The organism is Autumnicola lenta (genome assembly GCF_031846515.1).
Lineage (GTDB): Bacteria > Bacteroidota > Bacteroidia > Flavobacteriales > Flavobacteriaceae > Autumnicola > Autumnicola lenta.
Window position 1 is genome coordinate 173,015 of record NZ_JAVRHO010000003.1, and the last position, 57,671, is coordinate 230,685.

General features: G+C 37.8%; 49 protein-coding genes, 1 tRNA gene, 1 pseudogene and 1 CRISPR repeat array (1 of these 52 cut by a window edge). Of the genes and pseudogenes, 33 read left to right on the forward strand and 18 right to left on the reverse strand.

The genetic code is table 11. The annotated features are described in order from the left end of the window. The 6 genes from RM545_RS03140 to RM545_RS03165 all read left to right on the forward strand — a co-directional run. Positions 1-239 carry the 3' portion of a UpxY family transcription antiterminator gene (locus RM545_RS03140; RefSeq protein ID WP_311493861.1) on the forward strand. The gene continues 235 nt to the left of window position 1, outside the view, so only the last 239 of its 474 coding nucleotides appear in the window; its start codon lies beyond the left edge, outside the window; the stop codon is at positions 237-239. A gap of 346 nt (positions 240-585) precedes the next feature. Beyond that, on the forward strand, positions 586-1,614 hold the full coding sequence (gene cysC, locus RM545_RS03145; RefSeq protein ID WP_311493862.1) for an adenylyl-sulfate kinase: 1,029 nt from the start codon (positions 586-588) through the stop codon (positions 1,612-1,614). A 21-nt stretch (positions 1,615-1,635) separates the two neighbouring features. Then, positions 1,636-2,442 (forward strand): 3'(2'),5'-bisphosphate nucleotidase CysQ, encoded by an 807-nt coding sequence (gene cysQ, locus RM545_RS03150; RefSeq protein ID WP_311493863.1) that lies wholly within the window; start codon positions 1,636-1,638, stop codon positions 2,440-2,442. 508 nt (positions 2,443-2,950) lie between these two features. Further along, the gene (gene pheS / locus RM545_RS03155; protein ID WP_311493864.1) at positions 2,951-3,970 is read left to right on the forward strand and encodes a phenylalanine--tRNA ligase subunit alpha; all 1,020 of its coding nucleotides are present in this window, start codon (positions 2,951-2,953) and stop codon (positions 3,968-3,970) included. Positions 3,971-4,037: 67 nt separating this feature from the next. Then, positions 4,038-4,214 carry a hypothetical protein gene (locus RM545_RS03160; RefSeq protein ID WP_311483575.1) on the forward strand — a complete coding sequence of 59 codons (177 nt, stop codon included), beginning with the start codon at positions 4,038-4,040 and terminating at the stop codon, positions 4,212-4,214. After that, positions 4,211-4,606, forward strand: coding sequence for a hypothetical protein (locus tag RM545_RS03165; RefSeq protein ID WP_311493865.1), 396 nt, complete (start codon positions 4,211-4,213; stop codon positions 4,604-4,606). Before RM545_RS03160 ends, RM545_RS03165 begins: the two co-directional genes overlap by 4 nt. Before the next feature lie 88 nt (positions 4,607-4,694). Here the strand turns inward: RM545_RS03165 and RM545_RS03170 are convergent, their stop codons facing one another. From RM545_RS03170 to RM545_RS03180, 3 genes are all read right to left on the reverse strand, one after another. Next, the gene (locus RM545_RS03170; protein ID WP_311493866.1) at positions 4,695-6,353 is read right to left on the reverse strand and encodes an LVIVD repeat-containing protein; all 1,659 of its coding nucleotides are present in this window, start codon (positions 6,351-6,353) and stop codon (positions 4,695-4,697) included. A 356-nt stretch (positions 6,354-6,709) separates the two neighbouring features. Beyond that, complete coding sequence (locus RM545_RS03175; RefSeq protein ID WP_311493867.1) at positions 6,710-7,705, reverse strand: NAD(P)H-dependent glycerol-3-phosphate dehydrogenase; 996 nt, start codon at positions 7,703-7,705, stop codon at positions 6,710-6,712. 105 nt (positions 7,706-7,810) lie between these two features. Next, complete coding sequence (locus tag RM545_RS03180; protein ID WP_311493868.1) at positions 7,811-8,017, reverse strand: hypothetical protein; 207 nt, start codon at positions 8,015-8,017, stop codon at positions 7,811-7,813. On the opposite strand from RM545_RS03180, the gene lysM reads away from it, so the two are divergent. Next, the gene (lysM, locus tag RM545_RS03185; RefSeq protein WP_311493869.1) at positions 8,010-8,516 is read left to right on the forward strand and encodes a peptidoglycan-binding protein LysM; all 507 of its coding nucleotides are present in this window, start codon (positions 8,010-8,012) and stop codon (positions 8,514-8,516) included. The genes RM545_RS03180 and lysM overlap by 8 nt on opposite strands. Before the next feature lie 130 nt (positions 8,517-8,646). Here the strand turns inward: lysM and nadD are convergent, their stop codons facing one another. The 6 genes and pseudogenes from nadD to RM545_RS03215 all read right to left on the reverse strand — a co-directional run bounded on the left by nadD (position 8,647) and on the right by RM545_RS03215 (position 12,944). Continuing rightward, entirely contained in the window at positions 8,647-9,231 is a 585-nt protein-coding gene (nadD, locus tag RM545_RS03190; RefSeq protein ID WP_311493870.1) for a nicotinate (nicotinamide) nucleotide adenylyltransferase, read from the reverse strand. Continuing rightward, on the reverse strand, positions 9,228-9,812 hold the full coding sequence (gene gmk, locus RM545_RS03195) for a guanylate kinase (protein ID WP_311493871.1): 585 nt from the start codon (positions 9,810-9,812) through the stop codon (positions 9,228-9,230). The genes nadD and gmk overlap by 4 nt, the downstream gene beginning before the upstream one ends. After that, positions 9,812-10,669, reverse strand: coding sequence for a YicC/YloC family endoribonuclease (locus tag RM545_RS03200; protein WP_311493872.1), 858 nt, complete (start codon positions 10,667-10,669; stop codon positions 9,812-9,814). Before RM545_RS03200 ends, gmk begins: the two co-directional genes overlap by 1 nt. A gap of 297 nt (positions 10,670-10,966) precedes the next feature. Then, the gene (locus RM545_RS03205) at positions 10,967-11,335 is read right to left on the reverse strand and encodes a helix-turn-helix domain-containing protein (RefSeq protein WP_311493873.1); all 369 of its coding nucleotides are present in this window, start codon (positions 11,333-11,335) and stop codon (positions 10,967-10,969) included. 17 nt (positions 11,336-11,352) lie between these two features. Then, positions 11,353-11,632: pseudogene (locus RM545_RS03210) on the reverse strand (type II toxin-antitoxin system HigB family toxin). Between the two features lie 349 nt (positions 11,633-11,981). Further along, positions 11,982-12,944 carry a YheT family hydrolase gene (locus RM545_RS03215; protein WP_311493874.1) on the reverse strand — a complete coding sequence of 321 codons (963 nt, stop codon included), beginning with the start codon at positions 12,942-12,944 and terminating at the stop codon, positions 11,982-11,984. A gap of 172 nt (positions 12,945-13,116) precedes the next feature. Here RM545_RS03215 and RM545_RS03220 point away from each other — a divergent pair, with 172 nt between their 5' ends. The 3 genes from RM545_RS03220 (at position 13,117) to RM545_RS03230 (ending at position 14,948) form a co-directional block, all read left to right on the forward strand. Then, positions 13,117-13,605 (forward strand): acyl-CoA thioesterase, encoded by a 489-nt coding sequence (locus RM545_RS03220; protein ID WP_311493875.1) that lies wholly within the window; start codon positions 13,117-13,119, stop codon positions 13,603-13,605. A gap of 12 nt (positions 13,606-13,617) precedes the next feature. Then, positions 13,618-14,256, forward strand: coding sequence for a hypothetical protein (locus RM545_RS03225; RefSeq protein ID WP_311493876.1), 639 nt, complete (start codon positions 13,618-13,620; stop codon positions 14,254-14,256). Positions 14,257-14,420: 164 nt separating this feature from the next. Then, complete coding sequence (locus RM545_RS03230; RefSeq protein ID WP_311493877.1) at positions 14,421-14,948, forward strand: hypothetical protein; 528 nt, start codon at positions 14,421-14,423, stop codon at positions 14,946-14,948. Between the two features lie 134 nt (positions 14,949-15,082). Here the strand turns inward: RM545_RS03230 and RM545_RS03235 are convergent, their stop codons facing one another. From RM545_RS03235 to RM545_RS03245, 3 genes are all read right to left on the reverse strand, one after another. Continuing rightward, positions 15,083-15,979 (reverse strand): DMT family transporter, encoded by an 897-nt coding sequence (locus RM545_RS03235; protein ID WP_311493878.1) that lies wholly within the window; start codon positions 15,977-15,979, stop codon positions 15,083-15,085. Then, positions 15,972-16,325, reverse strand: a complete 354-nt coding sequence (locus RM545_RS03240) for an arsenate reductase family protein (RefSeq protein WP_311493879.1) — start codon at positions 16,323-16,325, stop codon at positions 15,972-15,974. Before RM545_RS03240 ends, RM545_RS03235 begins: the two co-directional genes overlap by 8 nt. A gap of 92 nt (positions 16,326-16,417) precedes the next feature. Next, positions 16,418-17,251, reverse strand: coding sequence for a DUF3298 and DUF4163 domain-containing protein (locus tag RM545_RS03245; protein ID WP_311493880.1), 834 nt, complete (start codon positions 17,249-17,251; stop codon positions 16,418-16,420). A gap of 106 nt (positions 17,252-17,357) precedes the next feature. Between RM545_RS03245 and RM545_RS03250 the strand changes: the two genes are divergently transcribed. Further along, on the forward strand, positions 17,358-18,503 hold the full coding sequence (locus RM545_RS03250) for a cystathionine gamma-synthase (protein WP_311493881.1): 1,146 nt from the start codon (positions 17,358-17,360) through the stop codon (positions 18,501-18,503). 357 nt (positions 18,504-18,860) lie between these two features. Here the strand turns inward: RM545_RS03250 and RM545_RS03255 are convergent, their stop codons facing one another. The 5 genes from RM545_RS03255 to RM545_RS03275 form a co-directional block, all read right to left on the reverse strand. Further along, on the reverse strand, positions 18,861-20,090 hold the full coding sequence (locus RM545_RS03255; RefSeq protein WP_311493882.1) for a cysteine desulfurase-like protein: 1,230 nt from the start codon (positions 20,088-20,090) through the stop codon (positions 18,861-18,863). A gap of 170 nt (positions 20,091-20,260) precedes the next feature. Next, complete coding sequence (locus RM545_RS03260; RefSeq protein ID WP_311493883.1) at positions 20,261-20,632, reverse strand: hypothetical protein; 372 nt, start codon at positions 20,630-20,632, stop codon at positions 20,261-20,263. Between the two features lie 18 nt (positions 20,633-20,650). Beyond that, entirely contained in the window at positions 20,651-21,643 is a 993-nt protein-coding gene (locus RM545_RS03265; protein WP_311493884.1) for a DUF1028 domain-containing protein, read from the reverse strand. Positions 21,644-21,690: 47 nt separating this feature from the next. Continuing rightward, positions 21,691-22,389, reverse strand: coding sequence for a DUF2490 domain-containing protein (locus tag RM545_RS03270; RefSeq protein ID WP_311493885.1), 699 nt, complete (start codon positions 22,387-22,389; stop codon positions 21,691-21,693). A gap of 46 nt (positions 22,390-22,435) precedes the next feature. Next, a complete protein-coding gene (locus RM545_RS03275; protein ID WP_311493886.1) occupies positions 22,436-22,747 on the reverse strand; it encodes a hypothetical protein in 312 nt (103 codons plus the stop codon). Positions 22,748-22,854: 107 nt separating this feature from the next. Here RM545_RS03275 and RM545_RS03280 point away from each other — a divergent pair. From RM545_RS03280 to RM545_RS03290, 3 genes are all read left to right on the forward strand, one after another. After that, positions 22,855-22,926: transfer RNA gene (locus RM545_RS03280), tRNA-Arg, on the forward strand. A gap of 217 nt (positions 22,927-23,143) precedes the next feature. Next, the gene (locus tag RM545_RS03285) at positions 23,144-24,406 is read left to right on the forward strand and encodes a site-specific integrase (RefSeq protein WP_311493887.1); all 1,263 of its coding nucleotides are present in this window, start codon (positions 23,144-23,146) and stop codon (positions 24,404-24,406) included. A gap of 209 nt (positions 24,407-24,615) precedes the next feature. Next, on the forward strand, positions 24,616-25,107 hold the full coding sequence (locus RM545_RS03290) for a DinB family protein (protein WP_311493888.1): 492 nt from the start codon (positions 24,616-24,618) through the stop codon (positions 25,105-25,107). Positions 25,108-25,207: 100 nt separating this feature from the next. Here RM545_RS03290 and RM545_RS03295 read toward each other — a convergent pair whose 3' ends face one another. Continuing rightward, the gene (locus RM545_RS03295) at positions 25,208-26,167 is read right to left on the reverse strand and encodes a helix-turn-helix transcriptional regulator (protein ID WP_311493889.1); all 960 of its coding nucleotides are present in this window, start codon (positions 26,165-26,167) and stop codon (positions 25,208-25,210) included. Positions 26,168-27,187: 1,020 nt separating this feature from the next. Between RM545_RS03295 and RM545_RS03300 the strand changes: the two genes are divergently transcribed. From RM545_RS03300 to RM545_RS03390, 19 genes are all read left to right on the forward strand, one after another. Next, a complete protein-coding gene (locus RM545_RS03300; protein ID WP_311493890.1) occupies positions 27,188-27,544 on the forward strand; it encodes a BfmA/BtgA family mobilization protein in 357 nt (118 codons plus the stop codon). 64 nt (positions 27,545-27,608) lie between these two features. After that, on the forward strand, positions 27,609-27,887 hold the full coding sequence (locus tag RM545_RS03305) for a helix-turn-helix domain-containing protein (protein WP_311493891.1): 279 nt from the start codon (positions 27,609-27,611) through the stop codon (positions 27,885-27,887). A 12-nt stretch (positions 27,888-27,899) separates the two neighbouring features. Beyond that, a complete protein-coding gene (locus RM545_RS03310; RefSeq protein WP_311493892.1) occupies positions 27,900-28,649 on the forward strand; it encodes a hypothetical protein in 750 nt (249 codons plus the stop codon). 585 nt (positions 28,650-29,234) lie between these two features. Further along, positions 29,235-30,644, forward strand: a complete 1,410-nt coding sequence (locus RM545_RS03315; RefSeq protein WP_311493893.1) for a TM1802 family CRISPR-associated protein — start codon at positions 29,235-29,237, stop codon at positions 30,642-30,644. Between the two features lie 11 nt (positions 30,645-30,655). Further along, complete coding sequence (locus tag RM545_RS03320) at positions 30,656-31,075, forward strand: TM1802 family CRISPR-associated protein (RefSeq protein WP_311493894.1); 420 nt, start codon at positions 30,656-30,658, stop codon at positions 31,073-31,075. Between the two features lie 22 nt (positions 31,076-31,097). Then, positions 31,098-32,015, forward strand: coding sequence for a type I-B CRISPR-associated protein Cas7/Csh2 (gene cas7b, locus RM545_RS03325; protein ID WP_311493895.1), 918 nt, complete (start codon positions 31,098-31,100; stop codon positions 32,013-32,015). Then, positions 32,005-32,766, forward strand: a complete 762-nt coding sequence (gene cas5b / locus RM545_RS03330) for a type I-B CRISPR-associated protein Cas5b (protein WP_311493896.1) — start codon at positions 32,005-32,007, stop codon at positions 32,764-32,766. Before cas7b ends, cas5b begins: the two co-directional genes overlap by 11 nt. Continuing rightward, the gene (cas3, locus tag RM545_RS03335) at positions 32,763-35,168 is read left to right on the forward strand and encodes a CRISPR-associated helicase Cas3' (RefSeq protein WP_311493897.1); all 2,406 of its coding nucleotides are present in this window, start codon (positions 32,763-32,765) and stop codon (positions 35,166-35,168) included. The genes cas5b and cas3 overlap by 4 nt, the downstream gene beginning before the upstream one ends. 193 nt (positions 35,169-35,361) lie before the next feature. Beyond that, positions 35,362-36,048 carry a CRISPR-associated endonuclease Cas6 gene (locus RM545_RS03340; protein ID WP_311493898.1) on the forward strand — a complete coding sequence of 229 codons (687 nt, stop codon included), beginning with the start codon at positions 35,362-35,364 and terminating at the stop codon, positions 36,046-36,048. Further along, a complete protein-coding gene (gene cas1 / locus RM545_RS03345; RefSeq protein WP_311493899.1) occupies positions 36,048-37,040 on the forward strand; it encodes a CRISPR-associated endonuclease Cas1 in 993 nt (330 codons plus the stop codon). Before RM545_RS03340 ends, cas1 begins: the two co-directional genes overlap by 1 nt. Before the next feature lie 2 nt (positions 37,041-37,042). Further along, positions 37,043-37,333 carry a CRISPR-associated endonuclease Cas2 gene (cas2, locus tag RM545_RS03350; RefSeq protein ID WP_311493900.1) on the forward strand — a complete coding sequence of 97 codons (291 nt, stop codon included), beginning with the start codon at positions 37,043-37,045 and terminating at the stop codon, positions 37,331-37,333. Then, positions 37,333-37,908 (forward strand): CRISPR-associated protein Cas4, encoded by a 576-nt coding sequence (cas4, locus tag RM545_RS03355; protein WP_311493901.1) that lies wholly within the window; start codon positions 37,333-37,335, stop codon positions 37,906-37,908. The genes cas2 and cas4 overlap by 1 nt, the downstream gene beginning before the upstream one ends. Before the next feature lie 193 nt (positions 37,909-38,101). Further along, positions 38,102-46,252: a CRISPR direct-repeat array (repeat unit 37 nt; unit sequence CTTCCAGACTGATCCAATTAGAAACTAGGATTGAAAC). 249 nt (positions 46,253-46,501) lie between these two features. Next, positions 46,502-46,957: a helix-turn-helix domain-containing protein gene (locus tag RM545_RS03360; protein ID WP_311493902.1), complete on the forward strand. Its 456-nt coding sequence runs from the start codon at positions 46,502-46,504 to the stop codon at positions 46,955-46,957. Further along, complete coding sequence (locus RM545_RS03365) at positions 46,947-47,510, forward strand: VapC50 family PIN domain-containing toxin (protein ID WP_311493903.1); 564 nt, start codon at positions 46,947-46,949, stop codon at positions 47,508-47,510. Before RM545_RS03360 ends, RM545_RS03365 begins: the two co-directional genes overlap by 11 nt. A 681-nt stretch (positions 47,511-48,191) precedes the next feature. Continuing rightward, entirely contained in the window at positions 48,192-49,589 is a 1,398-nt protein-coding gene (locus RM545_RS03370) for a C1 family peptidase (protein ID WP_311493904.1), read from the forward strand. Between the two features lie 769 nt (positions 49,590-50,358). Continuing rightward, on the forward strand, positions 50,359-50,709 hold the full coding sequence (locus RM545_RS03375) for a hypothetical protein (protein WP_311493905.1): 351 nt from the start codon (positions 50,359-50,361) through the stop codon (positions 50,707-50,709). A 209-nt stretch (positions 50,710-50,918) separates the two neighbouring features. Then, a complete protein-coding gene (locus RM545_RS03380) occupies positions 50,919-51,533 on the forward strand; it encodes an EF-hand domain-containing protein (protein WP_311493906.1) in 615 nt (204 codons plus the stop codon). Between the two features lie 500 nt (positions 51,534-52,033). Further along, positions 52,034-52,477, forward strand: a complete 444-nt coding sequence (locus RM545_RS03385; protein ID WP_311493907.1) for an iron transporter — start codon at positions 52,034-52,036, stop codon at positions 52,475-52,477. A gap of 280 nt (positions 52,478-52,757) precedes the next feature. Continuing rightward, a complete protein-coding gene (locus RM545_RS03390) occupies positions 52,758-56,804 on the forward strand; it encodes a CheR family methyltransferase (RefSeq protein WP_311493908.1) in 4,047 nt (1,348 codons plus the stop codon). The last annotated feature ends 867 nt before the right edge of the window (positions 56,805-57,671 follow it).

Consider the following 57,671-nt stretch of genomic DNA (forward strand, 5'->3'; position numbering starts at 1 on the left):
TGGGAAAACCTGCTATTGTTCGTGATGTGGAAATCCAGACGATAAAAAACTGGCTGGATGATGATAATATCGATGAATTAAAGGTAGACGGATTTTCTGTTGGCGATAATGTGAAAATTTCTCAGGGCGCCTTAAAAGATCAGGAGGCTCTTATACAGGAAATCGGTAAAAAGCGGATGCGGCTGTTGCTCCCTTCCATGGGCTGTGTCGTTACCGCAAAAATTTCAGATGTGGTCTGAGAATGAACTTGCTTTTTCTGTTTCAGCTCAAAAAAAGCAACCAAAATTTTAGTTCACCTTGGGCGGAGTCGAAAAGTTAACAAAATCGCCGCTACTCAGTTAGACTTGACATTTTTACTGCAAATTTCTTTATTAGGTGTTTTACCGGACAAGAATACTATATTATAGCGGTCTCTTAAAAAGACTCTTATGTTTCTATTATTGCCAACGTGAAACTATTCCGCATAAAAAGCACGAGATTTCCTTATAATATTTATTTTTGGCTGCACATGGAAATTGTGGAAACATGATTCGTAGGGAGAGAAAAACACATCTTCGTCTTAGAGAAAAAAATTGATAGGAAAAAGTGAAGGAAGTATCACATAAGCGGCATATCGCCAAAGCTATAACCTGGAGGTGTATTGGTACGCTCGACACGATTTTTCTCTCATGGTTTATCACAGGCGATCCTTATGTGGGATTGCAAATAGGCCTGGCCGAAGTACTTACCAAAATGCTGCTTTACTACCTACATGAGCGGGTATGGATTAGGATAAACCTGGGAAAACATACTATTAGCCAATGGCGGCATATTCTTAAAACAATTAGCTGGAGGGTCGTAGGTACATTAGACACAATGTTGCTGGCCTGGGTTATTTCTGGTAATCCTGTAGTGGGGCTAAAAGTGGGCATGGTTGAGGTGGTGACGAAAATGCTTCTTTACTATCTGCATGAAAGAGCCTGGTATAAAATAGACTACGGAATTAAAAACAGAACTACCAATGGGAACATCTTGGCTGAAAATAACCTGAGTCCGCAGGAATTTGCTGTATCTCAACAGCACAGGTTGAGTCTCAAAGGTCACAAGCCGCTTTTGGTATGGTTTAGTGGTCTTTCGGGTTCCGGAAAATCTACACTTGCCAATATGGTGGAAAAGAAGCTGTACGAAAAAAAGATTCATACCTATTTGCTGGACGGCGACAATGTGCGCACAGGGCTAAACAAAGATCTTGGATTTACTTCAGAAGATAGATCTGAAAACATTCGGAGGATAGCAGAGGTTGCCAGGCTTTTTATCGACTCCGGCACAGTGGTAATTGCTGCTTTTATTACTCCGTTAAAAACAGATAGGGAAACGATTAAAGAAATAGTTGGAGAAAATAACTTTGTTGGGGTATTTGTTAATGCTTCTCTTGAAGAGTGTGAAAGAAGAGATGTAAAAGGCCTCTACAAAAAAGCGCGTTCTGGAGAAATCAAAAACTTCACAGGAGTGGATGCGCCTTATGAAGAACCTGTGGATTTTGATATTACTATAGACACCGCAGCTTGTGGTACCGAAGAAGCAGTAGCCCAAATTCTGAATATCGTTGAAAGAAGAATTGTAAGCAGGAAATAGGATTTAATAATATAGAAGATAATGACCTCACTTTTAGAAACAGCAATCCGGGCCTCACTCGCGGCAGGAAAACGCATCATGGAAATTTATAATAACGAAGATTTTGAGGTAGAGGCAAAAGAAGATGAATCTCCACTTACAAAAGCAGATATTGCTTCACATAATATTATTATGAGTTACCTGGAGAAGCTGGACATTCCAATACTTTCAGAAGAAGGTAAAGAGCTTGCTTATAAGGATCGTAAAAAATGGTTAAAGCTGTGGATTGTAGATCCTATAGATGGTACAAAAGAGTTTATTAAAAAGAATGGCGAGTTTACCGTAAATATTGCTTTAATAGAAGATCAGAAGCCGATATTGGGAGTAATTTACGTGCCGGCTTTAGAGGAACTGTATTTTGCTGCTGAAGGAATCGGCTCATATAAAGTAATAGGAATAACGGAATTCCCCGGAATGCAGGAAATACTGAAAACTGCCAAAAAACTGCCTTTACCTTCTGAAGAAAAAAAGTATACTGTTGTTGCTAGTAAATCTCATCTTTCTTCGGAAACAAAAGAATATATAAGTTCGCTGGAAAACAAACATGGAGAAGTGAATACCATTTCTGTAGGCAGTTCGCTGAAGTTGTGCATGGTGGCAGAAGGAAAAGCCGACTGTTATCCGCGGTTTGCACCCACAATGGAATGGGACACCGCGGCAGGACAGGCGATCTGCACCTTCGCCGGAAAAAAAGTAATCGATTATGAAACCAAAGAAGAAATGCAGTACAACCGCAAAAACCTGCTGAATAATTGGTTCCTGGTGCTGAATGAAGAAGATCAGATTTGAAGTTTAAGTGTTAAAACTTTTCCTGAAGATCGAAAACCGGCATTTTAGAAGGTGTTTTTTATGAGGAGTGAAAAGTTAAGAGTCCTCTGAGGAGCTGAGTCTACAAGAGCAATTCCCAAAATGACCATTATCGGCCTACAGGGAAGGAAAAGAGTTAAAGAGTGAAGGAGTAAAATAAGTGAGAAGTGAAGAGTTCGCTTTCCACTTTCCTCTCTCCACTATAAGAAGCTTAAAAATGGCAATTATCGGCCTAAATAGAAGAAAAAGAGCTAAAGAGTGAAGGAGTAAAAATTTCTTCCAGTACGAACCATGAACAAAAAACTTCGAACTATAAAGAACAGCCTCAAAAATGGTAATTATCGGGCTAAAGGGTAGAAAAAGAGTTAAAGAGTGAAGGAGTAAAAATTTGTTCCACTCCCAACTATGAACTACGAACAAAAAACTACGAACTACTAATTCAAGCCGCAATTTTTTTTAAATTTGCCTTTCTGAAAAAGATGAATCCCTAATGATTGATAAGATAAAGGAATATATTGCTGAAGTTGAAGCTTTTCAGGCACAAACGGCAGAAGAAATTGAAGCTTTCAGGATTAAATTCCTGGGAAAAAAAGGAATATTAAATCAGTTTTTTGCTGAATTTAAAAATGTTCCAAATGAGCAGAAAAAAGATTTTGGCCAGGCAATAAATGAGCTAAAGACCGGAGCGCAGCAAAAAGTTTCGGCTTTAAAAGAGGAGCTTGAGAGTAAAGAGGAAGAAAAAGGAATTTATGGCGATTTATCCCGTCCTGCAGAGCCTGTACAAATAGGTTCGCGGCACCCGATTTCTGTTGTGAAAAATCAGATTATTGAAATTTTCTCAAACATCGGCTTCAACGTTTCCGAAGGACCTGAGATTGAAGATGACTGGCATAATTTTACCGCTTTAAACCTTCCGGAATACCATCCTGCAAGGGATATGCAGGATACTTTCTTTATTCAGACAGATCCCGATATTTTGCTTCGGACCCACACGTCTTCGGTACAGGTGCGTTACATGGAGAATAACAAGCCACCAATACGTACTATTTCCCCGGGAAGAGTTTTCAGAAATGAAGCGATTTCTGCGCGTTCCCATTGTATTTTTCACCAGGTAGAGGGGCTTTATATAGATAAGGATGTTTCTTTTGCAGATTTAAAGCAGACGTTGCTTTACTTTACAAAACAGCTTTTCGGAAAATCTAAAATACGCCTGCGCCCTTCTTATTTTCCATTTACAGAGCCAAGTGCAGAAGTGGATATTTACTGGGGGTTGGAAACCGAAACCGATTACAGGATAACCAAAGGTACCGGCTGGCTGGAAATTATGGGCTGCGGAATGGTAGATCCTAATGTGCTTAAAAATTGCGGTATAGATCCTAAAGAATATTCCGGGTTTGCCTTTGGAATGGGAATAGAACGTATTGCAATGTTACTGTATCAAATTGGGGATATCAGGATGTTTTATGAAAATGATGTTCGTTTTCTGGAACAATTCCGATCTTCTTTGTAAATTCAAGGCATAATCCATAGTCATCAAAGCCGCAGAAAAGCTGAAAATGACTTGTAATTTTTTTAGTATGAAAAAAACAGGTTTTATTATTCTGGCGGTAATTATTCTTGCAATTATCCTTTATGTGACGATTGTTATAAAGGTGATAGAATTTCTTTTTGGAGCAATATTGTTTATTGTTGCAGCAGTGATACTCTGGATTATCTGGAATAAAGTAAAAAGTAAAGTCGAAGAGGAGTTTTGAGAAAAGATATCGATATCCCTGAGGTGAAAGATGTTCATGTGGCCGTGGTGAGGGAGTTTAATAAAGAATTTCGAAGTGATGAATGGAACGCTTACATCATCAATAACCGCGGAATTTCTATAGAAATGATCTTAATTGTTGCCCGAGGATTTGAAGGCAAAAAGGAAACTTCTACCATGCGGCGTAAACTTGAAAAACTACCTCCACATTCTTTTGCTAAAATTGAATATATGCAGGATGAGGTAACTGCCTTAAATAACGAATTTCTGGTAACTTTTTTTGCAGAAAACAGGATGTTTGAAAAGAAATTCTTCTTTCCTAAAAACAGTATTTCTGAAGATGTTGCCACAACTATTCCTGTAATTCCTAAAAAAGGGGTTTTGGCAGAATAAGCAGAGCAGGAGGAAGCAGCAATAAATGGAAAAGCCCCTCTGAAGTTAATCAGTTGGGGCTTTTATCAACCTAGCCTTCGATTGATTTTTATAGTTTATTTGAAGTATCTGTATAGTCTCCGGTAATAGTCACGTTTTCTCCTCTTCTTACCTGCCCGTAAATATGAATTGAAGAGTTATCTCCAACAAATTCCAGTGTGGCACCGCTGTTAAGGTTCAGGTTTCCATATACGGTAATACTACCCTGGATTCTAAGCACGGAATTGTCGTCTATATTTAAATCCAGATCTTTTCCTACAGCACCTACAGCTAAAGCTCCGTTCATATTAAACTCTCCGTTGCTGTTCACGTTGGCCGTATTTTGTACGTTTAGACTTCCGCAGTAAGTCAGTTTGTCGCTTACATTTAAATATAAAACAGTTGCAGATCCCGCGTATGCTTTTTCTTCGTTGGAATTCACGTTAAAGTAAGGACCTTCGTTGTAAGTTTCATAAGATGAACATTCAGCAAATTCTGGTGCAACTTCACTGTCGCCACCGTTATCTACTCCTGGTCTGCTCATTTTTAGAATCCGCAGCCCACCTGTTCCGGAAGCGACGAAAATATAATCTCCTTTTGCTTTTACATAATTTGCAGAACCGTCAATACCAATAATTCCTTCTTCAGCTAAAGCCTTGGAAGCGTCAAGTCGGGCAATTCCAAATCCTGCCCCTCCATTGGCCATAAGGATAAACTCGTCTATGCTGGAAACCGCATTGGTCACTTTTTCGCCTTCGGCAATTTCTGCATCAGGAATAGTTTTAATAGGTAACCTTGTTACTAAATCCCATGTTTCAGTATTGTAGATGCCTATACCTGCAGCGCCTTCAGAAACCATTAGAAGATTCCCAAGAAATTCCATTGTTCTTTTAGATTCGGCTACAAGACCAGACAGAGCGATTTCTTTTTTTATCGTCAGGTTTTGATTGTCCAGTACCAATAAACCATTATCCCCGCTTAAAGCAACAAGATTGCCGTTGGCGTATGCAGCAGACCTAAGGTCGCTGTAAGATGCTTCAGCTTTCAGGTTAGAGTCGTAAGAGGCTATCACACCATCGCTTCCGCTAACCGCAATAAAGCTGTTATCGAAAGGAAGGATATCCACACCGGCCTGTCCAAGGCTGAATTTTTGTGCAGTAAAGTCAGAAGTAAATTCGCCACCTGCGGTTTCTACAGTCCCATAAAAAGCACGAACAGGATCTGCTGTTTGATCGTTATATGCTCCGGTAAAATAGATTTTATTCTCTTTATAGAACAAGGCATTAACATCTGCAGAGTTTGTAGTAACCCTACTTATCACCTTTGGTTCAAATTTATTGCTAATATCGATAATATCAATTCCACCAAGGTAGGTAGCGCCTTCTTTGGTATAGGCAACGTAAGCGTAATCACCATCTATATCAACGTGGTTGGCGCGCATTGCCTGGCCGTCAAGAACAGGAGGATCTATTGTTGCAATTTGTTCCAGTGCAATCTGTCCTATTTCTGAAACGTCCTTCTTTTTAGAATTCCTGGCGCCGGAAATTGTTGTAATTCCAAGAACACCCGCGCCTTCTGTAGTTACGGCGCTTCTTAAAACTTCTGGATTGCTTTCCTTTTCAAAAAAACCGGATGATTCTTCGGTTGAAGGATTCTGGATATCATCTGAGTTACAGGAAATTAAAAATATAGAAAGAATAAAACTGAGACCAAGTAATTTTTTAGTCATTTTTAAGTTAGGTTAAGTTAGTATCTATGTAAAAATATAGGGCTTGTAAAGCTTTTACGGCACAATGATAAAACAAATAATTTAAAGTTTTAAGATTTTAACTACTTGCAAATGAAACTCGTGCGTTAATCGGCAATATGATGCTTTTCATCGATAGTGTTGATTCAAAACAGCTTCTTCATTTAAGGATTTAACGATTGCTTTTCTGGTTTATACTCGATAATCGAGATTTTAATGCTTCGAGGCTTGCTTCGAAATCGGAAATTATTTCTTCTTAGTGCTTCGTAGGCTTTGACCGAAGCAGTGGACTTAAGAAGAATTAAAATGAAATAAAAGGGAAAACCTTTATTTATGCTCTAATCCAGTTTTTCTGCAAGTTTTTTGAAGACCTTCTTAGGATTCTTACCTTCATAAAGAATGGCATAAACAGCATTAATTATAGGAGTTTTAGCACGTTTGTCCTTATTGATTTTGTAAGCACTTTCTGTAGCATAATAACCTTCTGCAATCATGCTCATCTCCATTTGGGCGCTTTTGACGGTATAGCCTTTCCCGATCATATTTCCAAACATCCTGTTACGGCTAAAGACAGAATAACCGGTTACCAAAAGATCCCCTAAGTAGGCGGAATCATTAATATTCCGTTTCATCTTATGAACTTTCTTGATAAATTTCTTCATTTCCCTAATCGCATTGCTCATAAGAACACTCTGGAAGTTATCTCCATAGCCCAAACCATGAGCAATACCTGCAGCAATTGCATAAATATTCTTTAAAACTGCGGCATATTCGGTTCCTGTAACATCATCGGTGATTTTACAGGTGATATAATCACTTCCCAGGCAATCTGCCATAAGTTGCGCCTTTTTCTCGTCAGCACAGGCAATGGTTAGATAAGAGAGTCTTTCCAGAGCCACTTCTTCAGCGTGACAGGGTCCTGTAATCACCCCAATGTTTTCGTATGGAATATTATAATATTCCTCAAAGTGTTCTCCTACAATAAGGCTGGTTTCGGGAACAATACCCTTAATTGCTGAAAATATGATTTTATCATCCAAGGGCACCTGAAGGTTATCTAATTCCCTTTTTAGAAAGGCTGAGGGGATGGCGAAGATAATGTAATCTGCATTCTTGATGGTCTCATTAATGTCATTGCTAAGCTTTAACTGATCTGTATTAAACTCAACAGAGCTAAGATAGTTAGGGTTGTGTTCCTGTTTTTTGATATGCTCCACAGCATAAATACTTCTCATATACCAATGTACATGATCTATGTTTTCGCATAACATCTTTACAATTGCAGTAGCCCAACTTCCGCCGCCAATAACAGCAAACTTCGGATATGTATCCATATATATCGTTTATGTTCTTCAAAAGTAAGCAAAAATTTAAGTATACTCATTTTAATCCTTTTTTGCACTTGCTGATTGAGGATTAATCAATATTATTTGAAAATTTTAACTTTTTTGAGAACGATTTAATAGAGATTCTTTTCTCTTTTTTCGAGCAGAGGAGATTTTTTTTCCGCTTTTGGTTGTTATTAAAACCACCTCTGCCAGAGGTGATTTTTTTAAATCTAACAAAACTTTAATAAGTAACATCCAGAGATGTTCTTCCTCTTTTGTAACTTCATACCACAACAGATAAAAATCAGCTATGAGCATTTTTTCTTTTATTAAAGAAGCCGGAGCCAGAGTCTTAGGTATAGGTAAGTCTACAACCGAAAAGAACAATGAAGTTTCAGAGCGAAAGACTAAAGAAAATCAGCAGGAAAATGCCAAAGCTGCTTCCAGACTGGAAGAGCATATCAGGAGCTTAAATTTAAATATTGATAATCTGGATATAACTATTGAAGGCGATATGGCGACTGTTTCGGGCGAGGCAGAAGATCAGGCAACTCGCGAAAAAATTATACTGGTAGTGGGAAATACTGCCGGAATTGGACAGGTAGACGACAGGATGGATGTGGAAGACGAAGAGCCGGAAGCTACTTTTCATACTGTAGAACGAGGAGATAACCTTAGTAAAATAGCGAAGGATCATTATGGTGATCCCGGTAAATATCAGATTATTTTTGAAGCTAATAAACCAATGTTAAAGGATCCGGACAAGATTTATCCCGGGCAGGTATTGCGAATACCAGATATCGAAACAGAAAATTAAAGAGACTGTTTAGAAGTTTTGAGGGTGCTACATTGAGAGCAGTCGACGTTCTAAGCTTGTAGTTCCACAATGAAAAAAGTAGGTTCAATCAGCTAAAAAAGAGCGCTTAAAAAATTTTTAAACAGTCTTTCTATTTATAGAAATTCATATGCTGAACATACTCCCACACGCTGTCACTAAGTAATGGTCCAATATTTTTTCCTTCAGAAATGGCCTGTCTTATAAATGTTGCCGAAATTTCCATTCTGGGTGCGGCCACTCTTGTAATCTTTGGATGATCCTTAAACTGATTCTGAATTTTTTCCCCTGATATTCTTGGATAAACATAAAGCTGATGGTTCTCAAGAATCATCTCGTAATTTTTCCACTTATGGAAACTTTTTAAATTGTCTTCACCCATAATCAGACAAAATTCGTTCGTGGAAAATTTTTCCTGTAAATGCAGCAATGTTTTAACCGTATAGTTTGGTTGCTCCAGCCCAAATTCGATATTACTGGGTTTCAGTTTTTCAAAAGGCTCGCAGGCGCGATAAGCCATTTCCAGTCGGTGATGGTTGTCAAGAAGAGTGCTTTTTTTCTTTAACGGATTATGAGGGGTTACCACCAGCCAGATCTCTTCAAGATCAGAGAATTCTGCCATATGGTTGGCAATTATAAGGTGTCCTATGTGAATGGGATTAAATGTGCCAAAGAACAGTCCTACTTTTCTATTCATTTCTCAGCATTTACTCCAACATAATTTGAAACAAGATTGTAGGCTTCCTCTAATGCAACTTCCAGGTTGTTGTTTTCTATGATAAAATCGAATTGTGGCGCAGTGGCCAGCTCAATAGAAGCTTTGGCAACACGCATATTTATTTTATCGGGAGTTTCAGTTTTTCTCTTTTTAAGCCGAATCTTAAGCTCTTCGATACTTGGTGGTTTTACAAAAACAGCCAATGTTTGTTCAGGATAAATATTTTTTATATCCAGTCCTCCTACTACATCAATATCAAAAATTACGTTTTTCCCTTCGTTCCAGATTCTCTTAATCTCACTCTTAAGTGTTCCGTAGAAATTGTCACGATAAACTTCTTCCCACTCCAGGAATTCATCGGCTTTTATTTTCCTTTTAAATTCCTCTAAAGACAAAAAGTAGTAATCCTTCCCATCTACTTCATCTCCGCGAGGCTCACGTGAAGTTGCTGAAATCGAGAAATCCAGTTTTAAATCATCCTGTCGTAGCAAATGCTGAACAATCGTAGTTTTACCGGATCCGGAAGGAGCCGAAAATACGATCAATTTACCATCCTTCATTAGAGTACGTTTAAAAGTTGTTCTTTGATTTTTTCCAGTTCATCCTTCATCTGCACCACTAACTGCTGCATGGGGGCATAGTTGGATTTACTGCCAATGGTATTAATTTCCCTGCCCATTTCCTGAGAAATAAAAGCCAATTTCCTGCCGTTGGAATCATCACTGTTTATCGTCTCATTAAAATAATTAAGATGGTTTTCCAGCCTTACTTTTTCTTCGGTAATATCAAATTTCTCAATATAATAAACCAGTTCCTGCTCAAACCGGTTTTCGTCAACGTTTTCTTTTAGTTCTTCAACCCCTTTTCTAAGCCGCTCCTTTACGCCATCAATCCTGTCGGGATCCATCTCGATAATTTGTTGCAATAAATCCTCGATATTAGAAACCCTTAATTTCAAATCTTTTTCCAGTGCTTGTCCTTCAGTTGTCCTAAAGTTATTGATTTCGGTAAGCGCTTCTTCTACAGCGTCCTCTATAGCCTTAAACTCGGTTTCGTCTATTTCTTCCCGTTCAGTCTTTAAAGCATCGGGCATCCTTACGGCCATTTTCAGAAGCTCAGTTTCATCTCCGTTCACAAGAGCTCTAAGCTGTTCCATGTATTTTTTTACCACAGCTTCGTTGAGAACTGAAGAAGTTTCTTCGCCGGTATTTTCCACATAAACCGAAAGATCTATTTTCCCGCGTACAAGCGATTTTGAAATAATCTTGCGCAATTCCAGTTCCTTTTCGCGGTACTGAGAGGAAATCCGCGCATTCAGATCAAAATTTTTGCTGTTAAGGGATTTAATCTCTACGGTAATCTTTTTTGATGGGAGTTCGGAAATGCTTTTCCCAAAGCCGGTCATGGATTGAATCATGCTTGATTTTTAAAAGGTTGCGCAAAGATAATCAATTCTGAAGCAGTTCAAAGACGAGGGAAGCTTAATTTGAAGGAGGAGTTAGGTGAAGAGTGAAAGAGGCAAACAGGAAAAAGAGTTAAAAAGGGAATTCCTCATTTATGATCTAAGATTTTTAAGAAACTAAAAGGCTAATCCTGCAAGGTTTTTAAAACCTTTTAGGTGTGTCCAAGCTAAAAAATGGAAACAGACGTTCCACTTTTCACTTTCAACTCAAAAAACAACCCACAGTTAGAACCTAGAGCAGAATAAGCTGCATTATTTCAACAATTGATAATTGCCCACCAGAACAGAAGCAGAAATGTTCAATTTATTCTCTAACTCCCGAATCATATCGACTGTTAATCTTTTTCTCTTATTCAAAATTTCAGATACTCTGCTTTTACCACCAAGTATGCCTATTAAATCCTTTTGTTTAAGATTCATTTCTTCCATCCTGATTTTTATGGCTTCTATTGGATCTGGAGCTTCTACAGGGTGGTACTTATTTTCATAATTTTCGATTAGAAGAGATAAAATTTCTGCTTCATCCCCTTCTTCAGAATTTGGGGAAGCATCAAAAATTTCTTCCATTCTAATTAAAGAGTGTTCGTAGTCTTCTTGAGATTTTATAGGTGTTATCTTCATAATTTTCAGTTTAAATCTTAAATTTTGTCATACTCAGCATGCGTTCCTACAAACCCTATAAATGCCCATTTTCTTTCGTAATTAAATTTTACAATTAGCCGGTAAGAATTTCCTTTAATATTGAATATAACCCGGTTATCTTTTAAAATACTAGCGTTTATGTAGGTTTGCTTAACATCATTTGGGGAATTCCATTTTGATGACTTGCGGTTTCGTACCAGGTTTTGAGATATTGTTCGGCATCAGGATGTTTTTCCCCAAATTCCCGTAATGTTCTTTTGCAATAATTCTTTGCATAAAATTTTTCTTGTTCAAAAGTAGTAAAATGTTCTCAAATAGAGAACATTTTATTGATATTGTAGTCATCTAAAAAGTGAATTCCGGAAAAATAAACTGCGATCATCTGGAAAAGCCAAAGGGTGAAGAGTGAAATAAATTTTTTGGTCTACGGGAAGCCTGATTTATCAAACGGAGTGAACTTTATATCTGAAACTTTAAATCAAACTCCGAACTCCAAACTATAAACTAAGAAAAACACCAAACTTGCTTTATTTCTGCGTAAATCTGCGCAATCAGCGGGAACTTTAAACCTGAAGATTCTGAACTCCTAACTCTTTTACAGACAACTGACAACTGAACTCACAACCTAAAAGTCCCGGCAAAACTCCAATGCCCGATCTTCGTGATAATAAAGTTCTCCTTTCTGAAAGAAACCAACATGGCCGCCATGTTCAGGCATTTCCAGGTGAAGGAATTCAGAATTTTTTGCAATTTCCAAAGGATAAGAACTTTCTGAAAGAAAGGAATCATTTTTAGCATTTATCAGTAGGGTCGGGATGCCGATATTTGGCAAAAATTGAAGGCTGCTGCATTTCTGGTAATAATCTGCCGCGTCTTTATAACCGTGGGCTTTGCTCGTGTACAACTCGTCTATGGCCAAAAGGGAATTACAGGCGCCAATATCGTTTCGGTCAATTTCCTTCGGAAAAAGTTCCTGCCGCTCATATAGCTGATTTTTCAGCTTTTTCAGAAACCTTCTGGAGTAAAGGTAATTCTTATGTTTGTCCAGCTCCTTTAACGACGCACCTAAATCTGAAGGGACAGAGACTGCAACTGCCGCTTTTATTTCCTTCGGAAGAAATTGAGTTTCACCAAGATACTTCAGTAGCAAATTGCCGCCCAGACTAAATCCTGAAAGCACTATTTTATCATACTTTTTATTCTGAAGGCAAAGTTCAATCACTTCTTTAAGATCTTCAGTCGCACCGGCATTGTAACTGCGAAAGAGTCTGTTAATTTTGCCGCTGCAACTTCTGAAATTTATAAGTGCAACATCAAATCCTTTTTCAGACAAGGCTTTGGCCATTCCCAGCATATACGGTCGGTCGGCACTACCGGCCAGGCCATGCGTCACGATCATTAATTGCCGATAATTGCCATTTTTGGCATAGCACCAGTCCAGGTCGAGAAAATCCCCATCACTCAGTTCTACGCGCTCTCTTTCAGATACCTCGATCTTTACCTTCCGCAGTAAAGAGGCGTAAATGGTGGAAAAATGGGCGCTTCTAAAGAGAAATGGAGCTTTATAATTACTTTTCAGGATTGGCATAGATCTAAAATAACAGAAATATGTAAAATTTCACATCCGGAACTGTTTTAAGAGTTGTCAGAAATTTACCAGATGTTAAGTTTTTAGTAAAAATGGTGAAATAATAGCTACGGTTAGCCCGATAATTATGCGTGCATAGTAAAGTTTCTTAGCTTTATAAAAAATTGAAAAAATGTATACGAAAGAATTTGAAATCCGCTGGAGCGATATAGATGCGAACCGACACTTGGCAAATACCGCCTATATAAATTTTATGAGCCATACCCGAATGGGATTTTTAATGGAAAACGGCTTTGGTCAGAAGGAGATGGCGAAGCATAACCTGGGGCCGGTGGTTTTTTATGAGCATATCTATTACTTTAAGGAAGTTTTCGCGGGAATGCCGGTAAAAGTGAGCCTGCAGCTTCAAGGTTTGTCTGAAGGCGGAATGTATTTTGAATTTGTCCATAATTTTTATGATCATAAAGGCCGCAATTTCGCCAGTTGCGAAATGATGGGAGCATGGATAGACCTTAAGGAACGGAAACTTACAAAACTTTCTGAAGAGTTGTTTCAAAATTTAAACGGACTACAACATACCGAAGATTTTAAAGTCCTGACTAAAGAAGACACCCGTAAATTCGGAAAGAAACCTCAGGATATAGATCCAGCAGAACTTTAGAATCCGCTAGCTATGAAGTATGAAATCGATGAAGTCTGGTATGCCTGCTACGGTTCAAATATTCAGGAAAAGCGTTTTTTGTGTTACATCCAGGGCGGTACGCCGGCCGGGGCATTGACTAATTATAAAGGTTGTAACAATACGGCGGCGCCTAAAGAAAATCATCCCATTACTATCAATCGTGACTTATATTTTGCCAAGGAATCCCCGGCCTGGAGTGGTGGTGGCATCGGATTCTTAAAGCCCGGCCATAATGAAGAAGCAGTCACTTTTGGGCGGCAGTATCTTATTAGCAGCGATCAGTTTACAGATCTTGTAAGACAGGAATTGAAGATGGAGGGCGAGCTGGCCATAGAATTTGGCGAGCTGATTGAGAAGGGATCTGTTATTTGTTCTCCCGGCGGCAGGTACGGGAAATTGATTTGTCTTGGCCACAGGGATAAAAAACCAATTTTCAGCTTCACCAGCGAGCACTATCTTGAAGAAGAAATTAATCCGCCGGATAAGGCTTATCTTTCCACAATTATTTCCGGATTAAAAGAAATTTACGACCTGGATAATCAGGAGTTGGTGGAATATTTTCGCCAAAAAACCGGAATAAAAAACACACCGCTGGAAAACAATTTAGCTGAAATTGTTGAAAACTCATGATTATTTACAGCATTGGTGCCCCCTGTAGTTGTCTGGTCTAGCGAAGTTGAGACCTGCTTTCTGATGATAATCCTGATTTAAAAAAACCCTCGACTCCGCTCGGGGAAACTCCAACCGATAAACATAGTCGGGAGGTTAATGAAATCAATAATGAAATAAAAAATATGCCATTCAAAAGTTCTGAAATAAGGTGGTTTTCCCGGGAGAAGCAGGTTCTTTGGGATGTTTTTGAAAACCTTCAAAAATCCGGCCCGGGAAATCCTGAAGAAGAAAGAACCGACTTTTATCTAAGTTCAAATACACCAAATTCCGGGATAAAAATCAGGGAAGGAAAGCACGAGTTAAAGGTGAAAACGGATAAAGATGAAAAGCTGGAATTTGGACTCCTGCAGCACTGGAGCAAATGGAGCTATGCTGAAGAAGAAAATATCCTGAATTCCGTTAATTCTAATTTACTTGATGATTGGTTAAAACTGACCAAGAACCGGGCAAAAAAATCCTATAAAATCACTGCTGAAGAGAAAGTAGAATTCACTTCAGAAGAAAATATAAAAGAAGGTTTTGATCCGAATTCACACGATTTGAAATTCCGTCACTGGAGTTCACCGGCTTTACGCTGGGATTGGAATCCTTCAGCAGTAAAACGAAATCCGCAGGAAACTTGCGCCTTGCGCTGGATCAACTTCAGCTAAAAACTGGGCCTCTCCAAAATCTGAAATCCTGCAGCTATCCTGAATTTTTAGCCGATTTTCTTTAGAAGGTGAAAATTGCCATATTAGAGGCATCATCATAAAGTCATTTTCCGCAGCGGTTTCAGAATAAAAATTTAAGCCCTCACTTTGGTCTTCTTGATCGTTACCATATAAACCCCGATAAAAACAAGCGCTGCAGCAATGCCTTTTGTCCAGTTCATAGTATCGGCGCCTGTTGCGACGGCGTAAATTATGGCAATTAGCGGTTGCAGATAGATAAAAGCGCTTATGGTAGAGGCAGAGAGCTGTTTTAAAGCATAAATATTCAGTAAATAAGTGGCAAAAGTCGTTCCCAGTACTACAAATGCCATTTTCCAGACTGCTTCAAAAGGGAGGCCTGTCCAGTTTACATCAGTAAATTCACCAATTGTTATAGGGAAATTTATGATGACACCTATTAAGAAGAGCCACTTCATTAGCGTGATCGCACCGTATTTTGCGGTTAATGGTCTAACGATAATAAGATACAATCCATAGGAAAGGGCATTTATGATAAACAGGATATTTCCTAAAGGAATATTTGGCGCATTTTCTTTACTGCTGGTGCTAAAAAGAATAAGTACAAGTGCACCTGCAAGCCCGATTATTATTCCTAGAGCTTTTAATAATGTAATTCTTTCACGTATTAAAACTGAAGCTAAAATGAGTACCATCACCGGGGAAAGGGTTACAATTACCGAGCTGTTTATTGGCGTGGATAGATTTAGTCCTTTAAAGAAAAAAAGCATATTCACCACCATTCCAAACACTGCGCAGGCGAAGATTCGCGGCCAGTCTGAATTGGCAATTTTCTCCTGTGGCAGAAAAAGACTTATAGACCAGAAAAGTATGGCGGCACCAAAAACCCTCAGAAAAATAAATCCAAAAGGTTCAATATAAAACGGCATTACGCCTTTGGCAACAGTATGGTTAATTCCATAAATGGCACTCGCAAGAATAGCAGCAATCACTGCCAGAGCCCTGCTACTCATGTATTGAAGCTTTAGCGGCTTCTACAGCTTTCTTCGAATTCCCGGTAAAAATTTCATCATTGTTTATAACAACGGGACGTTTTAGGAAGGTATAATGTTCCAGGATAAGATTTTTGTATTGATTCTCGTCCAGATCCTTATTTTTTAGATCTTTTTCCTTGTAAAGTCTGGCCCTTTTGCTGAACAAAGATTCATAACTTCCCGAAAGTTCCTGCATTTCTTCCAGTTGTTTTTCAGTAATCTTTTCTGTTTTGATATCCTGAAGAATAAACGAAGATGGTGGGTCCAATTCTTTCAGGATGCGTTTACAGGTATCACAGGTAGAGAGGTGATAGATCTTCTTCATTTATTTTTTATTAGGATTTTTTAAGATTTGGATACTTTTACGCAAATTAAGAACATTTAAGCGGCAGAAGAAAGTTTTCCGGGTGGAGAATCCTACTCAACAGGAATTTCTTGCAAGCCAACTTTTAAAAATTCTTCTACTTCAGCATAAGGAAATCTGTAAATAATATTACCATCGGCATAAGACGATATTTCATAGGCATTATAATGCAAAACCAGCTCATTCTGAGAAAATCCTATATTTTGAGGAAGCACAAATTTGTCATCTTCGAAGAACAATCCGTTACTGTTAATAGGTTCGTTCTGCGGAATATTTTGATCTTCCCGAAATTTCTCTTCAAAAAACTCTTTAAATTCTGAAGTAAATAATTCCTCGTGGGAGTAAGTTGCTCCGGTTTCGGGATTAAAGTTTAAAAAGGAAACGCTGCTGTAACCATGGGCACCGCCGGTAAATATTTCAGAACTAAACCTGAAGGAAATAAGGTCTTCTGTTCGCAATGAAATCTCACCCAAAACTGAAGCTTCCGACGGAATTTGATATTCCGGAAAATCACTCGCTGTAGTTTCAAAATTTTCAATAAATCGATCTGCAAGGCCTTCAATGGACTCAATTTTTTTATCATCACGATAATCTACCACTTCAATAATATGATTGGTAATTGCACGATTTATTTCTTTTGCAGCCTCATTTTCACCTTCAGCAACAGGATAATTTATGCTGATAAAAGTGCATTCTCCTTCTTCAGGATTGCATGCTTCGTATGATTTTTCTACGGAATAATTAGTGAATTCAAGAGCTTCTTTTTCCTCTTCACAAGCCGTGAAAAGTACTGTAAAAATAAGGACTAAAAGGATTTTTCTCACGGTGTAAAGGAGGGTGTTAAAGTTAATGATAAAGATACATGCAATTTTGTGATTGCCCAACATCTGTAGTACATTTGGGGGGAAAGGATCAAATCCTTAACGGATATTTAATAATTGCCAGTTTGTTTTTAGCTTAACAATCCGAATGGCATGAAAAACTTCAAGTCAGATGAAATTTAATACCAAGACAATACACGGAGGTCAGGAAAATATAGATCCTGCTTATGGCTCTGTAATGCCTCCAATTTACCAGACAAGTACCTATTCGCAAAGTACTCCCGGCGGCCATAAAGGTTTTGAATACAGCCGCAGCGGGAACCCCACAAGGGCGGCTTTGGAAAATTCTCTTGCGAGTATAGAAAATGGTAAATATGGTCTTGCCTTTGCTTCGGGTCTTGCGGCGATAGATGCAGTGATGAAGCTTTTTAAGCCCGGGGATGAAATTATTTCCACTAACGATTTATACGGTGGTTCTTATCGTTTGTTTAGCACAATATTTGAAAATTTTGGGCTCAAATTCCATTTTATTTCGATGCAGGAAGCCGAAGATATTGAGCAATACATCAATAAAAATACAAAGCTTATTTGGGTGGAAACTCCTACCAATCCAATGATGAACATTATTGATATCCAGGCCGTGTCAAAAATTGCCAAAAAACACCAGATTCTTCTGGGAGTGGATAATACTTTCGCGACGCCGTACCTGCAACAACCTTTAGATTTGGGGGCAGATCTTGTAATGCACAGCGCGACCAAATATCTCGGTGGACATAGTGATGTGGTAATGGGAAGTCTCGTGGTAAAAAAGGAGGAGCTGGCAGAAAAACTTTATTTTATTCAGAATGCGAGCGGCGGGGTCGCTGGTCCGCAGGATAGTTTTCTTGTACTTCGCGGAATAAAAACTCTTCATTTAAGAATGCAGCGGCATTGTGAGAACGGAGAAGCTGTAGCAAGATTTCTGAAATCACATCCTAAAGTTGATAAAGTGTACTGGCCAGGGTTTGAGGATTCTCCAAATCACGATATTGCGAAAAAACAAATGAGTGGTTTCGGCGGGATGATTTCTTTTACAACTGCTGAGAATACTCTTAAAAGTGCTGTGAAAGTTGTCGAAAACCTGAAGGTATTTACCCTTGCGGAATCTCTTGGTGGGGTGGAATCGCTTGCTGGCCATCCGGCGAGTATGACGCATGCCTCTATTCCAATGGAAGAACGTGCAAAAACCGGAGTTGTAGATTCCCTTATCCGTTTGAGCGTAGGAGTTGAAGACGAAGGAGACCTTGTGGAAGATTTAAAGCAGGCTTTGGAGAAGTAATTTGATTAATTGATCTAAGTTTATACTGAGCGGAGTCGGGAATCATTTCTTCTTCGCTCATTTTTTTGAATTGTATCTTGCTGCGAAGAAATTGAATGCTATAGGTCGAAAATTGCCATTTTTGGGCACTGACTTTTTTTCTGAATTATAAGAATTTCTTCTGCATAAACCAGCGTGATCTGCGGGAAAAATTACAGATCATTGGTGTATACGTGGCTAAACCGAATGCCGAAAATTGCCATTTTTGGATGCTCTTAATATTGAGATTAAGTAACGCTAGCCGGTAGGTGAACTCTTCACTTTTTCACTCTTTTTCTTCTCTACAGTCCGAAAACTGCCATTTTCAGCCACCGCCGTTTACAGAATCTTTTTAAATACTTCTACAAGCCGCTTTACTTCTTCCGCAGTGTTATAATGCACCAGGCTTACCCTTACTACCCCGTTTTTCTCCTCCAGGCCAAGATCTTTGATCAGTTTTTTCGCATAAAAATCTCCGAAACGGATTCCAATTCTAAAGTCATCCACTTTTTCTACAATCGCATCACTTTTTAATTCAGCATGCACAAAAGAGATCGTGGGAACACGTGTTTCTTTCCGAAAACTGGTAGCGCCAATAACGCGCACTTTAGGGTTTGTATTTAAATACTGAAGCAAAATTTCACTCAGCTTCTCTTCGTGGCCGGCAATTAAATCATATCCTGTTTCAACTTTTTTCTGAAAAGGAACAGCGGCAGATCTTGGCGTATGCTGCCTGTACATTTCTTCAAAATATTCGGTTAAACCTAAAAGGCTGTAGGTAAGCTCAAAATTGAAGTTTCCGGGCTGGAACTTATAAGGAACATCCTTTTTTTTGAAAAAATAATGATTAATACCATCCATCTTTAAGAGCTGATTGTATTTTCCGTACATCATGGCCAGATGCGGGCCGTAGGCTTTATACCAGCTAAAAACGTAGAAATCGGCATCTAGCTCCTGGACATCAATTTTTCTATGTGGCGCATAAGCAACACCATCTACACACACCAAAGCTCCGGCTTTATGAACAAGGCTGGTAATCTCCTTTACCGGATTAATTGTCCCCAGAATATTGGAACAGTGGGTAAAGGCTACAAGTTTTGTATTTCTGCTCAGTAGTGTTTTTAGATCCTTAACATCCAACTGAAGGGTTTCGGGATTAACTTTCCAGATTTTAACGTTGATTCCTTGCTGCTTAAGGTCTGTCCAGCAAGAAACATTAGCTTCATGATCTGTATTAGTAACAATCACTTCGTCCCCTTTTTTCCATTGTTTGCTAATGCAAATACTCAAAATACGCAATAACATGGAAGCTGAAGGGCCAATAACCACTTCTTCGGGACGGGATGCATTTACAAATTTTGAAATTTGTTTTGTAGCATAAGCTAGCTTTTCACCGGCTTCCCTGGAAACTTTATAGGATGCTCCCAACTGGACGTTATGATGGGTGAGATAACCCGAAATACGTTCTATTACTTTTCCCAGGACCTGAGAGCCGCCGGCATTGTCCATAAAAACAAAATCACGCTGCAGGGCGGGGAATTGCCTGCGTACATAGTCTATATCCATCATTATAGAAGGCTTTGGTCAAATGATTTGAGGATCATTTTTAGAGAGTTATGTCGAAATTGAATAAATAATAAATCTGTAGCGTTCATTTCCTCGTACTGAAATGCTACTAACGCTGGGTTTTCTATAGCTACGGAAGCGACAGGAAACTGATTGTTTCTTCCCGGATTATCTTATCTCAGTTCAGCACCAACAGCTACAGAGCAGTCATGACCCGGTTGCCCGTGCGGTGGATTGATCTTTGGCGCAGCAGACTTTAGCCTTACCGGAGATTGATTCCCAGAAGCATTTGTTGCCGTATTCTGCTGTCTTGCCTGGTCAAGTGGCGCTCCCACCGGCAGATCGCACCTGTGATTTGGCTGTCCATGCGCAGGATTGTATGCTACTTCAGAATCAGTTGATTTTTCCTGATTAAGATAACTGGATTCCACAGAGGTTTCCGGTTGGATTTGTTGTTCCTGTTCTTCAGCATCTTTACAGGAAACAACGCTAAATAAGCTTATACTTAGCAGGCTGAAAATTGCGTTTTTGAATATCTTTTTCATAATAGTCTTTTTTAAAACTTAATTTATAATCTCTTCTACTTCTTTTTCAGAAAGATCCAGCAGGCCGGCTTTTGGAAGCCTTGTTAGCATAGTCTTCCAGTTCTCATCTTCGGCAAAAATCGACTCAAAAACAGGTTTGGCTTCTTCTAAACGACCGCTGTTAGCGAGGGCAATTGCTTTCCAAAACTTCATTTCCAGGTTCTGCGGAAACATTTTTTCGGCAGTTCCATATTCTTTTAGTGCTTTGTTGATATTTCCCTCTTCCACCGCAAGATCTCCGCGGTTCATATGTTCGTAGGCACGGGCAGTCTTAAGCAGCCTTTCCAGTTCCTCTACCGGATTCTGATGATCGTCCACCCTCAGGTCTACTTTTTTGTCTTCCCACGAATTCTGTGCTTTTTCAGGTCCCACGACAATCAGGGCAGCAGACTGTTTTCCGCGAATATCGCCCCCGGCATTTTGAGCTGCCTTGAGCGCTTCCACAACTCTTTCAGCTAAAGGAAGATCTGCATTAAGGTGAAAAGCTTCAGCCATTGCGGGAACAACTTTTTCATTCAGCATCATATTTGCCTGTACAGAAAAATTTTTTCGGTTGATATGACTTGCAGCTTCTACACAATTTTCGCCTGTGAAAGCTGCTGTGTTTCCTTCCATATCGAGAAAAGCAACCTGGCGGAATTCCCTGCCTTCATCATTGTTTACAAGCAGTTCCAGTGCTTCATCTGCTGTTATTCCCTGTTCCATGAGCTCCAGGCCTTTGGGGCCGTAAGCAGGGTTAACGAAAGATTGTGTGGCGACCACACCCACTCCAGATTTTCCCCAGGAAACCAAAGGACCTACAGAAAACCAATGGCTTTGCACACCGACCGCCATCTCGCCGGTAACCGAATCGCGGGCAACAATAGAATAGGTGTGTGCAAAAGCATCTCCGCCGATTTCAGGATTTTGGGCTTTGCTATTTAAAGTTGAAATAATTGCCACAGCGGTAAGGAAAAAGATTTTTTTTATCATTCAGCTATATTTTTAAAAGCTAAATATAACTAAACTCTGCTGAATTTTCAGAAAGTATGATGCAGGCTAAGTTGAATCTGCCCTTTGCTAATCGCATTTGTAGTCTGGATCATATAACCGGCCTGTACTCTAAGGTTGTCTTTTATAGCATAACCCAGCGCAGAATAAAACCGGTTGCGATCAAAAAGTTCTACATTGCGGCCATCTCCTATTTCGCGTTCACCGTTAATAAATATCTCATTGTAAAGAGCGAGATAAATCGCATTTTTACTGAGATTATTCTGGTTTATAGGAACATTTAAAAATATATTGTAGCGGTAACGTGTTCTAAAATCCTGATTTTCTACCCAGCGTTGCTCGTACCTAAAACGGTGAGTTAGGTAGAAACGGCTGCCTACTTGATGTGGAAGCAAGGCTTCCTGGTAAATTCTGCTTTCACCTGAAGTTTCGTTGCTGTCGCCAAATTCCCCCGAGGTGATATTCCCGTAACCCAGGGTAAATTTTACATCTGCATTTTCAGGAGCATAGGTGAGTCCGCCACGAATAAGTAATTGTTCCAAATCACCTCCCAGGTTCCAGTTTCGGTACTGTACATCGCCCTGAATTCCCCATTGGCTATCACCAAAAGTAGTGTTCCAGAAATACATGTACCATGCGCCGGTTTTATCTCCATCAACCTGGGCAGAAGCACTAATATTAAGTAAAAATAGAAACGGAATTAAAATTAGAGTGTGCTTTTTGAACATTTTCAGCTTTTTCTGCAAATATATAAGGGTTTATCAAAAAAAGAAGTTATTTATTCCTTTCAATCTTTTGTACATTAAGATATTCCGGACCGTTTTCTATAGGATAACCTTCAATTTTTTCTGCGGAAATTTTTACAGTTTCACCTTCATATTTAGAAAGATCGATATTGGTGCTTTTAAGGGCATAACTTTTTTCTTCGGAAGCCAAAGTATGCGTACCATATTGGTAGGAAGTTATTCCTGAAGCCTGAACTACACCGGTAGCTTGCAGAAGAGCGGAACCATCGCCGGTAGTGTTGCTACAGGTGGAAATAAAAAAGAATAGAACACCTGCTGTAATTGTGGTTAATACTTTCATTGCTTATTTCGTTTGATCTAAAATAACTAAGATTTCTAAAAATGTGTAAGATTTAAGTCTGGAATGGATGTATTTCTGAAAACATTATTATTTTTGTGCTCCATTTAGGCCTCGTAGTTCAATGGATAGAATAGAAGTTTCCTAAACTTTAGATCCAAGTTCGATTCTTGGCGAGGCTACTTTTAACATTTTAAAAGAAACTAAAACCCTGTTAATCTTATGATTTTCAGGGTTTTGCATTTTTTATAATTTCAGTTGATATCAGATAATATGGACTTAAAAGTTCACAAATCGTCAACATTTTTTCAGCTGAAATTCTTATCTTGATCCTTTGTGAAGCAGCACAAATTGGTGGTTTTGACTTTCGTGAAATTGTTCAACTTAAAGTCATCAATTATGCGTACTCAGTCAACATTTTCAGTTTTATTCTGGATTTATTCCCAACGGGCAAAAAATAATCTTGCCGTTATCTACGCCAGAATCACTATTAACGGTAGAAAATTAAACATTAGCCTAAAGAGAAAGGTTGATGTAAACCTTTGGGATCCGAAGAAACAAAGGGTTTCCGGTAAAAGTTTAAATTCTAAAGAAGTAAACCAGTTTCTCGATCAGGAGCATTCAAGGCTTTTCCAATGTTATCAGGAATTGAGGGTGGAAAGGAAGGTTCTTTCTCCGGAAAGTATCAAATCTAGGTATTTCGGCGACAGAGAACATCTATTCTCTTTGGAAGACTTATTTAAGTACCACAATGAAAACATGTTTTCAAAACTGAAGCATAATACCTCTCGGCTTTATATTACTAGCCAGAATTATATCAGAAAATTCATAAAGAAGGAGTACGGGAGAAAAGATTTTTATTTGAAAGAACTCGATTACAGCTTTGTTATAAAGTTCGAAAATTATCTCAGAGCTGTTCGACCCCGGCACTACCAGAAAAATCTTCAGCACAATGCAGTAATGAAACATATTCAACGTCTGAGGAAGATGGTAACGCTCGCTTTCCATCTGGAATGGATCGATCGTGATCCTTTCGTGAAATTTAAGCCCCACCTGATTCATAAAGAAAGAGGATTCTTAACTACCGATGAATTAGATAAAATTGAAAATGTACAGTTGGAAATCCCACGGCTGAAAAAAGTAAGAGACCTTTTTATCTTTAGTTGTTACACTGGAGTAAGTTATGCAGACCTTATGGTTCTTACTCCACAGAACCTGGTCATCGGGATAGACAAAAAATTATGGTTAATCACCAGGAGAGAGAAGAATGGGAATCAGGTTAAACTTCCTTTGTTGTCAAAAGCAATTATTCTAGTTGAAGATTATAAAAATGATGAAGGCTGTTTAGTGATTAATAGTCTTTTGCCTAAGATATCTAACCAGAAGGTGAATAGTTACTTAAAAGAAATAGCGAAAATCTCTAAAATTGAAAAGAACCTGACCTTTCACCTTGCCCGGCACACTTTTGCAACGACAGTTGCCTTGACTAATGGAGTTCCTATTGAGACGGTATCTAAAATTTTGGGTCACAAAAAGCTTTCTACAACTCAGATCTATGCTAAGGTTATAGAAAGGAAGGTGAGTGAGGATATGGAAGTGCTACAGCTGAAATTAAACGAAGCCAGACAAAATAATTTTGAACCTACCAGAAGACTGAATTGAACAGTTACTAATGGTTAGATAATAATTAGCAGATTTTTTAAAAATTATAAATCCTGCTGACAAACCCTTGTCACCCTCCCCAATTAATTTTGTTGATATAATTAAAAGTAAAGAATGAATAAGGTTGCTGGCAAAACCGGAAAATTATAAGAATTTACTTTTTAAAACATTTACATCTAACAAATTAATTAAACCTTAAAATAATAATTATGGAGACAACAACCACCAACAAAAAAGATCAGGTAATTTCACCAGAGGAGTTACTTGAACACCTAAAAGGACACCAACGTCTTACTAGGAGAACTATTGAAGCATTTCCTGAAGATAAACTTTTTAGTTATTCGCTTGGAGGAATGCGCACTTTTGCAGATTTGATTCAGGAGCTTCTTGGGGTCACCGGTCCTGGAATTAAGGAAATAGCTACCCATAAAACTGCTGAATTACAGGAGAGTTTTGATCATCAAAACAAAAAAGCTGAGTTACTTAGAGCCTGGGACAAATCTACCTCTGAAATAGAAAAATACTGGGCGCAGATAAAACCGGAACGTTTTCACGAAACCATAAAATCTTTTGAACAATATGAAGGAAAGGTTTGGGAAAACATTTTTTATTTTATCGATAACGAAATCCATCACCGTGGTCAGGGTTATGTGTACTTGCGCTCTTTAGATATAGAACCACCAGCATTTTGGGATAGGTAATTACAACCAAGATTTTATCTTAAAACTTTGTGACAAACGAAATTCAGGTACGGCCATTTAACCGTACCTGAATTATTTATAGGCTGCTAATTTCTTTTAATTATTGAATTCCTTTTTCTGTGTTCTTGATTATTTCCCGAACACGGGTTTTTAATCGCTCCGGCTCCAGGATTTTGGCGAAATCACCAAACATTAAGTACCAACGGGAAAAACTGTCTTCCAAATCCCTGGAAAAAAAAGTCATTTCTAACTGGCTACCTAAATCTTTTTCAGAAACAAAACCATAATATTTCCGGTCAGATTCGATGTATTTCACCACTTCTTTGTCTACAAGAATACGAATTTTAGTATGCTCTTTGGCAGCAGGATCTTTTAGAAAATGATCTAAAGAAAGATGTTTTTGTTGGAAAGGAATTTCCGTACGTACTATTTTCTGTATCCTATCGGTTCGAAATTGGCGGTAATCATTTCTGAGATGACAAAAACCCATGACATACCAGTGCCGGTTTTCATGAAAAATTCCAACCGGTTCAATTTGTCGTTCGGTAGAAAATTTGGAATCCTGCGAGTGATAAAGCAGAAAAACCTGTTTCTTTTCAGCAATACTTTCAAACAAAATTTCCAAAGCATCGGGAACATTTTTATTAAAAAGTTCATCGGAAGAATTGATCGCTATCCCCGATTCTATAGCAGAAACCATGTCCTTTTCAGCGCTTCGTAATATTGATTTAAGCTTATACATAGCAGATTCATGATGTTTCCCCAATGATTTATCGGTAAATTTCTGCATCAGTTTGTCGGCCGCGACAAAACTTGTAGCTTCTTCACGAGTAAACATTACAGGTGGCAATCTATATCCGTCCACTATAGAATACCCGACTCCGGCTTCACTGGAAATTGGCACGCCAGAAGTCTCAAGAGTTCTGATGTCACGATAAATAGTTCGCAAACTAACTTCAAACCTGTCGGCTAGTTCTTGAGCTTTGACTATCCGCTTGGATTGCAATTGAATGAGAATCGTCACAATACGATCAAATCGATTAAGGGTATTTAAGCTCATAAATTGAGGATAATCTCATAAATATAGAAATTTTTACGTTTAGGAAATTATCTAAAAAATAACAGGACCACCACATTTCCTTTCATTCCGCTGCTCTTTATTCCAGGAAAAGCGCTTCGTCAAAAAAGTCATGGACCCATACCTAAAACTTATTCCTCTCCTCATAAGCTTTAGGTAAGCGTCCGTAGATTTGATCTGCGTATTTTTAATTGTGCTAACTACCCGCTTTTTTCATTTCAGCTCTACTACTCCCAGAGCCTTTACCAGCGTTACCATTTTTAATCATGCGAAGTTATGAGATTTAGAAGTTAGCCGGACTGGTATGTAAGAGCTACTCTTGTTGAATATTTGTCACTACGTCCTATCCTAATTCTAAATCCCATGTTTTATAGGCAACAAAAATGGTAACGGCGAAGGCTCTGCAGGAAGTAAATAGATGAAAGAAATATCCATTCAACTCGCTCTTTTTTCCTCTAAAATCTCAAAAAATGGAAAACGCTCAGGATATAGAAAGTAAATAGAAGTTTTTTATTAGTATTATTTGATGGTCTTTGGTGCTGTTGATTTTCTTCTATGATGTTTATGGATATCAATTAAAGGCAATTGGATTCAAAATTAATTTAACAGAAAAAAGTAGCTGTAGCCTCTTTGATAATAAGCCTTTTATGTATTTTTAAATTATTGAACTACAGTAGTTTTAAAAGTATTATTGTCTCATTTTTTGATTTGACTTTCCTGACAATAATACGCATCTAAAGAATTTGTATTGGCAATTTCCTGCCCTGTAAACCGGTATTGGTTTATGGCAGGATGGTATTAAATTTTTGCCCTTTGGGGGCAAAAGTGGAATAGCAAGAGGGTAACGGGCGGAGCCCTGTTACATATTCCACTTTTATTTATAACTAATTGATATTCAATTAATTATAAGATAGCTTAACAGCTTGAAAATATGCCTCAGCAATGATTTTTAACTAAAAACCTCCGGTAGCTCAACAAAACCGGGAAATAATTTACTAAAAAATGGATAAAGGATATGAAAAAGAGGGGTTCGTGACGATAAGCATCAAAGCCTCTGTAGCTAAAAAATTCAGGAAGTACAGCAAAGAAATTTCGAAATCCCACTCGATGACTTTGCTGCTGATGTTGGAATTTTTTGAACACAACGGGATAGCTCCAACGGAGGATTTTGGTCCCCGGATGCAAACTCTTGAAACTTTAATCAAGAAAAGGATCAATGGCGTGATCGCCATTTTGAAAGACATTGAAAAGACCCAGACCAAACCCACAACTGGGATGCTCATGGCGCTGTTGGAACCACCGGAAAAGAAACCTCTGCTATTGGAAAAAAAACAATTTCCTGATAAGGAAAATTATTAAAGGTTCTTGATCACAATAGGTTTAGGATTGTAATAAATAATATGTCAATGGAAATAAAAAAAAGATGAAAAAAACCTCACATCCGATTATGGTTAGTATCCACTCCCTGGAAACTAAAATCGATCAACTGACAAGGGAGTTTAGGATCAGGCAGATTCAGGATCCGGGATACATTCTGCTGGATAATGCTGATTTTATCCAGATGTTCAAAATAAGTGCTAAAACAGCCCAGAACTGGCGGGAAGAAGGGCTTATTGAGTATGCACAGGTAAAAGGAAAGATCTATTACAGGCTACAGGATATCAAAGACTTTATAAACCGTCACAGGAAAAGCAGGAAGTAATCTCTTAATAAAATGAATCAGGAAATATCAGTTCCCATAGAGTTCTTTATACATGCACAGCAAAAAGGCTATGCTAAGAAGCTGCAATTCTTTTTGTCCTTAAAGCTGCTCTACCGTAGCGGAAAGGCCAGACTGAATGATGGGGAGCTGCTATTTTTAGAACTGACTGAGGAGATCCACTCCCGAAGAACTACTTTGAATTATATTAAATTCCTGGTAGAAAAGGGATGGCTACAGTACAATGCAAAGACAGGATATTACATCATCAAATCCTTTGACAGGATACGAAGAGAGAACAACTGGAGAGTAAGGCTTTCTTTTCCGGTGGATTTTGATTCGTACAGGAACATCAAAGCAATTACAGGGGCAATCCTTTATGGATATCTTCATATGGACTTCTGGAGAAAAGTAAGGAGAAAGAAAAGCGTACAGATAAAAGGCAGTACCTATCATTTTCTCTCCCCTCACTTTAATTATAAAGAAGCACCTGCTCCGCTTTCTGTTCTAGGGATCTGTAACATCTTTAAGATTTCAGCATCCACCGCTTCCAGGCTTAAAGATTATGCCAAGAAGCACAACTTGCTGGAGGTTCGAAAGAATTACGGAACCATAGTTCCCAATAAAAAAGCCATGGAGCTGTGTTTAAAGTACAATGATAAAGGGAGCAATATTGTTTACCATCAGGGAAATTACCGTTTTCAGTTAATTGACACTATTTTACCTCTTTTTCTTTTTAAAAAGCGGCAAAAACTGAAAACATAAAGGAAAGGTTTATAGAATGAAAAAAATAAAAAAATGAAAGCCTTGCCTTTTTACCTTTTTAGGCGCGATAGCGCGTTTGTTTATTTCGCGGCGGAACCGTCCCAGAGCTGGTTCACCACTAGACCAGTACTTGTCTCGTACCTGTCCTGATTTTGGGATGGTTAAAAAACCATTTGCTGCTAAACCAGAATATATCCTAATGCGCACTATGTCTAATTCAAATGGAATAGCAAGTAGTTTTATTGTAGGAATATTAAGATAATTTTAGTAAATATGTAATTCCTTCCGATAAAAATTCCCCTACGAGTTTTCATCTAAGGTTAATGCTCTATTCAGTAGGGGAATATTGAATATCATTACGGTTTCCTAAGGGTACTAAGATCCCCCGCCAGGAGTCGAACCTGAAACCTGGACTTTCGTTAGTCCTGCTCTGTCCATTTGAGCTAGGGGGTAATTTGCAATCCTAGTTAAAAATTGGAAAACAAAACTTACACATTTAATAGTTTCAATCTAATTTCTGAATAGATTTTTATAAATGTAAATATATATTTAAATTAGTAGCATAACATACACATTTAATATAAAATGCAAGACAGAGCAATAACTGATATAGGTAAACTAGAGTTTGAAAAAAATGTTGACCTTAAACCCTATGAGCTTTTCACTCAGGAACCTTATCCTAATAAAGTTTGTAAAATGCTTCTGATTGAATTCCAGCAAAATGAAGAAAAGATATACTTCAAAGGTATCGATTTTCAAAATGTGAATGAGCAAAACTTTTCTCAGTACGCATATCGGAAAGGTTCTGCCCGTGGGGGTGATATTACGTTTACGACCAAATTTGGTGATTTAGATAAAAAATTAAACACACTCATTAATACTCAGTTTCCGAACTTAATTGAACTATCAGAAAAGGAAGAACCTGAGAAAGTTCTCTTTTTCAAAGATTGGAAGAATTCATTTATTGAAAATCATGATATAATCAAAGATGAATTGCAAAAGGCATATGACAATCAAGAAAAACAGGATAAGCTTAATAGCGCATTCACTTTAACTATTGACATTGAGGGTAAAAGAAGGCTGCTTTCTGAGTTTAAAATGGTACAACAGTTAATTGCTAAAAATGGAATAGAAGGAAATTATAAAAAATATAATGTTATTTCCAAAGGAAAAAACAAAGAATGTAGTGTGTGCCACAAACCTAAACCGGAAGTTTTCGGTTTTGGCTCTCCCTTTAAATACAGTACTGTAGATAAAACTGGAACAGTAAGCGGTTTCTTTAATCAAAAAAACAACTGGATAAATTATCCAATTTGTGGAAGTTGTGCTATTGAAATGGAATTGGGAAAAAATTATATATCAAAATACCTTAAAAAATATTTTTTTGGTAAAAGTTATTATTTAGTTCCCAAAGCTGTTCTGCCGAATGACACGGAAGCTCTGAGCAATGCTTTGAGCCTTTTTAATGAAATTGATTATCAAATAAAAAATAGTGAATCTATTTCCTCATCTGAGGATTTTTTGATGGAAAGGATTGGTGAAATCAATAACAATGTATTCACATTGAATCTCTTATTTTTTGAAGAAAACCAAACAACCAAAGCTATTAAAATAAAGATGATGCTGGAGGAGATTCCACCTTCCCGGTTTAGGAAATTATTTATTGAAGTACCAAAAATTGTAAATAATAACCCCCTTTTTAAAAATGTAGATTACCACTTCAAGAAAAAACAAAAACAGGATTTACGTTTTAGTTTTAGATTAATCAAACAATTTTTTGAGGATAATTTTTATGAAATGACCTATAAGATATTTATGGGAAGAAAAATAAATGAAAAGGAGCTACATAAACGCTTTATGACAGTTATACGAGCAAATTATATTAAAAAAGCCAACAATGAAGGATTTGTGGAAAATGGGGATTTATTGATTGCTAAGTGCTATCTACTTCAAAGCTATTTTGCTGAACTCAATTTAATCAATTATGGTAATTAAATATTAGAACTATGGTAACCGAAGAAGAAAAAGAAGAAATCAGTAAAAAAGTTTCCTTTGATTTTGAAAAGCTGAAAAGCTTCATCTCAGAAAACGAGGATCTTGTAAAACAAGATGCATCTTCCGGAATTTTTAGCCTTGGTGTTCTTGTTCACTTGGTGTTCAGTATGCAACAGGCGAATCTGGGAAGTACACCATTTGAAAAAAAACTAAAGGGATTGCATATTACATCGAGAGATGTTGAGCGGATTTACACGGAAGCAGTAGAAAAAGTAAATCAGTATTCATATCAGAATACCTATAAAGATCTCCGTGAGTTTATTGCTGGTAAGCTAAAAACCAATAAAAGAGAGATCGAAAAAATGTCTAATCAGGAAATCTCATTCAATTTTGTATGCGGACTTGAACTAGGAAGAAAATTTAAATCATAGTAAACAACCAAAAATAACTATAATGGCAGAAATTAGAAATCGCTCAGAAATTTTGTTCTTATACGAAATTGAAAATGCAAACCCAAATGGTGATCCTTTAAATGAAAATCGCCCACGATTTGATAGTGAAGAGAACAAAGTTCTTGTTTCAGATGTACGTTTAAAAAGAACTATAAGAGATTATTGGTTTGAATATAAAGGTTATAATGGCTCTGATGAAAAGGATATTTTTGTGAGAGAAACAAAATATTCTGACGGTAAAGAAGAATATATTTCATCTGGTTCACGAAGGGCTGAATTGTTCAAAGAAAGTAGTGACAAAGTATTAGAAACCTGTATCGATGTACGTGTTTTTGGAGGTGTTTTGCCAATTAAAAAAGATACCTTCACCTATACCGGTCCAGTTCAGTTTCAAATGGGCAAATCATTGCATCAAACCGAAATCATTACTGAGCAGGGAACAGGTGCTTTTGCTTCTGGAGACAAAAAGAAGCAAACTACATTTAGGACAGAATATAAAATTCCCTATGCGCTCATTGGTTTCAATGGAATTGTGAATGAAAAAGCTGCACAATACACTAAAATGACCGCGGCAGATCGGGAATTGCTATTGGAGGGAATTTGGAACGGTACAAAAAATCTTATTTCTCGCTCAAAATTCGGTCAAAACCCATTGCTGCTATTTACAGTAAATTACAACGAACCTTACTACATAGGTGGCTTGAGACAGCGTTTAAAAATAAATTCAGAGAAAAGTGATTTGCAGATAAGAAGTACCGAAGATTATAAAGTGGACCTTACCGGCTTACTTAAAGAAATTAAAGCTCAAAAAGATAAAATTGAATCTATTGAAGTGCAGATCGACAGCCGATTAGAATTTTTAAACAATGGCGAAACATATAATTTAGAAAACAAAACATATCAGGTAAATGATTTCTAAAACAGTTCTCATATTCGATGTTTCTGGGGAATATGGACATTTTAGAAAATTCAATACCACGACTTCTCCGTTAACTTATAGTATTCCAACACCTTCAGCCATTTTTGGACTTTTAGGAGCAGTTTTGGGTATAGAGCGAGAAGATTCTCATAATAAAATTAGAGAAGGAACAGAACACTTAAGAGAAGTTTTCTCCAGTAAAAATGCTTTGGTCGCAGTAAGACCTCTTTCAGAAATAAAGAAAGTAAATATTGGATTTAATCTTTTAGATACAGGCTCCTACCAATCGTTTTTCAATGTAACAAATAGAACCCAAATTGAATATGAACTTTTAAAAGATCCAAAGTTCAGAATTTATCTGAGCTGGGATCATCATCTAAAAAGTGAATTGACCGAACGCTTACAAAATAAGAGATTTCATTTCAATCCTTATTTGGGCATTAGTCAAATGACTGCAAATGTGGAATTTATAGGAGAAAAGGAGTTAATTGAAATTTCTGAAAAGGATTATATAGATTTTAATACGGCTATCAACCTTTCAGAAATCCAATCGGAAAAAACTTCCATTGATGTTGACTTTATAAAAGAACGTGTTTTTCAGGTTGAGACTTTTCCACTAGATATGCAAATTGATAGAATAATTAGACGCTACGGGGAAATTTTGGTAGAGATGAATGGCGACAGCGTAAGGGCAATGCCGAATAAAAATTCCTTTACCATCAAAAATGAAGGAAATATACAATTCCTATGAAAAATATTGAGTCGCATCCAGGAATTCCACTGGTCAATCATCTAAAAGAAGTTGCGAAAAACTGCTCAAGAATTGCCAATGGAAATACCACAAGTTTTGGTTTCGATAAAAAAGTCAAAGCCGATTTGCTTTTTATTTGCGGCTTTTATCACGATTTAGGAAAGGCTACTTCTTATTTTCAAAATTATCTGCATAATCCGGATAAGCCCCATAATAGTTTAAAAAATCATTCTCTTCCTTCAGCTGTTTTTGTGTTTTATGTTGCCCAACAATACTTAAAAGAAAGTGGGCTTACTAAAGATGAGAGGTTTTTGCTAAGCGTGATTTGCTTTATTGTTGTAAGAAGACATCACGGTAATCTTGGCAACTTTAAAACTGAATTAGGCATTGAGCATTTTAAGGAGGATTTATTGAAGCAATTTAAATCCATAGATAAAGAAGCTATTCAAGAAATTATCCAAGTAGGGAATGAAAAACTTGAAATTTCTGTAGACTGGGATAATTTCGTAAATTGGTTTGAGAATGATGGATTCAATAAAGAAACGCGTTTTGAACTCATCGAATTTTATACACTCAATTTCCAGAAAAAATGGGAAAATTCTAAAAAATCCGAAGCCTATTATCTTTTCTTATGGATGTTTGGAGCCTTATTGTTTTCAGATAAATCTGATGTCATCCTGGCTGGAAAGTTTCCGAAAATTGAGCAACTCGACTTAAAATATTTAACTGCCTTCCGCGAAGATAAGGGCTTTAATAAGCCTTCCACGAGTATTAATAACCTCAAAAATGAAGCTTATTTTTCAGTCATAGCATCTTTAGAAAATAAATTTGAAGCTTCCATTCATTTTTATTCTATTACGCTACCTACGGGTTTGGGGAAAACACTCACCTCTCTTGGAGCTGCATTAAAATTAAAAGAATTAGCAAAACTAAAGGAGGGGAAAATTATTATAGCCATTCCATTTACCAGCATAATCGACCAAAATTATGAAGTTTATCGAGAGGTTTTTAATGATCCTAATAACTCATTGCTTTTGAAACATCACCATTTAGCCGAACCTAGTTATAAAGAAACTGAAGATGCTGTTCGTGATTCTGAAGAAAGCCAATATTTAATAGAAACCTGGCAAAGTTCTGTGGTGGTGACAACATTTGTACAGCTATTGGAATGCCTAATAACCAATAACAAAACTAAGCTACTTAAATTTTCCGCTTTATCTAATTCCGTGATTATTTTGGATGAAGTCCAACAAATCCCACACCCACTTTGGGAAATTATCCGCCAGGCATTTTTCTCTATTGCAGAGCATCTGAATTGCTATATTATTTTAATGTCTGCCACACAACCGTTAATCTTTAAACCAGAAGAAGAAATCACTGAATTAGTGGAAAATCATCAACACTATTTTTCATTCTTTAACCGAACAAGACTTGTAAATAAAACAAAAGAATCTATTTCGTTAGATGAATTTACTGAAGTCATAATTGAATACTGTTTGGATAACCATAAAAAGGATGTTTTAATAATTTTAAACACAAAAAAGACAACCCTGGAAACCTACCGGAATATTTATAGAAGTTTTGAAAATGAAGAAAATGAGATTTTTTATTTGACAACCTTAATTACTCCTTTTGAAAGGAAGAAAATTATTGATAAAATAAAGTCAGAGAAAAATGGTAAACGGCAAATAATTGTAAGCACACAACTGGTTGAAGCGGGCGTTGACATTTCTGTGGATACTGTTTTTAGAGCACTTGCTCCATTGGATTCTATTATTCAGGCAGCTGGAAGGGCTAATAGATATGATGAAAAGGGAGAAGTAAGCGAAGTATATCTCTATAAAATTGAGGAATTGGAAAAAGTAACCGGTTTTATCTATGGCGCTGATTTAATCAAGAAAACAGAGAATGTTTTAAAGGATTTTGATACTATTGAAGAAAAGGAATATTTGCAATTAATACAGCGCTATTTTGAACAGGTAAAGGATCTTTCTGTTTATTCTGAAAATAATTACCTGAAAAGCTTATTAGCGTTAAATTTTGAAGAAACTGGGAATTTTCAACTAATTGAAGATACAAAATCAGAATCAATTTTTATTGGACTAAATGAAAAAGCAAAAAAAGCTTGGAGTAAATTTATAGCAATTAAAGAAGAAGAGAAAATAGATGTTTTTGAAAAGAAAAAAGCTTTTGCCTCAATAAAGGCTGAATTCTATGATTACGTAATTAACATCAACATTCCTTTCCAGGAAGAAGATATTGGACTTCCATTAGAACCAAATTATGGGTTCTACTATATAGATATAGAAGAACAGCCAAAGCCAATATATAACCGTAATGCAGACTTTAGTGCTAACAAAGAGGGATATATTTTTGACGGGATAGAGGTTCTAACCTTCTAAAGAAGACCTTTTTCCTTATCTTTAGTACATCAAAAAAACCATAATGCTATGGAAATCAATATTTCAGGAAATGATAAAGAACGCTTGAATTATCATTGGCTACCGCCAACATTAAAGATTTTAAGCATATTAAGAATGTAGAATCGATGAATCCTTCATAGCTCTTGATCTTCCACTAAAACAAGGAAATTTTATGACCAACATTACCACCACGCAACAACTTCAAATTACGCAAATTAAATTTCCGGAAATTAAACTGCAAACCCGTGATGCGCATAAATTGCGCGGCTACTTCGGAAATTTATTTAAAGAACATTCGCCTGTATTGCACAACCACTATGAAGACGGTCGCTTCAGGTACAGGTATCCCGAAATTCAGTATAAAGTACTCAATAAAATTCCCACGCTAATAGGCATTAATGAAGGTGCCGACCTTCTTCCAAAGCTTTTCCTTAAAATAAAAGTTATTGATATCGATGGGGAACAATATCCTGTAGACACTAAAAACATTGAATGTAAAAAGGTAGAAACAGGATTTAGCGATTCTTTGAACGAATATCAATTTACTACTCTCTGGATGGCTTTAAATCAAAAAAATTATCCGAGATATCAGGATTTAAAATCCAAAAAAGAAAAAGACGATATGCTCAATAGCATTCTTGTAGGACATATTCTAAGTTTTTTCAGGAATACAGGAGTTGAACTTCAACCCACAGAACGTTTAATGGCTAAAGTGGATGTTCAGGAAAAAAGCACCAACTTCAAAGAAAATAAAATGATAGCTTTTTCAGGAAAGTTTATTGTAAATGCACTACTTCCGGATGAAATTGGTCTTGGTAAATCTGTCTCACGGGGCTTCGGAAGTATTAAAAGAATTTAATGCAGATCTTTATAAACACATATGGAACTTATGTTCATGTAAAAGATGAAATGTTTCAGATAAAAGTCCGTGAAGATAAAAAGCGGCCTGTTAAAGTCAATCATATCGCCGCTCATAAAATCACAAGTTTTATTATGTCTAAAGGTGCGGCTCTAAGCACCGATGCCATTGCTTTGGCGCTAAAACACAACATAGACATTGTAGTTGTAGAAAATGACGGACACCCCATGGGCCGTTTTTGGCACAGTAAATTAGGAAGTACAACAAAGATTAGGAAACAACAGCTCGTTGCCTCATTAAATGAAGATGGCCTGATTTGGATAAAATCATGGCTCTGCCAAAAATTGGAAAATCAATCTGATTTCCTGAATGATCTAAAAAAGCACCGCAAAAACCTACACGTATTTCTGGATGAAAAAATAGCGGCAATTCTGAATTTCCGTGAAAAAATTAACAATGCTAAAGCAGGAACTGTTTCAGAAGTAGCAGAATCCCTTAGGGGTTGGGAAGGTTCCGCGGGAAGGTATTACTTTGAAGCACTTTCAGAATGTATGCCAGAAGCCTTTGCGTTTAAAGGAAGGAGCTTTCGCCCTGCACAAGATGAATTCAATGCAATGCTCAATTATGCCTACGGAATTCTTTACAGCCGTATAGAACGTTCCCTAATGCTTGCAGGACTGGATCCTTTTGTAGGGTTTATGCACCGGGACGATTACAATACTAAAAGCCTGGTATTTGATTATATTGAACCCTACCGGATTTATGCAGATCGTTTTGTGTTCAGACTGTTTACCGGGAAAAAGATCAATAAAACCTTCTTTGACAGTTCAACCGCGGGTGTTTCTCTCAATACGGAAGGAAAAGCCTTTTTTGTTTCCCCATATCTCGAATTTTTGGACAGTGAAAAAATCCGATATAAAGGACGGTTACAAACCCGTTTGAATGCGGTGCAGCTCGAAGCTCACAATTTTGCAAACCAGTTAATAAGGTAAGGATGATCACCTGGGTTTTATATGACATAAAGAATAACAGTGCGCGGAATTTTGTTTCCAAGGCTTGCAAAAAAGCCGGATTGTACAGGGTCCAGTATTCTTGTTTCCTTGGTACTCTCAGTGCAAACGAAAAAGATAGCCTGGAGCTGCAAATTGAAAAAGTTATAAATGAAGATACAGACAAGGTCTATCTTTTCAGGATGAATAAGGAGCAGCTGAAAGACTGCAGTATGTTGGGGCAGGCATTTGATGAGAAAATGGTAACCGATGAAGTAAAAGCCCTCTTTTTCTAATGCAGAGTTTTTATCCGTCTCAAATTATAGAGTACCTCTACTGTCCGCGATACACTTACTTTGAATATGTTCTTCGGATTCCGCAGTATGAAGAAAAATTCTACAAAGTAAACAGGGGCCGCGAAGTCCACAACGAAAAATTGGAACGTAACAAGGAATACCTGAGAAAAAAGATTGGAGTTACTGAAAAATGGACAGATCAATATTTAGGAATTGAAGGGTTAAGAGGAAAGGTAGATGAAGTATTGCAATTGAATGACGGCACCTATGCTCCCCTGGATTACAAGTTTGCGCAGTGGAAAGATAAAATCTATGATACCTATCGGCAGCAACTTTATTGCTATGCCATTTTAATAGAAGCCGTTTTTGGCGGAAAAGTAGAAAAGGGCTTTTTGGTGTATACCCGCAGTAAAAACAAATTGGTTGAAGTAGAAATTAAAGAAAATGCCAAGGCTGAAATCAAAAAAAGCATGGATGAAATGCTTGAAGTAATCCAGGAAAATAAATTTCCCAAAGCCACAAAGGTTAAGAAAAGATGCTTAAATTGTACCTACCGGAACATTTGTATAAAATAGCAAGTCCGGATAGCAATTTATTTTTCTTAACTTCAAAATTAGTGCTGATGTTAGCAATAATAAAGAATTACCAATACGGAGAAGTCTCAAAAAAGCTTCAAATTCAGTTCTTTGACATATTGAAAAATATAGAATTAGGAATTGCAAATCAAGTGCAACGCACTTTAAATATTAAATTTTTGGAAGGAATCGACTTCCAGACTGATCCAATTAGAAACTAGGATTGAAACTTTTATACCAAAATGAAAAAAGACTAACCCACCATCCTTCCAGACTGATCCAATTAGAAACTAGGATTGAAACCAAAAACCTCACTTTTTGTTGAAAATATGCACTATTTCTTCCAGACTGATCCAATTAGAAACTAGGATTGAAACGAGATACGATTTTTGGCGTAGGTGATGATAATTCGGCTTCCAGACTGATCCAATTAGAAACTAGGATTGAAACGAATGGTTCCAACCGAATAACACTTTCAGATTCCCACTTCCAGACTGATCCAATTAGAAACTAGGATTGAAACTGAGCAGTATATGAGAACTGACCAGGTTCCTTTTAACTTCCAGACTGATCCAATTAGAAACTAGGATTGAAACACTATACCGGTGAAATGACCTTTGATGCGCCATTTGCTTCCAGACTGATCCAATTAGAAACTAGGATTGAAACTAATTCTCAATAACGATAAGGCCTACCAGCCCGAAAGCTTCCAGACTGATCCAATTAGAAACTAGGATTGAAACTTTGGCTTATCATATGCCCCTTCAGGTACCGGTTCACTTCCAGACTGATCCAATTAGAAACTAGGATTGAAACACTTTGTATTCAGTTCGTTTCTTTCTTCGAGATAACCTTCCAGACTGATCCAATTAGAAACTAGGATTGAAACTATGTGATTGTGGTTGTGATGAAAATAATATAGTTACTTCCAGACTGATCCAATTAGAAACTAGGATTGAAACATATCGAGAGGGTTTATAATCACAAAAACCAAAACCCTTCCAGACTGATCCAATTAGAAACTAGGATTGAAACCCTAGCTTACTTTTCTTTGCATTGTAACCTTCTTCCTTCCAGACTGATCCAATTAGAAACTAGGATTGAAACCGAAAATGAGCCTCCTGTAGTTGGAGATAATGAATTCTTCCAGACTGATCCAATTAGAAACTAGGATTGAAACACTCTGATGGTAGTTTTACTTACACACCGAGTGTAGCTTCCAGACTGATCCAATTAGAAACTAGGATTGAAACCATTCTCCTCTGGTAACACGCCACCTTCAGTTTCAGCTTCCAGACTGATCCAATTAGAAACTAGGATTGAAACGCTACTGGCGGCATCATCACCGTAGTAACTGAAAATCTTCCAGACTGATCCAATTAGAAACTAGGATTGAAACAGAGCTGTATTTGCAAGGCGATCTTCCCGGCGCTTGCTTCCAGACTGATCCAATTAGAAACTAGGATTGAAACTCAGTTTATTAATGCCATTACTGAAGGATTGGTTACCTTCCAGACTGATCCAATTAGAAACTAGGATTGAAACCAGACTTCAACATCGATGGTATTTCGCAAAAGTGGACTTCCAGACTGATCCAATTAGAAACTAGGATTGAAACCTTTTCAGGCTCAGGAACCTGTAAGCGAATATCCCACTTCCAGACTGATCCAATTAGAAACTAGGATTGAAACCAATTTTGGTCAAACTTCTGAAGGAGTAGGTTTCTTCTTCCAGACTGATCCAATTAGAAACTAGGATTGAAACCAAGGTTTGAAATTTCCCATGGATTCCCTGGATAACACTTCCAGACTGATCCAATTAGAAACTAGGATTGAAACACAACACACAACGAAAAAGTCTAGGCTCTAGATCTCTCTTCCAGACTGATCCAATTAGAAACTAGGATTGAAACTTGTAGATCTGGCCTACCCATGTGGTTTCCATTTCCCTTCCAGACTGATCCAATTAGAAACTAGGATTGAAACGAAAAAGACGGATCAATACTCTCAACGACCTTGAGGCTTCCAGACTGATCCAATTAGAAACTAGGATTGAAACTCGGCTCTTTTCCTATTTCATTCTTCAAAGCCGTTAACTTCCAGACTGATCCAATTAGAAACTAGGATTGAAACTTCCCCTTGAGAGAAAGAATAGATCGCGCGTTATATACTTCCAGACTGATCCAATTAGAAACTAGGATTGAAACAGATCGTATTGGATAAAAAACAGTATTCAGAGCCGCACTTCCAGACTGATCCAATTAGAAACTAGGATTGAAACCTTCTCCTGGATGGATGCCAGGGAGAAAAAAGGCCGCTTCCAGACTGATCCAATTAGAAACTAGGATTGAAACACGTCGATACTGAAAAGGCTATTGACAAATGTTTGACTTCCAGACTGATCCAATTAGAAACTAGGATTGAAACGATAATTTCAAGATTGGGTACCAGGACGGGAGCGAACTTCCAGACTGATCCAATTAGAAACTAGGATTGAAACCGCAAGTTGTCTGATCTAACACAAAAAGAATTTGGACTTCCAGACTGATCCAATTAGAAACTAGGATTGAAACCAAGAATCCCGTCTTTTTACGACAGCAGGAGGTAATCTTCCAGACTGATCCAATTAGAAACTAGGATTGAAACATCTCCCAATTAGAAAACAACTGTCCGTATTTTTGCTTCCAGACTGATCCAATTAGAAACTAGGATTGAAACATTATTCCTTCGTTAAAAGCATTTGAAACTTTTTCTCTTCCAGACTGATCCAATTAGAAACTAGGATTGAAACCGCAGTTGAAAAAGCTGCTCAGGCTCCTACTACCAACTTCCAGACTGATCCAATTAGAAACTAGGATTGAAACTACTCTATCGGTTTGAAGCCGTCCAGGTAATGCCCTCTTCCAGACTGATCCAATTAGAAACTAGGATTGAAACCGCTTATGGGTTATCTCTATTTCGCCAGGACACTGCCTTCCAGACTGATCCAATTAGAAACTAGGATTGAAACTTATTTTGTGATCCTGTAATAGATTGATATAATCATCTTCCAGACTGATCCAATTAGAAACTAGGATTGAAACCCTCATAGCCTGTACAGCTATTATATTGAATAATTCTTCCAGACTGATCCAATTAGAAACTAGGATTGAAACCTTATGAGAATGGCGCGCTAATTTTCATGGCCGCCACTTCCAGACTTATCCATTGAGAAACTAGGATTGAAACAACGTCCCGAAAGGATATATAAGGTTTTGAGAGGTCTTCCAGACTTATCCATTGAGAAACTAGGATTGAAACGTAGTCGTGGCATTGGGATCATTAATAGCTTATTTCCTTCCAGACTTATCCATTGAGAAACTAGGATTGAAACTTGGTTGGAAGGCAATTTTTAATAATCTATCTTCTACTTCCAGACTTATCCATTGAGAAACTAGGATTGAAACAACGAGATATAGCTTCTCAAACCTTCGCTAACCTTGCTTCCAGACTTATCCATTGAGAAACTAGGATTGAAACGTGGATATGAAGTTTGGGTATGACAACATTGTAAAGCTTCCAGACTTATCCATTGAGAAACTAGGATTGAAACTTGCTTTGAAGATAAACTGCATTTCATCAGCAGCTCCTTCCAGACTTATCCATTGAGAAACTAGGATTGAAACTCATAAAGGTTCTGAATATATAGGCTCTAAAGGTGACTTCCAGACTTATCCATTGAGAAACTAGGATTGAAACCCGAGATGCAGTTATATGCAGAAAACAGGGCTTATTCTTCCAGACTTATCCATTGAGAAACTAGGATTGAAACTGAAGATATGCTGGACCTGGAGCCTGAAGATTTGAACTTCCAGACTTATCCATTGAGAAACTAGGATTGAAACAAACTCAAGATATAGCAGAATGGAAGAACAGTTTACCTTCCAGACTTATCCATTGAGAAACTAGGATTGAAACATTGATATGAACTTAATTAACGACAATTTAAACTGGCTTCCAGACTTATCCATTGAGAAACTAGGATTGAAACCTAGTAGATCTTCCATTATTTACTATCTTTGATATTCTTCCAGACTGATCCAATTAGAAACTAGGATTGAAACATAGTAAGGTCTTCTCATCACTATCATTGTAGGTCTCTTCCAGACTGATCCAATTAGAAACTAGGATTGAAACGTTTGTATTTCATGCCACTTGTAGGTTTTGGAGTTCCTTCCAGACTGATCCAATTAGAAACTAGGATTGAAACATCAATCCGGCCCCCTACAGCCATTAACCTTAATCAACTTCCAGACTGATCCAATTAGAAACTAGGATTGAAACTTACTGGTTCTGCCAGGTGCATACATTGCTCCCCCTCTTCCAGACTGATCCAATTAGAAACTAGGATTGAAACGTTCCCAGGTCTCTTATTCCAGTCATCTGCTCTACGCTTCCAGACTTATCCATTGAGAAACTAGGATTGAAACTTGTAATAGCCCATTAATCCCTCTTCCTGGTCATCCCTTCCAGACTTATCCATTGAGAAACTAGGATTGAAACTTAGGTTTTGGACTTACGAAATTATGGAACTGAGCCTTCCAGACTTATCCATTGAGAAACTAGGATTGAAACCAATTTTGGTGCTACATCTGAAGGGATAGGCTTTTTCTTCCAGACTTATCCATTGAGAAACTAGGATTGAAACAAAACGAGTTCGAACAAGGCGAGAGTTTGGGGCACTTTTCCAGACTTATCCATTGAGAAACTAGGATTGAAACTTCCACGGAAAAACGGTAAACCCACCGTAGATCCCGGTCTTCCAGACTTATCCATTGAGAAACTAGGATTGAAACCTCCAAAGTGGGCATAGATAGATTCGAAATAACGAGCTTCCAGAATAATCCATCAAGAAACTAGGATTGAAACCGTTCTTTCTATGTAGAAAAGGACCTAAAGAATTATCTTCCAGAATAATCCATCAAGAAACTAGGATTGAAACTTTCCAGCCTGGAGAGTGTAGCCCTGCAAGAAGCAGCTTCCAGAATAATCCATCAAGAAACTAGGATTGAAACTGGTTCATCCAGGCGGCCATAAAATCAGCCTTTGGCTTCCCTTCCAGAATAATCCATCAAGAAACTAGGATTGAAACGGGTTGCCCCGGATTTCTTAAGTACCACAAAATCTCCTTCCAGACAGATCCATTTAGAAACTAGGATTGAAACGTGTGTTTTTTTCCCTGGATGGAATAAGTCAGGAAGTTGACTTCCAGACTGATCCAATTAGAAACTAGGATTGAAACCCTGGTGGCACATTCTCCACAGGTTGTTTTCTTCAACTTCCAGACTGATCCAATTAGAAACTAGGATTGAAACACCGATTTGGCAATTCCTCGTTGTCCCAACGCAAAGCTTTCAGACTGATTCAATTAGAAACTAGGATTGAAACTCCTAGTGTTGTAATTTTCCCTGAGTTGTTATTTTCTTCCAGACTGATCCATTGAGAAACTAGGATTGAAACATATCGTAGAAGAAGAAGGAACGACCACAGATCACTCTTCCAGACTGATCCAATTAGAAACTAGGATTGAAACTTGAAACGTATGCCAGTGGCATTCCAGATATCGCAACTTCCAGACTGATCCAATTAGAAACTAGGATTGAAACAACTGAACTCCAAAAGCACGTATGCGCAAAGTTTGGCTTCCAGACTGATCCAATTAGAAACTAGGATTGAAACACTGATTCTGAAATACCACAACATTATTTAAATGTTCTTCCAGACAGATCCATTTAGAAACTAGGATTGAAACTTGCCGTCAGCAGATGGATACATCTTATCGTCTACGCTTCCAGACAGATCCATTTAGAAACTAGGATTGAAACACTGCGTTGATGTTTGCTGCAACATAAGATCCTACAGCTTCCAGACAGATCCATTTAGAAACTAGGATTGAAACTCAGGTCCATTCCAAACCAAAAAGAACGCGGCTTACTCTTCCAGACAGATCCATTTAGAAACTAGGATTGAAACGTTCCTGGTAACGTTCCCTGCCCACGCGTGGGATAACTTCCAGACAGATCCATTTAGAAACTAGGATTGAAACTTACTGACACTTACTATGTGCCGCATAAACTTAGGAACTTCCAGACAGATCCATTTAGAAACTAGGATTGAAACTCAGTAATGGATCTTCTCAGAGTATTTTGAATTCCCTTCCAGACAGATCCATTTAGAAACTAGGATTGAAACACGTTTACCGTTGCAGGCTTCATTTTTGAAGTAGAACTTCCAGACAGATCCATTTAGAAACTAGGATTGAAACATAGGTTCAGATAATTTGTATTTTGGAATCATCTTGCTTCCAGACAGATCCATTTAGAAACTAGGATTGAAACGCAGATTCCCACCCGTTCGTCCAGCCTTCTGAGTTTACTTCCAGACAGATCCATTTAGAAACTAGGATTGAAACTCCAGTAACTCCAAAGAATCCGTACCCTCCTCGTAACTTCCAGACAGATCCATTTAGAAACTAGGATTGAAACGTGCGCTCATCAATCTTTATCGTAACCATTCTGAATCTTCCAGACAGATCCATTTAGAAATTAGGATTGAAACGTTCTTCGATTCGTCCAGTAAGTGCAGCCTGGATACTTCCAGACAGATCCATTTAGAAACTAGGATTGAAACGTTGTGACCGACTGCATAACATCATATAAAAAACACTTCCAGACAGATCCATTTAGAAACTAGGATTGAAACCGGCATTGCTGGAATTCCGCAGTCCTGAAGATGCTGTCTTCCAGACAGATCCATTTAGAAACTAGGATTGAAACAATCCGTTAGTTATACCATACTTTTCAGGGAGTAAGCTTCCAGACAGATCCATTTAGAAACTAGGATTGAAACCCATTCTTTGCGCTTCATTACGAGTTAAATTCTTTTCTTCCAGACAGATCCATTTAGAAACTAGGATTGAAACATAAAGATGATAACAGCCGAATTAAAATATCCTCCACTTCCAGACAGATCCATTTAGAAACTAGGATTGAAACATATCCACTAGCCATGCCACAAATACAAAGCGTAAACTTCCAGACAGATCCATTTAGAAACTAGGATTGAAACTTTGCAAGGGCGTTATAACCGTGAAGTCTTATGTAACTTCCAGACAGATCCATTTAGAAACTAGGATTGAAACACATAGCCTATAAGCACATATGCCTTATCACTGTAGGCTTCCAGACTGATCCAATTAGAAACTAGGATTGAAACTTTGTTTGTGGTCTTGCCATATCTCAGGGGGTGTTTTCTTCCAGACTGATCCAATTAGAAACTAGGATTGAAACTTCCACGATTCCTTTATATTCATCCACAATCTCGGCACTTCCAGACTGATCCAATTAGAAACTAGGATTGAAACTCAATTTGTCAACTGTACTTATTGGAATTGATCCACTTCCAGACTGATCCAATTAGAAACTAGGATTGAAACAAATGCCACGACGAAATAATAGAATCAAGGGTATTTCTTCCAGACTGATCCAATTAGAAACTAGGATTGAAACTTTCCTGCGTATCTCATTACTCAACAATATCAAAGCTTCCAGACTGATCCAATTAGAAACTAGGATTGAAACCAGACCCGGCACCTTGCTTTTTGGCTGCGGAGTTATTCTTCCAGACTGATCCAATTAGAAACTAGGATTGAAACACTCTACGGGATTGGTTTGTACTTCGGCTTTAGGTTCTTCCAGACTGATCCAATTAGAAACTAGGATTGAAACCCTTTTGAATCCCAGATCCGCTGAATGAGGCCATCATCTTCCAGACTGATCCAATTAGAAACTAGGATTGAAACGTTGACTTTTCCAAAGCAAGAAATAGCGTTCTATTCCTCTTCCAGACTGATCCAATTAGAAACTAGGATTGAAACGAGAAATGGCAGACGAATGTAATATAGGCATAGGTGCTTCCAGACTGATCCAATTAGAAACTAGGATTGAAACCCAGGTCGCTATCTTCGGCAGGTAAACAGATATGCACTTCCAGACTGATCCATTGAGAAACTAGGATTGAAACGCTGATTTTTCTTCCTTCATCCAGTGATCAAAATACGCTTCCAGACTGATCCAACAATAAACTAGGATTGAAACTTACCTACCCTGTGGATGTAGAGCTCGTCGATTTGACTTCCAGATTAATCTATTTAGAAACTAAGATTGAAACTATATAAGCAGGGCAATAGACCGGTAGCTGCTTATACTTCCAAATTGATCCATTGAGAAACTAGAATTGAAACTCAGATTTCAAATCGTGATGAAGTGATCTTCCAGCCTAATCCAAATATAAACAAGGATTAAAACTCGCCAAGCTTGACCCGCCTAATGATAACCGTATTTTCCAGGCGGATCCAACAAAAACCAGGATTGAAACTGAAGTCGATGTACAGCTTTGTGCCGTTCATCAAAACTTTTAGAATGATCCAATTTAGACAGGTTTTAGCATTTCATGAGATATAGTATTGGGCCACAGTTATTTGTGAAATGTTTTCTTTTATTTCGATTGTTTCGTTTATTTCGTTTAAATTTGTATCAAATCAATCAATTAGAACAATGGAAGAATTAAAGAATATAAAGAGGCCTTCTAAGGAAGAGCAAACTACAGCATTTGAATCTTATAATGCGCTAGAGGCCGTATTAAAAGAAATCAAAGATAAATCTCCTGAAATTGAAATAGAAGAGACTAAAGATAAAATAAGAATTCCTCTTAAGGCTTTAAAGTTGTTGGCTAAAATTTTAAAAGCAATGGGTGATGGAAAACCAATTTCTATAGTGCCCGTTGCTGCTGAAATGACAACTCAGGCAGCAGCAGAATTTTTGAGTTGTTCCAGACCTCATTTTGTAAAACTAGTAGAGGAGGGAAAAATTCCATTTACAAAAATCGGTAAACATCGAAGGGTTAAATTTGAAGATGTTTCTCGTTATAAGAATCAAATGAAGAAAGAGCAGGAAGATTTAATTATTCAAATGATGAAGTCAGACGAAGAATCCGGATTATATGATTCATAGTGTTCGCTTTATTTGTGTTTTGGACACCAATGTAATTTATCCACTATTAGTTAGGGATTTAATGTTTTGGTTTGCTTATTACGAATTGTTTACTCCTAAATGGAGTCAGCATATTTTTGATGAATGGGATAATGTCATGGACAGAAAAGGTATTCCAGAAGAAGAAAGGGTTAAAAGAATCAATTTCGCCAACAGAGCATTCCCGGACGCGATGGTCAATAATTATGAGCAACTAATAGAAAGTTTAGATTTACCCGATGAAAAGGATCGACATGTATTAGCAGCAGCTATAAAAACTAACGCTAATATAATTGTAACTGAAAACTTGAAGGATTTTCCGAAAGATTATTTAGCATCCTTTGGTCTAAGTGCTAAATCTAGTGATGATTTTTTAACTGATATAATTGATTTAAATCCTGAAAAAGCAGTTGAAGCTTTCAAAAAACTTGTTATGAATAGGACTAATCCTGACTTAGATGAATTTCAGATTCTTGATCGATTGAGGAATCTTGGTTTAAAAGATACAGCAAATTATTTACACGCCTGTCTGTAATAATTATGGCCAATGTCCCGTATAAAAACCCTGCGAGCTGGCGAGCGTGATTGTCCGCATGTCATTTAACAGCAATTGACTATCTTTGATATGCGAAGTGAAAATTCACCAATTAGAGTTCACAGATCGTCAACATCATAAACGTTAATTGGGTAAAGCCTTTTAAAATAGGGCCTCCGGAGAGAAAGTTCGATTCTTGGCGAGGCTACTTTTAATATTCAAAGTAAATACGACCCTGTTAATTCTAACATTTTCAGGGTCTTTTTTGTTTTTCGGCTTTAGCTGATATCTTCTGATGTTAATGAAAGAATTCAAAAATCGTCAACAATTTGACTTTGTGGATATCCCAATAGCTCATATTATTAGCATCTGGTGATCTCATGATTTTCCCTAAGAAGATAAACTTCAAATTATCTTTAGGATCAAGATGGATATCATTTGTTCAGAGGCCTATCTTTTTTATTTTTTTATAAACTTCTCTTTATGTGTACGTTGAGATATCCAGGACGTTTTTTTAATGGAATTTACTTCCTGCTTAACAGTTCTCAAAGCAAGAATTGGTTCTTTTACTCAACCAGAATGATCGTTCACTCAATTGCTCTTGTAAAAATTCGATTAGCTCCTGATCTTTAGAAGTATAACGCAATCAAACTTAATAATTATTTCTAAAATTCCTTGGCCATGAAAATTAAAGAACTGAGAAGACAACTGAAGATCAAAAATGCAAAGTGGACAATTCCGGACGAAGTTTTAGACGATATTAGTCTAAAGGAGTTATCACAAAAGTATTCGTTAGGTGCAAAAACAGAAATACCGGGAATGCTAAAAACCAGACTTCCAAGATTCAGGGGGGGATCAACGCAAAAGTTTTTAAAATGGCAACCAAATACTCTCCGTCAGCTCCGTTCCACGCTATCGCGGCAGCCAAGCGCCTGGGACTGGCGTGATGTAAATAATCAAAACTGGGTCTCTCCGGTTAAAAATCAAGGTGGTTGTGGATCATGTGTGGCTTTTGCGGTACTGGCTGCATTTGAATCTCATTATCGACTTTTAAAAAATAATCCCAATCTTAACATGGACCTTTCTGAAGGAGCGTTATTCTTTAGTAATGAAAGGCAATGTAACAGCGGCGATCCACGCGTAGGATGGTGGGTTAATAAAGGCCTCGATTCTATTGTTGAGGAGGGTGTTTGTTCAGAGCTGGTTTATCCTTATAGGGCCACTAACCAAAATGTTGAGCTTTCTCAGGGAACTTACGAGACCTTTAAAGCTGCAGGATATGATTCTACAACAAATACTTCATTAATGAAAAAATGGCTGGTGGAAGAAGGGCCATTGGTCACAAGGTTTGATGTCTATGATGACTTTTTTGCCTTCTGGAGAGGAGGAGCAAATGGAGTTTATACATACACCGGCACTCCTTATGCGGGAGGTCATGCAGTTGCCGTAGTAGGTTATGATGATAATGATAATTGCTGGATATGCAAGAATAGCTGGGGTTCTGTTAATAATCAGGAAAACGGTTGTTTTCGCATTGGCTATGGCGAGGTTGGGATTGATGAACGAATGTATCTTATACAGGATGTTCACAATGTAATAACCCGGGATGAGATCAACTACAATCCAAGAAATCTTCGTATTAGAAATGAAGGAGCTAAAGGATGGTTGCTAACCGATGGAGTTAGTAGAATGAAAATGCTTGATACGAAAGAAGATGCCCGTAATGCACTTCGCGTTGCAAGAAGACATACAAGGCACGGATTTATTGGCCGGGATAACAATAGAAGTAATAGGTCTGATTATATTATTGAATATTGGGCTGGTAATAGCGGACTCCCACATGAACCTCTTACCAGGGTTGATGCAATTTCATATGATCCGAGAAAAATAGTTGCCGAGGATATAGATAATAAAGGCTGGCGATTAAAAGAAGGTAATCACTGGATGGAAATGGCAGACGATTTTAATGATGCTCTAACTCTTTTACAGATTGCAGAGCGTCATAATAAAATGTGTTTTATTGGCCGTGGAAATAATAGACCTAATAGAAAGTCTTACATCATGACTTATTGGGAATAATTGTCTGATTTGAAGCAGTTCATATTTCGTCAAAATCTAAGCTTACTTCTCCAGTAGGATATAGGAAAGGGAATAAAAGGTTTAATTTCCTGTCGAGGCTACTGCTAGCATTAAAAACGAATGAAACCCTGTTAATTTATCGGTTAGCAGGGCTTTATTTTTGTTTGAGCAGGTATGTAGTATGCAGATAACATGCTTCTAAAATGTAGCGGAAGCCTATAGCTGTCGGTGAGATTTAAGAGTAGCGAAGAGGATTAAATATCCATCTCAATTTACCTGTTTAGCTCTCCTTGGCATGGATCAATCCGTTGCTGGAAAATTAACGAGGTTTAAATTCTAAATTGTAAAATGGAATGTTGGTGAAGGATGCCGTTTCCGTTGTTATTTTGGTGAGAGATGTATTTCTAGCACCAGGTTTTTCGTTTCGTTAAGATAGGATGAATAGAAGAAAAACGAGCGGCGGAGAAAAAGGTATAAAATAGAAAGGAAATTATAACTTAATTTTTTAAGGTCAAGATCAGGGAGCTACAAATAAGAATTATTTCTGTTTAGGTTAACCGTAATGTTTTACTTCTACCTAAAATACTATAATTAATGCGTTCACTAAAAAGGGCTACTGACCAACCGAAAATTTAATATCTGAGATCTCAAAAACAACAAACAGAAGAATTTGTGAAAAAGTTATAATCAAGGTTAAACATTTGCTAATCAGCTGCCGATAGTCCTGCTGTAAACTCCAAAAGAAATATCTTTAAGTAAAGGATAGGGGATGAAAAGCGGGATATTTAAAGATCAAAAAGTTGAAAAAGTAAAACATTATATACGATCAACTTGCCAGAGATGTACAGATAGAAGTACAGAAAATATAAATTTTCATAAAGCTATTGTCGCACATTATTTTGAAGCCAGGAATGTGGAGATATTTTATGACAAAAGTAGAATCGAAGCAGAAATTTTTGTAGGCAGGGGCTATGTGCCTATTACTTTTGATTGTCTTGATCTTCCCGTTATGTTGTGTTCTTGTATAAAAGAAGATCAGCAGAGCATGGAAATTTACCAGACATACGTCAAAGATCTTTCGACAACAATGGCTTTGTCTGAGGGACAACTCCAGGAATAAAATTCAATAATGTCTATCGCTACTTTTGCAAAAACATGGATTCCTGCTGTGAATTCTGAGATGCAGCAAAGAAGTGATGGAGTACTGTACCTCCTTCCTGAATGTTGTTAAAGTAATGTAAAATCGTTAAGCTTTTAGAGTTAAATATTTAGAATTAAGAATGTTACGTATCTATTTTTTAAATTTGTTGAAACCAAAAAAATTACATTATGAAAAAATTACACTTACTATTTATCTTTTTATTCACGGTATGCTCTTCATTTATGTCTTGTCGTGACAACGCAGAAGGAACGAATGATGAGGTATTGGAAGAAGATTATGCCACCGAAGAAGAAGTTTTTGATGAAGAAGTTGCTATGAACGGCTTCGGAGATTACGATCTGGACGACGATGGACTTTGGGACTCAGATGAATTTGGAGAAGCATATGATGAAGACTGGGACACATGGGATGTGGACAATGACAACTATCTGGATGATAATGAATTTTATAGTACTTATTATGGTTGGATAGATGCTGATGACGATAATCTTATTGATGAGAATGAGTGGAACGAAGGCTATACCAGCATATATGGTGACTACGGTGCCATGGAGGATTTTGGAGAATATGATCTCGACAACGATGGATTTCTCGATAATGATGAGTGGTACGAAGGATGGGGTGATTCCGAGTGGTTCAACGACTATGATCTAAATGACGATGAACTCGTAGATAACGATGAGTGGGATGATGGTCTTTTTGGTCTCTGGGATGAGGATAATGATGAATTCTGGGATGAGAATGAGTACGATACCTATAATGCCTATTATGAGACATATTAAGTGTCTTTATATGCAAAGTTAAGAAAGCCGTCTAATTTTATTCTGGACGGCTTTTTCTTTATTATTTCTATTCCTACATATTTCTTTTGTCTGCAGTGGCCTCAGTGCTGATTTTGTCTCCGGCTTAAGCGAATCCATAATATCATATTCCGAAGAGAACCTTTTCGTCTTTAGTTTGCTCATCAAAAACCCTTTTAAAGAAATCTTATCTATACTTTTTCAGTAGCCTTTTATCCTATTCAGGCGAACTTTAATTCCATTCAGCTCGAGCAAATAAACCAGTCAGCTGAATGCGCGTTCTGGTATATATTTTTATTAGTTGAAAAGTAGATTTAACAGAGCTTTTGTAGCAGGCAGGACAAATGTTTGTTATCTTATTATAAAGCGAATTTTCAACCAAAAGAATACAAAGATGAAAATTGAAGACAATGAAAAAAAGATAAAATTGGCCGAACAACAGGGAAAAGCTTTTTTCTGAAGCCCTTGATTATATGAAAGGAATGGATAACCACGCAGAAAAGGAAGTTGGAGACTATATTATCAGTCTTGCCTCTGAAGAGGCCGAGGGAACTTACCGCCTCCAAAATGGAGAACTAAAGTGGAATGTACCGGAGGAGGGCTTCAATACTCACCTGGAAATCGTAGTGAGAGATAATAAGGATAAATGTTTTATTCCCGAGCTGAAGATTAAGGGAAAAGTTTACGACGAGGGAGGTAAGTTTGTAGTGGAAAAGGATTTTCCCTTTTTATGGCATCCATTCCTTTTTCACTACGGAGCCTTTTTCAAAATTCCGGAAGCAGGAAAATACCGGGTAGAATTAGAAATTCCCGCCCCGGAATTTCATAGACATGACGAAATTAAAGGAAAGCGATACGAAAAGGATGTAAAAGTAAAAATGCAGATTGAGATGGAATCCGGAAGGGAACCTCATGGGCCGGAGTAGAAATATCTGCGGCAAACTAACTGTAGCTTCCCGGGCGTAAGTTGATCATGGCACTAAAAGATGTATCCTTCCAATAACATCAGGACAAAAATTCCCTTTTTATATAGGCCCTTTTACATTGCTTCAACAGTCCATGTCCAGAAGGCAATCAATAGAGTTCTTAAAAGATAAAAAAAACAAAAAAATAAAATTCATTACCGCATGGTATTTCTTTATATAAGGTTATTTTAGAAATACTTAAATGGTTCTATTTCAATTGTTATAAAACATTGACTACTACATGTCTCAGGAAAATAAAAAATCAAGTATTGAAAGCTTAAAAAGGTCTGAAAACAATTTTCCTGTGGTTGGCGTAGGTGCATCTGCCGGGGGCTTGGCTGCATTTAAGGAATTTATCCAGGCGATCCCGAAGGATTCGGGAATGGCTTATGTGCTGGTGCAACATCTGGACCCGAATCATGAAAGTCTGCTGCCGGAATTACTCCAGAAATGTTCTGAGCTGCCCATCCTTGAGATTTCCAATGATCTCACGGTAAAATCAGATCATATTTATATCATTCCCACCAATAAAATGCTGATGTCTAATGACGGGAAACTGGAACTCAGCCCCAGACCTCAGAAAGCTGGCGCTGTAAAAAATTTGCCCATTGATCTTTTTTTTAAATCCCTGGCAGAAGTACATCAGGAACATTCAATTGGCGTAATTCTTACAGGAAACGGAGCTGACGGGACAGCCGGGTTTAAGGCCATAAAAGATAATGGGGGGATCACTTTTGCACAAAGTGAAGACACCGCCGAATATCCCTCTATGCCCCGTTGCGCAATTGAGGAAGGTGTAGTTGATTTTATTCTTTCTCCGCGGGAGATGCCGGCTAAGATCCTGGAGGTTGTTGAAAACTTCTATGGAATTAACGGTAATGAAAAAGAGCTGGAGAACGAAGATGTAGATGTTTATAAGCAGATACTCGCCTTATTGCGTATAAGAAAGGGAATCGATTTTACGTATTACAAACAAACCACCATACGCCGAAGGATTTTGCGCAGAATGGCACTAAGCGGCAAAAAGGAACCTGCAGATTACCTGAAATTTTTACGGGAGCATAAACATGAACAGGATATACTTCAACAGGATCTTTTGATCCCGGTAACTGAGTTTTTCAGGGATGAGGAGATCTTTAACAGGTTGTCCAGCACTATATTTCCAGAAATTCTGAAAAATAAAAGTAGAGAAGAGGCTGTGCGAATTTGGGTGGCAGGCTGTAGTACAGGACAGGAAGTATACAGTGTCGCAATATGCCTGCATGAGTTTATGGAGGAGAACGAAAGTAGTGCGAAGGTACAGATTTTTGGTACAGATATTAGCGAGCCCGCAATAGGCAAAGCCCGGAACGGAATCTATAAAAAATCTGAATTGGAGAACCTGAATCCACAAAGGGTGGGCCGGTTTTTTAACAAAGTAGACAGCAATTACCAGATAAAAAAAGAGGTGCGTGAAATGTGCATTTTCTCCCTCCATAATTTTCTTAAAGATCCACCTTTTGGAAAAATGGATGTTATTGCCTGCCGTAATGTCCTTATTTATTTACAGCCTTACCTTCAGAAGAAAGCACTGACTACATTTCATTATGCACTAAAGAGAAACGGATATCTCTTGTTGGGAAAATCTGAAACTACCGGCAATGCCCCCGATCTTTTTATACCTTCAGAAAAAAATCACAAGATATTTAAGCCAAAGGATCGGCCGGGAAAATTTATGCAGGTAGCTTCCCAGCGTAAGGAGGAAAATTTTCGTGAATTCAGCAGAAATAGAAAAGCAGAAAACGCCCAAACAGATTTCCAGCGGACTGCAGATGAAGTTATTTTAAGCCGGTACACTCCTGCGGGCGTTGTAATAGATGAGGCTATGGATATTGTACACTTTCGCGGTCGTACGGGACCATATCTGGAACCACAGTCAGGCAAGCCTAATCTAAACCTATTGAGAATGGCTAAACCAGGCCTCTCTTTTGAACTGCGAAGTATTATTCACCACGCCAAAAAAGAAAATGAATCTGTTATAAGAGAAAATATCCCTGTTCCTGAAGGAAATGGTCAACGCATCATTTCTATTGAAGCTATTCCTTTGCCCAACCTCGCAGAACCTTATTATCTGGTCCTCTTTCATGATCCCTTAGCACAACCTGAAGTTTCAGGATACAGAAAGGTTGTGGAAAAGATTTCTTCTGAAGAACCAAAAGAAGATGAAAAGGACCTGCTCATACATCAGCTTGAAAAAGAACTGGCACAGGCCCGGGAAGATATGCGTAGTATTACTGAAGACCAGGAAGCCACAAATGAAGAATTGCAAAGTGCCAATGAAGAACTGCAGAGCGGAAGCGAAGAACTTCAAACCCTGAATGAGGAGCTGGAAACGAGCAAAGAGGAGCTGCAAAGCACAAACGAGGAGCTTACCAGCCTCAACCAGGAATTGCTGAGCATGAATAAAAACCTCACCACCGCCCGCAACTTTGCAGTAGATATTCTTGAAACAGTTAGAGAGCCATGGCTTGTACTTGACAGTAATCTTAGGATTAAATCTGCTAATAATGTGTTTTACAAAACCTTTAGAACCTCTGAGGCAGAAATTGAGAACAAATCTGTTTTAAACCTGAGCAAGAAAGAATGGAGCCTGTCAGAAATGGAAGAATTGCTGAGGAAGGTCCTGAGCGAGAAATCTGTTATTACTAATTACGAGATTACCCAGGAATTTCCTGTGATTGGTGAGCGCACTATGTTGATTAATGCCCGGGAAATTGTAAGAGAAGAAGGTGGAGAAAAATTGATCCTGCTGGTGTTTGGGGATATTACAGATAAAAAACTGGTGGAAAAATCCCTTGAGAAGAGCGAAATTAAATTTAAGCTCCTGGTAGAAACACTGCCGCAGCTCATCTGGATAGCGGATGCAACAGGACAACCGGAATTTTTTAATGCTAAATGGAAAGAGTTTACAGGGGCAACCGATGCAGACATGGAGGATGAAAGGTGGCTAGATTTTGTTCACCCTAACGACCGGAAGAGAGTTTCTGAACATTGGCGTAAGTGCGTAAGAACAGGAGAACCTTTTTCTGTTGAATATAACCTAAAATATAAAGATGGCAATTATAATTGGTTCCTGGTAAAGGCCCTGCCCCTCTTTAGTACAGATGGGGAGATTATGAAATGGTTTGGCTCCAATACCAATATCCAAATCCACAAAGAGGCCGAAAATGCCTTAATAAAGAGTAGCTCTCAATTCCGTCAATTTACTGAATTCATGCCAGAGAAGGTTTCAAATGCAGATCCGTCAGGAAAAGTCACCTATTTTAATAAGAGCTGGGAGAATTATTCGGGATGGACCCGTGAAGAACTGGTTGAAAAAGGATGGGCGAATCTTGTGCATCCAGACGATGTCAGGAATAGTATTGAAAAGTGGAATAAAAGTGTAGAGACAGGAGAAGAACTGGAAATGGAAATGAGATTGCGGGATCGACAAGGGGAATACAGGTGGCACCTGACCCGGGCAATTTGTATTAAAGATGAAAAAGGGAACATAAAGCAGTGGATTGGAGCAACCACAGAGATTGAGAGGTTTAAAGAAGAAGAACGACGAAAAGAAGGCTTTCTCCAGCTGGTGAGTCACGAACTTAAAACACCGGTTACCTCTATAAAAGGATATGTCCAGTTATTGCTTAGTATGCTTCAACAGGAAAGCCAGAAGATAGAGTCGTTGCCTCTTGAACCTTCCTTAAGGCGTATTGATGAACAGATCGTAAGGCTTACCAGGCTCATCTCAGAAATGCTTGACATTTCAAGAATAGAGGAAAATAAGCTGGACCTAAGGAAGGAGACTTTTGATATTAATAAGTTTGTTGAAGAAACAGTACAGGACATACTACGTACAGAAATTGACCATCAATTTAAAATTCAGCACGAGTTCAACTGCAAAATTAAGGCAGATAAAGACAGGATTGGCCAGGTATTGATTAACCTGATTACTAATGCAGTAAAGTATTCGCCTGATAGCAAGGAAATTGAAATACGGCTTTTTGAATCTGAAGATCATAAAGCAGCCATAAGTATTTCAGATAAAGGAATTGGTATTTCCAAAAGAGATCAAAAGGAAATTTTTAAACGATTTCACCGCGTGGAAGGTAAAAATGAAGATACCTATGCGGGACTTGGTATAGGATTATTCCTAGCACAAGAAATTTTGGAAAGGCATGGCGGCAGTTTAACTGTAGAAAGTGAACTGGGACAGGGCTCAATATTTACCTTTACCTTGCCTTATGATCCTGAAAAATGTTCCTAAGTATGTGGAGGGAGTAGTGAAAAGTGAAAAGTGAGGAGTCAGGGCAAATTTGTCCCATCGAGCTTGTCGAGATGCTAATTTTAATAAAACAGATGCGTCTTCTTTTAAAACGGTCTGCTTGTCCCATCGAGCTTGTCGAGATGCTTTTTTAATAAAATCAAATGCGTCTTCTTTTCATTTAATGTCGATAATTGGTATTTTCGAGGTCACACTTTGGAATTGGGTCAAAAAATTGAAATTAAGGAGCTCCCATTTTTTCAAGGGGAGGTGGCCGTAGGCCGGAGGGGTTAAAATCGCACGGGAACTCTATCCATATCAATGATAACTTTTGATTCCATCCCAATTTCTACTCAATGTCGATAACTGAAGTTTTTGAGGGCCTCCCATTTTGCTTTAGAAGTTATTTTATTTGCAGTAGAATGGAAAGTGGTAAGATTTGTCCCATCGAGCTTGTCGAGATGCTTTTTTAATAAAATCAAATGCGTCTTCTTTTCATTTAATGTCGATAATTGGTATTTTCGAGGTCACACTTTGGAATTGGGTCAAAAACTTGAAATTAAGGAGCTCCCATTTTTTCAAGGGGAGGTGGCCGCAGGCCGGAGTGGTTAAAATTGAGCGGGAACTCTATCAATATCGATGATAACTTTTGATTTCATCCCAATTTCTACTCAATGCCGATAATTGGCATTTTGAGGGCCTCTCATTTTTGCTTCAGAAGTAATTTATGTTCTGAAGGAGAAATAGAAAATGGTAAGATTTGTCCCATCGAGCTTGTCGAGATGTTTTTTTAATAAAATCAAATGCGTCTTCTTTTTATGAAGTGTCGATAATTGGCGTTTTGGAGTTCTCACTTTGGAATTGGGTCAA

Bases quoted from the DNA above. Each gene is read 5' to 3' on its own strand.
- RM545_RS03245 (WP_311493880.1), bottom strand. From the start codon at position 17,251: ATGTTGGGCAATCACAAAATTGCATGTATCTTTATCATTAACTTTAAC.
- RM545_RS03225 (WP_311493876.1), top strand. From the start codon at position 13,618: ATGAAGTATGAAATCGATGAAGTCTGGTATGCCTGCTACGGTTCAAAT.
- RM545_RS03305 (WP_311493891.1), top strand. From the start codon at position 27,609: ATGAAAAAAACCTCACATCCGATTATGGTTAGTATCCACTCCCTGGAA.
- RM545_RS03270 (WP_311493885.1), bottom strand. From the start codon at position 22,389: ATGTTCAAAAAGCACACTCTAATTTTAATTCCGTTTCTATTTTTACTT.
- RM545_RS03265 (WP_311493884.1), bottom strand. From the start codon at position 21,643: ATGATAAAAAAAATCTTTTTCCTTACCGCTGTGGCAATTATTTCAACT.
- nadD (WP_311493870.1), bottom strand. From the start codon at position 9,231: ATGAATAGAAAAGTAGGACTGTTCTTTGGCACATTTAATCCCATTCAC.
- RM545_RS03235 (WP_311493878.1), bottom strand. From the start codon at position 15,979: ATGAGTAGCAGGGCTCTGGCAGTGATTGCTGCTATTCTTGCGAGTGCC.
- RM545_RS03320 (WP_311493894.1), top strand. From the start codon at position 30,656: ATGGTAACCGAAGAAGAAAAAGAAGAAATCAGTAAAAAAGTTTCCTTT.
- RM545_RS03340 (WP_311493898.1), top strand. From the start codon at position 35,362: ATGACCAACATTACCACCACGCAACAACTTCAAATTACGCAAATTAAA.
- RM545_RS03310 (WP_311493892.1), top strand. From the start codon at position 27,900: ATGAATCAGGAAATATCAGTTCCCATAGAGTTCTTTATACATGCACAG.
- RM545_RS03250 (WP_311493881.1), top strand. From the start codon at position 17,358: ATGAAATTTAATACCAAGACAATACACGGAGGTCAGGAAAATATAGAT.
- RM545_RS03375 (WP_311493905.1), top strand. From the start codon at position 50,359: ATGAAAAGCGGGATATTTAAAGATCAAAAAGTTGAAAAAGTAAAACAT.
- cas2 (WP_311493900.1), top strand. From the start codon at position 37,043: ATGATCACCTGGGTTTTATATGACATAAAGAATAACAGTGCGCGGAAT.
- RM545_RS03230 (WP_311493877.1), top strand. From the start codon at position 14,421: ATGCCATTCAAAAGTTCTGAAATAAGGTGGTTTTCCCGGGAGAAGCAG.
- RM545_RS03180 (WP_311493868.1), bottom strand. From the start codon at position 8,017: ATGCTCATAGCTGATTTTTATCTGTTGTGGTATGAAGTTACAAAAGAG.
- RM545_RS03215 (WP_311493874.1), bottom strand. From the start codon at position 12,944: ATGCCAATCCTGAAAAGTAATTATAAAGCTCCATTTCTCTTTAGAAGC.
- cas7b (WP_311493895.1), top strand. From the start codon at position 31,098: ATGGCAGAAATTAGAAATCGCTCAGAAATTTTGTTCTTATACGAAATT.
- RM545_RS03290 (WP_311493888.1), top strand. From the start codon at position 24,616: ATGGAGACAACAACCACCAACAAAAAAGATCAGGTAATTTCACCAGAG.
- RM545_RS03275 (WP_311493886.1), bottom strand. From the start codon at position 22,747: ATGAAAGTATTAACCACAATTACAGCAGGTGTTCTATTCTTTTTTATT.
- RM545_RS03380 (WP_311493906.1), top strand. From the start codon at position 50,919: ATGAAAAAATTACACTTACTATTTATCTTTTTATTCACGGTATGCTCT.
- RM545_RS03370 (WP_311493904.1), top strand. From the start codon at position 48,192: ATGAAAATTAAAGAACTGAGAAGACAACTGAAGATCAAAAATGCAAAG.
- RM545_RS03220 (WP_311493875.1), top strand. From the start codon at position 13,117: ATGTATACGAAAGAATTTGAAATCCGCTGGAGCGATATAGATGCGAAC.
- RM545_RS03365 (WP_311493903.1), top strand. From the start codon at position 46,947: ATGATTCATAGTGTTCGCTTTATTTGTGTTTTGGACACCAATGTAATT.
- RM545_RS03255 (WP_311493882.1), bottom strand. From the start codon at position 20,090: ATGATGGATATAGACTATGTACGCAGGCAATTCCCCGCCCTGCAGCGT.
- gmk (WP_311493871.1), bottom strand. From the start codon at position 9,812: ATGAAGGATGGTAAATTGATCGTATTTTCGGCTCCTTCCGGATCCGGT.
- lysM (WP_311493869.1), top strand. From the start codon at position 8,010: ATGAGCATTTTTTCTTTTATTAAAGAAGCCGGAGCCAGAGTCTTAGGT.
- RM545_RS03315 (WP_311493893.1), top strand. From the start codon at position 29,235: ATGCAAGACAGAGCAATAACTGATATAGGTAAACTAGAGTTTGAAAAA.
- RM545_RS03300 (WP_311493890.1), top strand. From the start codon at position 27,188: ATGGATAAAGGATATGAAAAAGAGGGGTTCGTGACGATAAGCATCAAA.
- cysQ (WP_311493863.1), top strand. From the start codon at position 1,636: ATGACCTCACTTTTAGAAACAGCAATCCGGGCCTCACTCGCGGCAGGA.
- RM545_RS03285 (WP_311493887.1), top strand. From the start codon at position 23,144: ATGCGTACTCAGTCAACATTTTCAGTTTTATTCTGGATTTATTCCCAA.
- cas3 (WP_311493897.1), top strand. From the start codon at position 32,763: ATGAAAAATATTGAGTCGCATCCAGGAATTCCACTGGTCAATCATCTA.
- cas4 (WP_311493901.1), top strand. From the start codon at position 37,333: ATGCAGAGTTTTTATCCGTCTCAAATTATAGAGTACCTCTACTGTCCG.
- cas5b (WP_311493896.1), top strand. From the start codon at position 32,005: ATGATTTCTAAAACAGTTCTCATATTCGATGTTTCTGGGGAATATGGA.
- cas1 (WP_311493899.1), top strand. From the start codon at position 36,048: ATGCAGATCTTTATAAACACATATGGAACTTATGTTCATGTAAAAGAT.
- RM545_RS03175 (WP_311493867.1), bottom strand. From the start codon at position 7,705: ATGGATACATATCCGAAGTTTGCTGTTATTGGCGGCGGAAGTTGGGCT.
- RM545_RS03200 (WP_311493872.1), bottom strand. From the start codon at position 10,669: ATGATTCAATCCATGACCGGCTTTGGGAAAAGCATTTCCGAACTCCCA.
- RM545_RS03205 (WP_311493873.1), bottom strand. From the start codon at position 11,335: ATGAAGATAACACCTATAAAATCTCAAGAAGACTACGAACACTCTTTA.
- RM545_RS03240 (WP_311493879.1), bottom strand. From the start codon at position 16,325: ATGAAGAAGATCTATCACCTCTCTACCTGTGATACCTGTAAACGCATC.
- RM545_RS03390 (WP_311493908.1), top strand. From the start codon at position 52,758: ATGTCTCAGGAAAATAAAAAATCAAGTATTGAAAGCTTAAAAAGGTCT.
- RM545_RS03385 (WP_311493907.1), top strand. From the start codon at position 52,034: ATGGATAACCACGCAGAAAAGGAAGTTGGAGACTATATTATCAGTCTT.
- RM545_RS03260 (WP_311493883.1), bottom strand. From the start codon at position 20,632: ATGAAAAAGATATTCAAAAACGCAATTTTCAGCCTGCTAAGTATAAGC.
- RM545_RS03160 (WP_311483575.1), top strand. From the start codon at position 4,038: ATGAAAAAAACAGGTTTTATTATTCTGGCGGTAATTATTCTTGCAATT.
- RM545_RS03295 (WP_311493889.1), bottom strand. From the start codon at position 26,167: ATGAGCTTAAATACCCTTAATCGATTTGATCGTATTGTGACGATTCTC.
- pheS (WP_311493864.1), top strand. From the start codon at position 2,951: ATGATTGATAAGATAAAGGAATATATTGCTGAAGTTGAAGCTTTTCAG.
- RM545_RS03360 (WP_311493902.1), top strand. From the start codon at position 46,502: ATGGAAGAATTAAAGAATATAAAGAGGCCTTCTAAGGAAGAGCAAACT.
- RM545_RS03170 (WP_311493866.1), bottom strand. From the start codon at position 6,353: ATGACTAAAAAATTACTTGGTCTCAGTTTTATTCTTTCTATATTTTTA.